The sequence below is a fragment of the Ensifer sp. ENS11 genome (genome assembly GCF_014851895.1).
GTDB classification, from domain to species: Bacteria; Pseudomonadota; Alphaproteobacteria; order Rhizobiales; family Rhizobiaceae; genus Ensifer; species Ensifer canadensis.
This window is the reverse complement of sequence record NZ_JACVAN010000005.1, coordinates 57,292-114,768: the sequence shown is the minus strand read 5'-3', so window position 1 is coordinate 114,768 and position 57,477 is coordinate 57,292. Positions and strand designations below refer to the sequence as shown.

52 protein-coding genes (1 of these 52 only partly in view) are annotated in these 57,477 nt (G+C 60.9%); 24 read left to right on the top strand and 28 right to left on the bottom strand.

The genetic code is table 11. From position 1 onward, the window contains the following. From IB264_RS11860 to IB264_RS11820, 9 genes are all read right to left on the bottom strand, one after another. A protein-coding gene (locus IB264_RS11860) for an ABC transporter ATP-binding protein (protein WP_057207032.1) crosses the window boundary here: on the bottom strand, positions 1-345 show its start. Its footprint begins 417 nt before the window's first position; only the first 345 of its 762 coding nucleotides appear in the window; it begins with the start codon at positions 343-345; its stop codon lies beyond the left edge, outside the window. Further along, positions 345-1,181, bottom strand: coding sequence for an ABC transporter ATP-binding protein (locus IB264_RS11855; protein ID WP_025430412.1), 837 nt, complete (start codon positions 1,179-1,181; stop codon positions 345-347). The genes IB264_RS11860 and IB264_RS11855 overlap by 1 nt, the downstream gene beginning before the upstream one ends. Before the next feature lie 4 nt (positions 1,182-1,185). Next, entirely contained in the window at positions 1,186-2,073 is an 888-nt protein-coding gene (locus tag IB264_RS11850; protein ID WP_025430411.1) for an ABC transporter permease, read from the bottom strand. Further along, a complete protein-coding gene (locus IB264_RS11845; protein ID WP_025430410.1) occupies positions 2,073-3,095 on the bottom strand; it encodes an ABC transporter permease in 1,023 nt (340 codons plus the stop codon). Before IB264_RS11845 ends, IB264_RS11850 begins: the two co-directional genes overlap by 1 nt. Before the next feature lie 109 nt (positions 3,096-3,204). Continuing rightward, positions 3,205-3,519, bottom strand: a complete 315-nt coding sequence (locus IB264_RS11840; protein ID WP_057207316.1) for a cupin domain-containing protein — start codon at positions 3,517-3,519, stop codon at positions 3,205-3,207. Positions 3,520-3,581: 62 nt separating this feature from the next. After that, positions 3,582-4,331 carry a FadR/GntR family transcriptional regulator gene (locus IB264_RS11835; RefSeq protein ID WP_057207033.1) on the bottom strand — a complete coding sequence of 250 codons (750 nt, stop codon included), beginning with the start codon at positions 4,329-4,331 and terminating at the stop codon, positions 3,582-3,584. Positions 4,332-4,414: 83 nt separating this feature from the next. Further along, positions 4,415-5,152 (bottom strand): FadR/GntR family transcriptional regulator, encoded by a 738-nt coding sequence (locus IB264_RS11830; RefSeq protein ID WP_057207317.1) that lies wholly within the window; start codon positions 5,150-5,152, stop codon positions 4,415-4,417. Positions 5,153-5,234: 82 nt separating this feature from the next. Continuing rightward, positions 5,235-6,752: an aldehyde dehydrogenase (NADP(+)) gene (locus IB264_RS11825; protein WP_192433379.1), complete on the bottom strand. Its 1,518-nt coding sequence runs from the start codon at positions 6,750-6,752 to the stop codon at positions 5,235-5,237. Between the two features lie 3 nt (positions 6,753-6,755). After that, positions 6,756-7,550, bottom strand: a complete 795-nt coding sequence (locus tag IB264_RS11820) for an NAD(P)-dependent oxidoreductase (protein ID WP_057207038.1) — start codon at positions 7,548-7,550, stop codon at positions 6,756-6,758. Between the two features lie 240 nt (positions 7,551-7,790). On the opposite strand from IB264_RS11820, the gene kduI reads away from it, so the two are divergent. The 4 genes from kduI to IB264_RS11800 all read left to right on the top strand — a co-directional run bounded on the left by kduI (position 7,791) and on the right by IB264_RS11800 (position 11,535). Beyond that, the gene (kduI, locus tag IB264_RS11815; RefSeq protein ID WP_057216783.1) at positions 7,791-8,615 is read left to right on the top strand and encodes a 5-dehydro-4-deoxy-D-glucuronate isomerase; all 825 of its coding nucleotides are present in this window, start codon (positions 7,791-7,793) and stop codon (positions 8,613-8,615) included. Continuing rightward, complete coding sequence (gene kduD / locus IB264_RS11810) at positions 8,612-9,355, top strand: 2-dehydro-3-deoxy-D-gluconate 5-dehydrogenase KduD (RefSeq protein ID WP_192433377.1); 744 nt, start codon at positions 8,612-8,614, stop codon at positions 9,353-9,355. Before kduI ends, kduD begins: the two co-directional genes overlap by 4 nt. Before the next feature lie 108 nt (positions 9,356-9,463). Continuing rightward, a complete protein-coding gene (kdgD, locus tag IB264_RS11805; RefSeq protein ID WP_025430402.1) occupies positions 9,464-10,375 on the top strand; it encodes a 5-dehydro-4-deoxyglucarate dehydratase in 912 nt (303 codons plus the stop codon). Positions 10,376-10,398: 23 nt separating this feature from the next. After that, positions 10,399-11,535, top strand: a complete 1,137-nt coding sequence (locus IB264_RS11800) for a mandelate racemase/muconate lactonizing enzyme family protein (protein ID WP_192433375.1) — start codon at positions 10,399-10,401, stop codon at positions 11,533-11,535. Positions 11,536-11,678: 143 nt separating this feature from the next. Here IB264_RS11800 and IB264_RS11795 read toward each other — a convergent pair whose 3' ends face one another. Next, positions 11,679-12,605 (bottom strand): AraC family transcriptional regulator, encoded by a 927-nt coding sequence (locus IB264_RS11795; RefSeq protein WP_025430400.1) that lies wholly within the window; start codon positions 12,603-12,605, stop codon positions 11,679-11,681. Between the two features lie 202 nt (positions 12,606-12,807). Between IB264_RS11795 and IB264_RS11790 the strand changes: the two genes are divergently transcribed. From IB264_RS11790 to IB264_RS11765, 6 genes are all read left to right on the top strand, one after another. Next, complete coding sequence (locus IB264_RS11790) at positions 12,808-13,689, top strand: carbohydrate ABC transporter permease (RefSeq protein WP_107027039.1); 882 nt, start codon at positions 12,808-12,810, stop codon at positions 13,687-13,689. 6 nt (positions 13,690-13,695) lie between these two features. Next, positions 13,696-14,580 carry a carbohydrate ABC transporter permease gene (locus IB264_RS11785; RefSeq protein ID WP_057221117.1) on the top strand — a complete coding sequence of 295 codons (885 nt, stop codon included), beginning with the start codon at positions 13,696-13,698 and terminating at the stop codon, positions 14,578-14,580. 2 nt (positions 14,581-14,582) lie between these two features. Next, complete coding sequence (locus IB264_RS11780) at positions 14,583-15,677, top strand: ABC transporter ATP-binding protein (protein WP_192433373.1); 1,095 nt, start codon at positions 14,583-14,585, stop codon at positions 15,675-15,677. 40 nt (positions 15,678-15,717) lie between these two features. Further along, complete coding sequence (locus tag IB264_RS11775; RefSeq protein ID WP_025430396.1) at positions 15,718-16,983, top strand: ABC transporter substrate-binding protein; 1,266 nt, start codon at positions 15,718-15,720, stop codon at positions 16,981-16,983. 73 nt (positions 16,984-17,056) lie between these two features. After that, complete coding sequence (locus IB264_RS11770) at positions 17,057-18,622, top strand: glycoside hydrolase family 28 protein (RefSeq protein ID WP_084814072.1); 1,566 nt, start codon at positions 17,057-17,059, stop codon at positions 18,620-18,622. Continuing rightward, a complete protein-coding gene (locus IB264_RS11765) occupies positions 18,619-19,719 on the top strand; it encodes a glycoside hydrolase family 105 protein (RefSeq protein ID WP_025430394.1) in 1,101 nt (366 codons plus the stop codon). Before IB264_RS11770 ends, IB264_RS11765 begins: the two co-directional genes overlap by 4 nt. Before the next feature lie 10 nt (positions 19,720-19,729). Here the strand turns inward: IB264_RS11765 and IB264_RS11760 are convergent, their stop codons facing one another. Continuing rightward, entirely contained in the window at positions 19,730-20,746 is a 1,017-nt protein-coding gene (locus IB264_RS11760; protein ID WP_025430393.1) for a LacI family DNA-binding transcriptional regulator, read from the bottom strand. A gap of 136 nt (positions 20,747-20,882) precedes the next feature. Between IB264_RS11760 and IB264_RS11755 the strand changes: the two genes are divergently transcribed. The 6 genes from IB264_RS11755 (at position 20,883) to IB264_RS11730 (ending at position 27,221) form a co-directional block, all read left to right on the top strand. Next, positions 20,883-21,917: a Gfo/Idh/MocA family protein gene (locus IB264_RS11755; RefSeq protein WP_128090347.1), complete on the top strand. Its 1,035-nt coding sequence runs from the start codon at positions 20,883-20,885 to the stop codon at positions 21,915-21,917. A 9-nt stretch (positions 21,918-21,926) separates the two neighbouring features. Continuing rightward, positions 21,927-22,829: a sugar phosphate isomerase/epimerase gene (locus tag IB264_RS11750; protein WP_025430391.1), complete on the top strand. Its 903-nt coding sequence runs from the start codon at positions 21,927-21,929 to the stop codon at positions 22,827-22,829. 59 nt (positions 22,830-22,888) lie between these two features. After that, positions 22,889-24,121 (top strand): sugar ABC transporter substrate-binding protein, encoded by a 1,233-nt coding sequence (locus tag IB264_RS11745; protein WP_192433371.1) that lies wholly within the window; start codon positions 22,889-22,891, stop codon positions 24,119-24,121. Positions 24,122-24,427: 306 nt separating this feature from the next. Then, a complete protein-coding gene (locus tag IB264_RS11740; protein WP_025430389.1) occupies positions 24,428-25,330 on the top strand; it encodes a carbohydrate ABC transporter permease in 903 nt (300 codons plus the stop codon). After that, positions 25,327-26,154, top strand: a complete 828-nt coding sequence (locus IB264_RS11735) for a carbohydrate ABC transporter permease (RefSeq protein ID WP_025430388.1) — start codon at positions 25,327-25,329, stop codon at positions 26,152-26,154. The genes IB264_RS11740 and IB264_RS11735 overlap by 4 nt, the downstream gene beginning before the upstream one ends. Continuing rightward, positions 26,151-27,221 carry an ABC transporter ATP-binding protein gene (locus IB264_RS11730; RefSeq protein WP_025430387.1) on the top strand — a complete coding sequence of 357 codons (1,071 nt, stop codon included), beginning with the start codon at positions 26,151-26,153 and terminating at the stop codon, positions 27,219-27,221. The genes IB264_RS11735 and IB264_RS11730 overlap by 4 nt, the downstream gene beginning before the upstream one ends. A gap of 76 nt (positions 27,222-27,297) precedes the next feature. Here IB264_RS11730 and IB264_RS11725 read toward each other — a convergent pair whose 3' ends face one another. The 6 genes from IB264_RS11725 to IB264_RS11700 all read right to left on the bottom strand — a co-directional run bounded on the left by IB264_RS11725 (position 27,298) and on the right by IB264_RS11700 (position 34,168). Further along, positions 27,298-28,179 carry a dihydrodipicolinate synthase family protein gene (locus IB264_RS11725; protein WP_057207066.1) on the bottom strand — a complete coding sequence of 294 codons (882 nt, stop codon included), beginning with the start codon at positions 28,177-28,179 and terminating at the stop codon, positions 27,298-27,300. Positions 28,180-28,206: 27 nt separating this feature from the next. After that, entirely contained in the window at positions 28,207-29,826 is a 1,620-nt protein-coding gene (locus IB264_RS11720) for an ABC transporter ATP-binding protein (RefSeq protein ID WP_192433369.1), read from the bottom strand. Continuing rightward, positions 29,819-30,742, bottom strand: a complete 924-nt coding sequence (locus IB264_RS11715; RefSeq protein ID WP_025430384.1) for an ABC transporter permease — start codon at positions 30,740-30,742, stop codon at positions 29,819-29,821. The genes IB264_RS11720 and IB264_RS11715 overlap by 8 nt, the downstream gene beginning before the upstream one ends. A gap of 11 nt (positions 30,743-30,753) precedes the next feature. Beyond that, on the bottom strand, positions 30,754-31,665 hold the full coding sequence (locus IB264_RS11710) for an ABC transporter permease (RefSeq protein ID WP_025430383.1): 912 nt from the start codon (positions 31,663-31,665) through the stop codon (positions 30,754-30,756). A 91-nt stretch (positions 31,666-31,756) separates the two neighbouring features. Next, positions 31,757-33,256 (bottom strand): ABC transporter substrate-binding protein, encoded by a 1,500-nt coding sequence (locus IB264_RS11705; protein ID WP_025430382.1) that lies wholly within the window; start codon positions 33,254-33,256, stop codon positions 31,757-31,759. A gap of 27 nt (positions 33,257-33,283) precedes the next feature. Next, positions 33,284-34,168, bottom strand: a complete 885-nt coding sequence (locus IB264_RS11700; protein ID WP_057226004.1) for a DMT family transporter — start codon at positions 34,166-34,168, stop codon at positions 33,284-33,286. Between the two features lie 237 nt (positions 34,169-34,405). Here IB264_RS11700 and IB264_RS11695 point away from each other — a divergent pair, with 237 nt between their 5' ends. Genes IB264_RS11695 through IB264_RS11685 form a run of 3 tightly spaced genes read left to right on the top strand, consistent with a single transcriptional unit; the run spans position 34,406 to position 37,681 of the window. Beyond that, complete coding sequence (locus tag IB264_RS11695; protein ID WP_192433367.1) at positions 34,406-35,602, top strand: exo-alpha-sialidase; 1,197 nt, start codon at positions 34,406-34,408, stop codon at positions 35,600-35,602. Then, a complete protein-coding gene (gene pdxA / locus IB264_RS11690; RefSeq protein ID WP_025430379.1) occupies positions 35,599-36,555 on the top strand; it encodes a 4-hydroxythreonine-4-phosphate dehydrogenase PdxA in 957 nt (318 codons plus the stop codon). Before IB264_RS11695 ends, pdxA begins: the two co-directional genes overlap by 4 nt. Positions 36,556-36,562: 7 nt before the next feature. Beyond that, on the top strand, positions 36,563-37,681 hold the full coding sequence (locus IB264_RS11685) for an iron-containing alcohol dehydrogenase (protein ID WP_041692920.1): 1,119 nt from the start codon (positions 36,563-36,565) through the stop codon (positions 37,679-37,681). Positions 37,682-37,854: 173 nt separating this feature from the next. On the opposite strand, the gene IB264_RS11680 is transcribed toward IB264_RS11685, so the two are convergent. The 11 genes from IB264_RS11680 to IB264_RS11630 form a co-directional block, all read right to left on the bottom strand. Next, the gene (locus IB264_RS11680; protein WP_025430377.1) at positions 37,855-38,556 is read right to left on the bottom strand and encodes a FadR/GntR family transcriptional regulator; all 702 of its coding nucleotides are present in this window, start codon (positions 38,554-38,556) and stop codon (positions 37,855-37,857) included. 2 nt (positions 38,557-38,558) lie between these two features. Next, positions 38,559-39,587: a four-carbon acid sugar kinase family protein gene (locus IB264_RS11675; protein WP_192433365.1), complete on the bottom strand. Its 1,029-nt coding sequence runs from the start codon at positions 39,585-39,587 to the stop codon at positions 38,559-38,561. A gap of 293 nt (positions 39,588-39,880) precedes the next feature. Then, positions 39,881-41,227: an adenylate/guanylate cyclase domain-containing protein gene (locus IB264_RS11670; RefSeq protein WP_192433363.1), complete on the bottom strand. Its 1,347-nt coding sequence runs from the start codon at positions 41,225-41,227 to the stop codon at positions 39,881-39,883. A gap of 200 nt (positions 41,228-41,427) precedes the next feature. Next, positions 41,428-42,342: a LysR family transcriptional regulator gene (locus tag IB264_RS11665; RefSeq protein ID WP_025430374.1), complete on the bottom strand. Its 915-nt coding sequence runs from the start codon at positions 42,340-42,342 to the stop codon at positions 41,428-41,430. A 70-nt stretch (positions 42,343-42,412) separates the two neighbouring features. Further along, the gene (locus IB264_RS11660) at positions 42,413-43,957 is read right to left on the bottom strand and encodes an ABC transporter ATP-binding protein (protein ID WP_192433361.1); all 1,545 of its coding nucleotides are present in this window, start codon (positions 43,955-43,957) and stop codon (positions 42,413-42,415) included. A 5-nt stretch (positions 43,958-43,962) separates the two neighbouring features. Then, a complete protein-coding gene (locus IB264_RS11655) occupies positions 43,963-44,886 on the bottom strand; it encodes an ABC transporter permease (RefSeq protein ID WP_375154964.1) in 924 nt (307 codons plus the stop codon). A 59-nt stretch (positions 44,887-44,945) separates the two neighbouring features. Beyond that, complete coding sequence (locus tag IB264_RS11650; protein WP_084814062.1) at positions 44,946-46,040, bottom strand: ABC transporter permease; 1,095 nt, start codon at positions 46,038-46,040, stop codon at positions 44,946-44,948. Between the two features lie 75 nt (positions 46,041-46,115). Further along, a complete protein-coding gene (locus IB264_RS11645; RefSeq protein ID WP_025430371.1) occupies positions 46,116-47,108 on the bottom strand; it encodes a BMP family protein in 993 nt (330 codons plus the stop codon). Between the two features lie 52 nt (positions 47,109-47,160). Then, positions 47,161-48,471, bottom strand: a complete 1,311-nt coding sequence (locus IB264_RS11640; protein WP_256435851.1) for an amidohydrolase family protein — start codon at positions 48,469-48,471, stop codon at positions 47,161-47,163. 176 nt (positions 48,472-48,647) lie between these two features. Then, positions 48,648-49,418, bottom strand: coding sequence for an aldolase (locus IB264_RS11635; protein WP_192433666.1), 771 nt, complete (start codon positions 49,416-49,418; stop codon positions 48,648-48,650). Positions 49,419-49,774: 356 nt separating this feature from the next. Then, a complete protein-coding gene (locus IB264_RS11630) occupies positions 49,775-50,671 on the bottom strand; it encodes a LysR substrate-binding domain-containing protein (RefSeq protein ID WP_084814060.1) in 897 nt (298 codons plus the stop codon). 160 nt (positions 50,672-50,831) lie between these two features. Here IB264_RS11630 and IB264_RS11625 point away from each other — a divergent pair, with 160 nt between their 5' ends. From IB264_RS11625 to IB264_RS11605, 5 genes are all read left to right on the top strand, one after another. After that, positions 50,832-52,217, top strand: coding sequence for a nucleobase:cation symporter-2 family protein (locus tag IB264_RS11625; RefSeq protein ID WP_025430367.1), 1,386 nt, complete (start codon positions 50,832-50,834; stop codon positions 52,215-52,217). A gap of 73 nt (positions 52,218-52,290) precedes the next feature. Then, positions 52,291-53,154, top strand: coding sequence for a xanthine dehydrogenase family protein subunit M (locus IB264_RS11620; RefSeq protein ID WP_057216850.1), 864 nt, complete (start codon positions 52,291-52,293; stop codon positions 53,152-53,154). Next, positions 53,151-53,633 (top strand): (2Fe-2S)-binding protein, encoded by a 483-nt coding sequence (locus IB264_RS11615; RefSeq protein ID WP_025430365.1) that lies wholly within the window; start codon positions 53,151-53,153, stop codon positions 53,631-53,633. Before IB264_RS11620 ends, IB264_RS11615 begins: the two co-directional genes overlap by 4 nt. Continuing rightward, positions 53,630-55,936 (top strand): xanthine dehydrogenase family protein molybdopterin-binding subunit, encoded by a 2,307-nt coding sequence (locus tag IB264_RS11610; protein ID WP_057216853.1) that lies wholly within the window; start codon positions 53,630-53,632, stop codon positions 55,934-55,936. Before IB264_RS11615 ends, IB264_RS11610 begins: the two co-directional genes overlap by 4 nt. A gap of 2 nt (positions 55,937-55,938) precedes the next feature. Further along, the gene (locus IB264_RS11605; RefSeq protein WP_375154963.1) at positions 55,939-57,075 is read left to right on the top strand and encodes a CobW family GTP-binding protein; all 1,137 of its coding nucleotides are present in this window, start codon (positions 55,939-55,941) and stop codon (positions 57,073-57,075) included. Positions 57,076-57,477: the final 402 nt, after the last annotated feature.

The window sequence follows — 57,477 nt, the reverse complement described above, 5'->3', positions numbered from 1 at the left end:
GCCGAGCTTGTGAATGACGAGTGGCTCGCTGAGCACGGTGCGTACCGACTGGCGCGGATGCAGCGAGCCGTACGGATCCTGAAACACCATCTGCAGCGTGCGGCAGCGCTCGATAAGCGGCATCTCGCGCACAGGCTTGCCGCCGATGAGGATGTCGCCCGTCCAGATATCGGTCAGCATGGAGATGCAGCGCAACACGGTGGATTTGCCCGAGCCGCTTTCTCCGACGAGGCCGAAGCACTCGCCCGGGCTTACCGAGAAACTGACACTCGGCAAGACTTTGGTGGCGGTTGGTCCAGCGCCGAAGGTGATGGACACATCGCGGGTTTCGACGGAAACGGACATCAGGCTTTCTCCTCCAGCCATTCGGGTTGGCGGTCGAGCACGGCGAGAGGTGCACGCCCGCCACCGATCCTTGGTTGGGCTGCCAACAGGCCGCGAGTATAGGGGTGTTCGGCCCTGTCGAGGTCGCGGGCGGCGAGTGTTTCAACCACGCGACCGGCATACATGATGAGAACGCGGTCGCAGAAATTGCGCACAAGGTTCAGGTCGTGACTGATCATGATGAGGCCAATGCCGCGGTCGCGCACGAGGCCGTCGAGGATATTCAACACTTGAAGCCGGACGGTAACGTCGAGCGCGGAGGTGGGTTCGTCGGCGATGACGAGATCTGGGTCTGCCAAAAGCATCATCGCGATCATTACACGCTGACCCATGCCGCCGGATATTTCATGCGGGTATTGATCATAGACCCGCTTCGGGTCACGAATCTTGACGGCTTCCAGCATGGTGAGCGCCTTGTCACGGGCCTCTGCCTTCGAGCATCTGAAGTGGCGCAGATAGGTCTCTGCCACCTGGTCGCCAACACGCCGGATCGGGTTGAGCGAGAATTTGGGATCCTGGAGGATCATTGACATCCGCCGGCCACGAACCTTCAGCATCTCTTTTTCGGAGAGCGTCAGGAGGTCGAGGTTCCCAAAGCGCAACGTGTCGGCCGTGATTGTCGCGCCGGGCAGAAGACGCAAAAGAGCGCGTCCAACCGTGGACTTGCCTGAACCGGATTCTCCGACGATCCCCAACCGTTCCCGGCCAAGCGTGAAGGAAACCCCACGCACGGCCTCTGCCGGCGCGCCGCCATAGCGAATGCGGAGATTTTCGACCTCGAGTATGGATTTTTCCACGGGGCTACCTCCGATTTATCTGCTTGGGATCGAGCGCATCGCGCAATCCATCGCCGAGCAGGTTGAATGCGAGGCTGACAGACAGGATCGAGATGCCCGGGAAGGTGACGAGCCACCAACTGTCCAGCATGTACCGGCGGCCGGTTGCGATCATCGCGCCCCATTCGGGCAGCGGCGGCTGGGCGCCGAGGCCGAGGAAACCGAGGCCGGCAGCCGTGAGGATGACGGTCGCCATGTTGAGGGTCAGACGGATGAGGACCGAAGGCAGGCACATGGGCATGATCGACTTGAAGATGATGCGCGCCGGCGATGCCCCCTGAAGTCTTGCGGCAGAAATGTAATCTGCCTTGCGGAAGGTCATTGCCTCGGCGCGGGCAAGCCGAGCGATCGGTGGCCAGGAGGTCAGCGCGATGGCGACAATGGCGTTGTTGAGGCTTGGGCCTAGCGCCGCGACGAAGGCGAGCGAGAGAATGAGGCTCGGAAACGACAGGAAAATGTCGGTGATGCGCATCATCACCGTATCGATCTTGCCACCGAGATAGCCGGCGGTCGTACCGATGATGAGGCCGATGGGGCCGACGACGATCGACACGAGGAAGATGATTGTCAGCGTGATGCGGGCACCCCAGACAAGGCGGCTGAAAATGTCGCGGCCAAGCTCGTCGGTACCGAAGACATGCCCGTTGCCCGGCGGCTGCAGCGTTTTGGCAAGATCCTGCACATAGGGGTCGTGCGTGGCGATCAAAGGTGCAAAGGCAGCTACCAGAATGAGCAGCACCAGGACGGCGAGGCCGAATGTCGAGGTCGGGCTTTTCAAAAGGAACAGCACGATGTTCTTCAATGCGTGCAACGGAGCCGGCAGGCGGAACGTAGGTTCGGTGCGGGTAGACATCAGCGTGTCCTTGGATCGAAGATGCGGTAGAGAACGTCGGACAGTAGATTGAGCCCGATGAAGATGACGCCGACGATCAATACGCAGGTCATGACGGCATTCATGTCGCCGGTGATGAGATTGTTGGTGAGATACTGACCAAAGCCCGGCCAGGCAAAGACGGTCTCGATAAGGACCGCTCCTTCGAGCAGTGAACCGTAGGCGAGCGCGATGATGGTGACGAGCTGAACCCGGATATTGACGAAGGCGTGCTGCCAGATCGTCTGATTGCGCGAAAGCCCCTTCACTCTCGCGGTCGTCACATATTCCTGCCCGAGTTGATCGAGCATGAAACTGCGGGTCATGCGGGTGATGTAGGCGGAGGAGGAATAGCCAAGTAGCGCCGCTGGCAGGATGATGTGGTTCACCGCGGACCAGAAGACGTCCATCTCGCCGGCGATCAGGCTGTCGATCAAGAGAAAGCCGGTACGCTCTTCGACGAGACCGATGTAGAACTGGTCCATCCGCCCGCTGCCGCCGACCAGCCCGAGATGGGCGTAAAAGACGATGAGCGCAATCATACCTGTCCAGAAGATCGGCATCGAATGGCCGAAAAGGCTGAAGACACGCACCACATGATCCGGCCAACGATCCTTGTTGACGGCGGCAAAGACGCCAAGCGGCACACCCAGGCCTGCTCCAATAAGGATTGCGAAAGTGGCCAGTTCGATCGTCGCCGGCATGACATGAAGGATGTCCTGTATGACCGGCTGACCGGTGCGAATAGAGGTACCGAAATTGCCGGTGAAGACATCGCCTAGGTAATATATGAACTGTTCCCAAAGAGGACGGTCCAGGCCGAGCGCGTTGTAGACCTGTTCATAGGTCTCGCGGGTCGCATCTTCTCCGACTATGGCCCGCACCGGATCAGCGGGCATGAGCCGGCCAATGAAAAAAGTCAGGAGAAGCAGGCCGAGAAGCGTGACCGCAATGGTCCCGATCTGCCCGGCCGCTCCGTAGAAGCGTATGCGACGTAAAGACATGAATCCTCCGTTTGTCATCCGCCGGAAGGTGAGGCGGTACAGGCTCCCGTCCTGTATGACAACTTAAGGAAATCTGTCACAGGTTATGGGTACTGTCAAGCTAATCTGCTCACAGGAAGTCGTCTCGGCGGGGTGTGAAGCAGTCAATAAGTTCGCCGGTCTCCAGGCATTGGCACCCATGCTCAGTGTTTGAGGGGATGACGAGACTATCGCCGGCCTTCAATTCATGGGCTTCGCCGTCACGGAAAAAGCGGAAACGGCCACGCGAGACGTAGGTGGATTGAACGTGCGGATGGCTATGTAGTCGGCCGCTAGCGCCGCTTTCGAAGCGGAAAGATACGACCATGATCTCCGGTGAGTGCGAAAGAACTTGCCGGGTAACGCCAGTATCGGTCGAGATCGCGGGATAGGTGGGAAGGGTCATGGATGCCTCGTTGATGATGTACGACATCTCCAACATACATGCATTGCAGGCTGTATGACAAGCTAAGACAGGTTGACCTCTTCGGGGGCCAGTGTGCGCGAGCGCAGCAATACCTTGTAGCGATCCAGGCTGCCGCGAAGATGGGCGCGCATGCGCTCGCGCGCAGTGTCGCTATTGCCTTCGATAATGGCATCCACGATCAGGCCGTGCTCTTCCTGAAGGTGAAGGTTATAGTCCTTCGGGCGCGAGCCGGGAGCGGAGCCTTGCAGTTCGCCTCGAGGAATGATGCCGGACCGGATGAGCTGCAGGAATTCGGGAAAGCGACGGTTCTGCGTAGCCTCCGCGATGGCGAGATGCAGTTCGAAATCGGCGTCACGGGTGGGGCTCCCGGTGGCGAGGCATTCGCCAACGTGGTGATGGGCCTCGAGGATCGCCTCGATCTGTGCAGCAGAACGGCGCGAGGCCGCAAGCCCGGCGGACTCCACCTCAAAGACTGTCCTAAGCTCCAAAAGCTCTATGACCGAGGAAATGCGCTCGGTGGTCAGGTCCTTGAATGGTTGTTTCTTGTCTTCGAGCGTCTGCAGCGCGAAGATGCCGGCGCCCTTGCGCGCTTCCACCAGGCCGTCGGCGCGAAGGATTGCAATTGCTTCGCGCACTACGGTGCGGCTCACGGAATATTCGCGGGTGAGCGCACTTTCGCTCGGAAGCCGGTCGCCGGGCTGGAAGACGCCTTCGGTCAGGTCGCGACGCAGATCGGCGCTGATCTTTGCCGCCAGCGACGTGCCTCTCGCGTGATTGTTTTGGGCTTCCATTGCTGCTTCACCTGCATTGAACCTGTCTGGCATGTTATCGGTTATCTGTCCGAATGCAAGGGCAGGCTGTCTAAACCTGTACCTCAGCGAAGCACTCGTAGCATGGCGCGGTACCGCGCCTGACTGTTCTTCAGGTGAGCGCGCATGGCTGAGCGGGCCTGTGTCTCGTCGCCATTTTGAATGGCGACGAGGATCGCTTCATGTTCGTCCACGAGCCGCTCGATATCGACCAAGGGCAGCGTCGTCTCCTCACCGTTCTCGGTCACCGCCCGGCGCGGAATAAGCGTCGGACCGAGCATCTGCAGGAATTCTGCGAAGCGCGGGTTGTTGGTGGCCTGAGCAATCGCGAGGTGGAAGGCAAAATCGGCCTCTGCGCTCGGTCGGCCTTCCGCGGAACTCGTGCGGAAAGCATCGAAGGCCTCGATGATCTTTTCCTCCTGCCCGGGCGAGCGGCGAAGCGCCGCAAGGGCTGCAGCATCTCCTTCTACGGCGGTGCGAAGTTCGAGCATCTCGATCAGCGAAGATACGCGCGCCAGATCGACATTTTGAAACGGACGGCGGGTGGCAAGCGTTGGAGCGAGAACAAAGACGCCCGCTCCTTGGCGTGGCTCCACCAGTCCGTCAGAACGTAGTGCTGCAATTGCCTCGCGCACGACCGTGCGGCTCACACCGAATTCCTGCGTCAGTTGGGCCTCGGAGGGCAGCCGATCACCCGGCTTGTGATGACCCTTGGACATGCGTGCGCGAAGCGCGTCTGCAACCTTGACCACCAGCGTCGTGGTTGGCAGCGGAGCCGGTTCGTGGGTGGTCACTTTCGTCATGCGTGCCGCCATTCGGTGAATAAGGCGGGAATCCGCCGTTGATTGTGGATACGCCATTGCCCCACAACGGCGCAATCCGTGCCTAGATCGATTTGAGGTCGTCCGGCTGCAGCTCCTCAGGCAGGTTCTGGTAGCAGACGGGCCTGAGGAACCTTCGGATGGAAAGGGTTCCAACGGACGTTGCGCCGAAGTTTGTGGATGCCGGATAGGGGCCGCCGTGGACCATGGCATCGCAGACTTCGACCCCGGTCGGGTAACCATTTGCCAGAACACGACCCGCCTTGCGCTCCAGGATCGCCAACAGGCTGCGTGCAACTTGAGTGTCGCCCGCATCAAGATGCAACGTGGCGGTAAGCTGGCCATTGAAGCTCTTTGCTACGGCAATCATCTCCTCGATAGTCTCGACCGTCACAATAAGGCCGAGCGGACCGAACACTTCTTCGGAAAGTAGATCGTTGGAGAGCCAGTCCTCGGCGGAAACGCGGAAGAGGAAGGGTGTGGCGTCGCGCTGGTCGCAGGTGGTGGTCAAGACCTCGCGCACACCGGCGCCGGCAGCGATGCGCATGCTTCCCTCGCGATAGGCTTTGGCCATGCCGTCAGTCAGCATCACCTGCGGACCGACCCCTGAGAGCGCGGAACGGGTCGCTTCGGCGAACGTGTCGGCCTGATCGGAAAGGATAATGGCGATGCCCGGATTGGTGCAGAATTGCCCGGCGCCGATCGTCAGCGAACTCACCCACCCTTTTGCGATTTCCGCGCCGCGGGCTTTCAGCGCTTCCGGCAGGATGAACATCGGGTTCACCGAGCCCAGTTCGCCGAAGAAGGGAATGGGTTCGGGACGTGAGACGCAGAGATCGAAGAGCGCGCGACCGCCGGCAAGCGAACCGGTAAAGCCGACCGCTTTGACGAGCGGATGCGTGACGAGTGCGGTGCCGACATCGCGACGACCGCCTTGGATCAAAGAGAAGACGCCCGGGTGGAGGCCAAGTCTCCTGATGGCGGCATCGGCGGCTTCCGCCACGATCTCACTTGTGCCGGGATGGGCGGAGTGACCCTTGACGATGACCGGACACCCGGCGGCAAGCGCAGAGGCGGTGTCGCCGCCCATCGTCGAGAAGGCAAGCGGGAAGTTGGAAGCGCCGAACACGGCGACCGGGCCGATTGGGCGCTGCATCAAACGAATATCCGGTCGGGGCAGGGGGGTGCGGTTCGGCAGCGCCTCGTCATGGCGCCTGTCCAGATGTTCGCCCTTGCGGATGTGGGAAGCGAAGAGGCGCAGCTGACCCGTGGTGCGGCCGCGCTCGCCTTCGAGGCGGGCGGCGGGCAAGCCGGTTTCCGAGGCGCCGATCTCAGTGATCTTGGTCCCACGGACCTCGATTTCGTCGGCAATGGTGTCGAGGAGGGCAGCGCGCGTCTCGCGGGACGAATAACCGTAGGACCAGAAGGCTTCCTCGGCGGATTCGGCCGCCGTGTTGACCAGTTCGACGGTGCCGACGGAAAAGTCAAAGGCATCGCCGTGGGCGGGCTCGCTGCGGAATTTGATCTGCGCTGCGCGCCATTCGCCGGCGATCAGGTGTTTGCCATGTGGCTCATAGGTCATTTCTTACTCCTTGAATATCGGATTGTTTACGAAGTCGCCGCCCTGGAAACGTGTCGTCGGGTCGCTCGGGTCGGGCCTCGGGGTGAGGGCCTCAATGTGGGTGCGATGGGCCTCGGCATTGTCTTTGGGCTTCCAGCCCAGCCAGCCAAGATGCGAGTTGTCCCACCAGCCGGCGTCGTTGGCCGAGCTGCCCCAGATGACTGGGCAGCCAAGGGTCGACACGCGGAAAATTGCCTCGATCATCGAAGCGAAATCGTCGTGAGAGAGAAAGGTCGACAGCATTCGATAGTTCGTTGGCTCGAGCGTACAGGAGCCGATGCGTACCAGGGCGGTTTCTTGGCCAAATTTGTCGAAGTACAGGCGAGCGAGGGCCTCGCCGAAGCATTTGGAGACCCCATAGAGTCCGTCCGGGCGGTATGGGGCGTCTGGCCCGAGCCGCTCGGTCTGCGGATAGTAGCCGATCGTGTGGTTGGAACTCGCAAAGACGATGCGGGGCTGACCGTGAGAGCGTGCCGCTTCATAAAGATTGTAAAGGCCGACAATATTGCCGGCAAGGATCTGGTCGAAGGGCCGTTCGACGGAAACGCCGCCAAGGTGGACGATGCCGTCGCAGCCGGCGACCATCTCATGGACTGCTGCTGCGTCAGAAAGATCGCAGGACATGCACTCCTCATCGCGCTCGGGCGGGTCAAGCCGAGCAAGATCCGCAAGGCGAATTGTATCGGCGAGAGGCGCAAGCCGTTTGCGCATGACCCGGCCCAGCTGGCCCGCCGCGCCGGTGATCAAAAGGCGTCTCATTTGGGGTATTCCTTTGCGCATTGCCAGGCACGGCACCGCAGCCATTTCGACCTGCCAATGGCGTGAACCGGCAGAGCCTCAACCTTCTAGCGGTCTTCGTGCCCGAAAAAGCTGCCATCGTTTCACTCGAAACCACATTCGGTCTCGCGTCATTCCTGCGGGCACCTTGACCTCCGATGACATATCATACAATAACGGTAACACATATTATATGTTGTCGACAACTTGAAGGAGGAATTTATGCTGACTGTTGAAACAAGGCAGGCGGTCAACCCGGAATACGCCAAAACACTCGATACATCCGGACTTCGGAAGCATTTCTTGGCCCAGGATATGTTCAGGGCCGGAGAGATCCGACTGGTCTACACCCACTACGATCGTTTCGTGATCGGTGGAGCGGTGCCGGGTGATGCGCCCCTGACGCTTGACAAGGTGGAGGAAACGAAGACCCCGCTGTTTCTCGATCGCCGTGAAATGGGCATCGTCAACATTGGCGAGACCGGTACTGTTGCCGCCGGCGGGCAGACCTATACCTTGAACCGGGGCGATGTGCTTTATCTCGGTGCCGGATCGGGGGCGGTCACCTTTGCTGGCAAGGGCCGGTTCTATATCACGTCCTGCCCGGCCCATCGCAGCCTGCCGGCGCGCCTCATCACGGCCGCCGAAAGCAAGGAAGTGAAGATGGGCGCATCGGAAACCTCCAACAAGCGCACCATCAATCAGTTCATCCATCCGCTCGTGATGGAAAGCTGCCAACTGGTGCTCGGCTATACCACGTTGGAGGACGGTTCCGTCTGGAACACCATCCCTTCGCATATCCATGACCGTCGCATGGAGGCCTATCTCTATTTTGGTATGGATGAAAAATCCCGGGTGCTTCACCTGATGGGCGAGCCCCAGGAGACCCGCCACCTGTTCATCTCGAATGAGCAAGGCGCGCTTTCCCCACCCTGGTCCATCCACTCCGGCGCGGGCATCGGCTCCTACACATTCATCTGGGCCATGGCTGGCGACAACGTCGACTACACCGACATGGACTTCATCCAACCGGAGGATCTGAAATGATAAATTCCTTTTCGCTTCAAGGGCGTAAAGCTCTTGTCACGGGATCGAATACCGGACTTGGTCAAGCGATTGCGGCAGGACTTGCTGCCGCAGGCGCCGAGGTGATCTGCGCGGCCCGCCGCTCGCCCGACGAAACTCTGGATTTGATCGGCAGGGCCGGCGGCAAGGCGAGTGGCATGCAGCTCGACTTCAAGGATCCCATGGCGGCACGAGACATATTTGTCGGCCGGGACATCGATATCCTCGTCAACAACGCCGGCATCATCCGACGGGCGGATGCGGTGGATTTCACCGAGGAGGACTGGGACGCGGTCGTCGATGTGAACCTGAAGGCATTGTTTTTCACGACCCAGGCGTTCGCAAAGGAGTTGTTGGCCAAGGAGCGGTCTGGAAACGTGGTCAATATCGCTTCGCTTCTTTCCTTCCAGGGCGGTATCCGCGTTCCCTCCTACACGGCCGCAAAACACGGCGTCGCCGGTCTCACCAAATTGCTTGCCAACGAATGGGCGGCGAAGGGCATCAATGTCAACGCAGTTGCCCCCGGCTACATCGAGACCAACAATACCGAGGCGCTACGCGCCGATGCCGCGCGCAACAAGGCAATCCTCGATCGCATCCCTGCCAATCGTTGGGGTCGCCCCGAGGACATCGCAGGGGCGGTGGTCTTCCTCTCCTCGCCAGCGGCGAATTACGTCCACGGTTCGGTCCTCAATGTCGACGGTGGCTGGTTGGCGCGTTAATCGTCGGTTCGCGGCAAATTTGTCATTTAACTTGTATGATGACTGATTGACATATGTATGATGTCTAGCTATGGCTACGGTCAGTTGAATGCACAGAGGAATACTGAAATGACCCCCGAACAAATCAAGGTTGCTCTTGGCTCCGGCCTTCTTTCCTTCCCGGTCACGCATTTCGATGCGCAAGGCCGCTTTGCGCCAGAAAGCTACAAGGCGCATGTCGAGTGGCTCGCGGGTTACAAGGCCCCGGTGCTTTTCGCAGCCGGTGGCACGGGGGAGTTCTTCTCGTTGCGGCCAGATGAAATCCCAGGCATCGTCGCATCCGCCAAGGAGGCTGCAGGCGAAACCGCCATCGTGTCGGGTTGTGGCTACGGCACCGAAATCGCGGTGGATATCGCCCGATCGGTCGAGAAGGCTGGGGCCGACGGCATCCTGCTACTGCCGCACTATCTTATCGATGCGCCTCAGGAAGGGCTCTATGCCCACATTAAGAAAGTCTGCCAGTCGGTCGGTATCGGCGTCATGGTCTATAACCGTGACAATTCGGTGCTGCAGGCCGATACGCTTGCCCGGCTGTGCGACGAATGCCCGAACCTGATCGGCTTCAAGGACGGCACGGGTGACATCGGGCTTTTGCGCCAGGTTACCGCAAAGATGGGCGATCGCCTGATGTATCTCGGTGGCATGCCGACGGCCGAGCTTTTTGCCGAAGCCTATCTCGGCGCCGGCGTCACGACCTATTCATCCGCCGTGTTCAACTTCGTACCGGGCCTTGCCAACGAGTTCTACGTGGCACTGCGCGCCGGCGACCGCTCTACTTGCGAGCGCATCCTGGTGGATTTCTTCTATCCGTTCATGGCGATCCGCAACCGGGTGAAGGGCTACGCCGTCTCGGCGATCAAGGCCGGCGTGCGGCTGCAGGGTTTTGACGCCGGACCGGTGCGCGCGCCGCTGGTGGATCTGACGGATGAGGAGCTGGGCATGCTCGACAAGCTCATCGGCGGTCAGAAACGCAAGGTCTGATACCGCGACTTCCGGAGGAATGCATGAAGATCACCGCCGTTCGCACGCATCTCTTGGAGCACCGGCTGGACACGCCGTTCGAAAGCGCCTCGATGCGCTTTGATCGGCGTACTCATGTCCTGGTGGAGATAGAATGCGATGATGGAACGATCGGCTGGGGCGAATGTCTCGGTCCGGCAAAACCCAACGCGGCGGTGGTCGCAGCCTTTTCGCCCTGGCTGATCGGTCAGGACCCGCGTTCAACCGAGAAAATCTGGGCCGTGCTCTACAATGCACTGCGCGATCAGGGACAGCGTGGTCTCACCGTCACCGCACTGTCGGGCATCGACATCGCGTTGTGGGACATCAAAGGCAAGCACTACGGCGCCTCGATCTCCATGCTGCTTGGTGGACGCTGGCGGCAAAGCGTGCGCGCCTATGCCACGGGTAGCTTCAAGCGCGACGGCGTCGATCGGGTTGCCGACAACGCCAACGAAATGGCGGAGCGCCGCACACAGGGGTTCCACGCCTGCAAGATTAAAATTGGTTTCGGCGTCGACGAGGATCTGCGCGTCATCCGCGCTGTTCGCGAGGCGATAGGCTCCGAAATGCGCCTGATGATTGACGCCAATCACGGTTACACAGTCACCGAAGCGATCCGGCTCGGCAAAGCAGCAGCGGAGTATGATATCGACTGGTTCGAGGAGCCGGTGGTGCCCGAACAGCTGTCGGCCTACCTGGAGGTTCGCACATGTCAGCCGATCCCCGTTGCGGGTGGCGAGACCTGGCATACAAGGTTCGGCATGTGGCAGGCGCTGGATGCCCGTGCGGTCGACATTCTCCAGCCCGATCTCTGCGGTTGCGGCGGCTTTTCCGAAGCGCAGAAGATCGCAAGCCTGGCGACACTTCATGGTATCCGCGTCGTGCCACATGTCTGGGGGACAGGCGTGCAGATCGCCGCGGCACTGCAATTCATGGCAGCGATGGTGCCCGATCCGGTCCGCGCCAATCCGATCGAGCCGATCCTGGAATTCGACCGAACGGAGAATCCATTCCGACAGGCGGTGCTTAAGACACCACTGGAGGCGGTCAATGGCGTCGTCACTATTCCAGATGGTCCAGGTCTCGGGATCGAGATCAATCGTGATGCCCTCGTCGAATTCAAGATGCTCCAATCTTGAAACGAACGAGCGCAGTCTTCCGGGGAGCCACGCGTACTGCGTTTGCAAAGCAGCGCTTTAGACGCAGCGTGCCCGTGAACTAGGCTGGCTCCGATGGATCTAAGGGGTCCTGGCCCGCTCGTTTCATAATTTCGATCGTCCGTTTATCGCTTCTCGATCGTGCGGGCGGTTGCAAGGCGGATTTCCTGCTCCGGTTCGTCGAGTTGCATCAAGTCGCCATGGCGGCTCTGATGAACCTTGTTCAGGTGGTCGCGGGGGCTGAGCCCAAGTGTGCGCTTGAACATGCGCGAGAAGTAATAGGGGTCTGCATAGCCGACCTCCGCAGCCGCTGCCGCAACCGAAAGACCTCCTTCCAGAAAATGCATCGCGCGCTCCATTCGCTTGAGCTCCTGGTATTTGCGTGGCGTGCGGCCGACGCGCTTCTGGAATTCGCGCAGAAAATAATCGTAGTTGTAGGGTGCGGCATCGACCGCCCTCATGGCGATGTCGGTTTCAAGCGGATTGGCCGAGATCATCGTTGCTGCCTTCATCACCGCAAGGTCAATCGCATCCGCGCCCTCCGGCTGGTAGGTCGCGTGGTCGCGCCACCCGAGAAACGCATCCTCGATGAAGGCGATGAGAAGGACCATGAAAAGATGGTGCTGGCCGAGCGATACCGAGGAAGGGGGCGCGCTCTGACGATAGTGACGGGCAATCGGTTCCAGAAATGGCCAGCGGCTCAGTTGCAGTTTGGGCCTTAGTTGCATCTGCTCGATGAGATTGTGACGACCATAGATGTCGAGCGTAAAGTGCTGCGCCACGCCGATATAGGTTTCGCGCCCTTCATTCCAGCCGATGAAGTGTTGGCCGCCGCTGATCAGCATGGCGTCGCCCCGCTCCATCACACGTGGTTCGCCGTCGATCAGATAATGACCGCGGCCCTCAAGGCAGATGACGAGATCGTCGACCGGATTGGATTTGTCGATCCGCCAGGTTTGCGAATGCTCCATGCGGATCGCCGCGCGCGTCAGGTTGAGCGTCAACGCCGCGGCGGGAATCGCCGATAGAATGCCACCTTCGATTTCGTCCATCTTTTTCCTTCCCTTTGTGAATTCATTCTGATCTGAAAATAGCCCAATGTCACCGAATAAACCGTTTCTTCTGGGGAGGAGATCGGTTCGTGGTATAGAAACGTGGCATTCCGCCCATTCTTCCTGCACCGAATTGGGAGCCAGATTTGTACAAAATTGCATCTATGCAGGCTGCGCTCAAGGGCTGCCCGGGAGGGATGTCATGAAGATGCAGCGCCTGATGGGGCTGGGCTATCTCGCCCCGTATATCATTGGTCTTCTGGTCTTCACGGCGATCCCTTTCATCGGGTCGCTGTACCTGAGCTTTACCAGCTATGACCTTATGAGCGAACCTCGGTGGACAGGGATTGCCAATTACGAACGGCTCTTCACACGCGATCGCACCTTCACGAAGTCGCTGAACGTCACACTGCTCTATGTGTTCCTGACGGTACCGTTGAAGCTTGCCTTCGCGCTCTTCATCGCCGCGATCCTAAACTACAAGCTGATGTTCATCGGTCTCTTCCGAACCGCCTTCTACGTTCCCTCCATCCTCGGCGGCTCGATCGCCATTGCCGTTTTGTGGCGCTACATCTTCGCCACGGAGGGACTTGCCAACATGGCGCTGACGACGGTCGGTTTTTCTCCGGTTGACTGGTTTGGTGATCCGACGAACGCGCTGTTCACGATTACGCTATTGCGATGCTGGCAGTTCGGATCAGCCATGGTGATTTTCCTCGCCGCTTTGCAGTCGATAGACAAGTCGCTTTACGAGGCGGCAGCCATCGACGGCGCGGGCAAGGTGCGCACCTTCTTCTTCATCACGTTGCCACTGCTGACCCCCGTCATTTTCTTCAACCTCATCATGCAGATGGTTCAAGCCTTCCAGGAGTTCAACGGACCTTACATCATCACGCAGGGTGGTCCGCTGAAGGCGACGTATCTGCTGCCGCTCTACATCTACGACGAGGCCTTCAAGAAGTTCAACATGGGCTATGCCTCGGCCATAGCATGGGTGCTCTTCACCATCGTCACCGTCCTGACCCTCGTTGCCTTCTGGTCATCGAAGAAATGGGTCTTTTACGCAGGCGACAAGAGGAGCTGACCGCAAATGACCGATCTTGCAACCTTCAACGATCTCCAGGCCGCCCGCAGGGCAAGGCTCCGTCTCGTCTCGACGGCAGTCCGCTATGTCCTGCTCTTTGCAGTCGGCTTCGTCATGCTCTATCCGCTCATCTGGCTGGTTGGCGCGAGCTTCAAGACAAATTCCGAAATCTTCGCAGGTGCAGGCTTCCTGCCGGAGAACCCGACTGCCGAAGGTTACATCAAGGGTTGGCAGACATCGACACCCTATACGTTCGGCCGGTTCTTCTGGAATTCCTTCCTGATCATCCTGCCAAAGGTGATCGGGACGGCCATCTCCTGCACCTTGGCGGCCTATGCGTTCGCCCGGTTCGATTTCCCGTTCAAGAAGATCCTCTTCGGCTCGGTCATCGCAATCCTGCTGTTGCCCAATGTCGTTACCCGCATTCCTCAATATCTCCTGTTCCGTGATCTTGGCTGGCTCGACAGTTTTCTGCCGCTCTGGGTGCCGTCGGCGCTCGCTGGCGACGCCTTCTTCGTTTTCATGTTGGTGCAATTCCTGCGCTCATTGCCAACAGACATGGAGGAGGCGGCACGGGTGGATGGTGCCAACAGCATCCAGACGCTGATCTATATCGTGGTCCCAATGCTCGCCCCGGCACTGATTTCGGTGTGCCTGTTCCAGTTCATGTGGACCATGAACGATTTCCTCGGGCCGCTGATCTATCTGTCCTCGGTGGACAAGTATCCGGTCAGCCTCGCCCTCAAGCTTTCGATCGACACGACAGAAGCTTTCGAATGGAACCGCATCCTCGCGATGTCGGTGCTCACGATCGCCCCCGCGCTGATCGTGTTCTTCGCTGCGCAACGTTACTTCATTGAAGGGATCTCCTCCGGGGGGATCAAGGGCTGAACATGGCTAAGGTTCAACTGAAAAATCTCGAAAAGGTCTATGGCAACGCCTTCAAGGCGGTCCATGGCATCAATCTCGACATCCACGACGGCGAGTTCATGGTTTTCGTCGGTCCGTCGGGCTGCGCCAAATCGACGACGCTGCGCATGGTGGCTGGACTTGAGGAGATTTCCGGCGGGGAAGTCCTCATTGGGGATCGGCGCGTCAACGATCTGCCGCCGGGCAAGCGCTCAATTGCCATGGTCTTCCAGAACTACGCCCTCTACCCTCATATGAAGGTTCGCGGCAACCTGGCCTTCGGGCTCAAGATCGCCGGCAAGCCGAAGGCGGAGATCGACGCCGCGATCAAGCAAGTGGCCGAGATTCTTGAGATCGAGCCGCTTCTCGACCGCCTTCCCAAGCAGCTTTCAGGCGGTCAGGCCCAGCGCGTGGCTCTCGGTCGCGCGCTCATCAAGAAGCCGGGCGTCTTCCTGTTCGATGAGCCACTATCCAATCTCGACGCCAAGTTGCGAGCCTCGATGCGCGTCCGCATAACCGACCTGCATCGCCAGCTCAAAGCGGAGGGCTTGTCGTCGACGGTCATCTACGTGACGCATGATCAGACCGAGGCCATGACGATGGGGGATCGCATATGCGTTATGCAGGCGGGTCACATCATGCAGGTGGCCACGCCCAAGGAACTCTACGATCGCCCGGCGAACCTGTTCGTTGCCGGCTTCATTGGCAGTCCGGAAATGAACCTTGTCGACGCCCGGCTCGACGGATCGTCCTTTTCGATCGGCAGCCAGACCTTGCCGCTCGGACCACACCTTGAAGGCCGGCTTTCGGCCCGCCCGACAGAAGCCGTGATCGGCACCCGACCACAGCATCTATCGCTGGCGGCGGACGGGCCGGCGCTCACCGCGAAGCTCACTAATGCTGAGTTCATGGGGCACGAGGTCTATCTCCACGCTGATCTCGAGGGTCGCAAGGTGGTGAGCGTCGTCGGCGCAGCCGAGTTCGAAGCACTGGGAGGGTCGGAGATCATCCGCCTTCGTCCCGATCCGGAACGATTGCACATTTTCGACAAGACTGACGGTCGCAACGTGTCGCTTTGAGGAGGCGGCGTTGGGCCATACACCAAGAAGGAGGAGAACCATGAAGACTGCGAAAACCTTGCTTGCATTGACCGGCGTCGCCTATGGCGCGCTTACGTTCGGTGCCACCGCTGGCGCCGCCGAACTGCGCATGGCGTGGTGGGGCGGTGATAGTCGTCACGTAGCCACTCAAAAGGCGACAGCTGCCTGCGGCCAGAAATACGGCCACACGGTCAAGGGCGAGTTCACCGGCTTCGACGGCTACCTCGAAAAACTGACGACGCAAATGGCCGGCAGGACCGAAGCTGATATCGTTCAGGTCAACTGGCCGTGGCTGCCGCTGTTTTCCAAGAATGGCGAGGGGTTCGCCGACCTTCGCACGCTGAAGGCAATCGACCTGTCCAACTGGACGGAAGGCGATCTCGCGGCCGGTTCGATGAATGGGGTCCTGCAGGGGCTATCCGTCTCGACGACGGGTCGTGTCTTCTTCTTCAACGCGACGACCTTCGAAAAGGCAGGCGTCGAAATTCCGAAGACCTGGGACGAGTTCTTCGCCGCAACCGCGACCATCAAGGACAAGCTCGGCAAGGACCACTACACCTTCAACGCGGTGAAGGAGACTGCCCAATTGCTGGTGACCCTTGCCGTCGTGCAGAAGACTGGCAAGGATCTCGTCGATCAGACGAGCAACCGCGTAGCATGGACGCCAGAGGAACTCGCCGAAGGCATCTCCTTCCTCGGCAAGCTGGTGGAAACCGGCGCGATCCGCTCGCAGAAGGAGGAGGCCGCCGACGGCAACGTCAATCTGTTTGAAAAGCCCTCCTGGGCCGAAGGCAAGGTCGCCGGCTCGTACGAATGGGATTCAACTTACTCCAAGTATGCCGACCCGTTGAAGGATGGTCAGGTTCTCAAGCCTGTACCAATGCTGAAGCTTTCGGATGCGGTTACCGAAGGCGTCTATCGCAAGCCTTCCATGGTGTTTTCGATCTCCAAGAACTCGAAGAACCAGGATGCGGCGGCGCAGATCGTCAACTGCCTCCTGAACGAGCCGGAAGGCATCGATGCTCTAGGCACCTCGCGCGGTCTTCCCGCGTCGAAAGCGGCCGCCGCCAGGTTGGGCGACAAGGGCGAACCCGAGGTTCGCGCCGCCAATGCGATCGTCATGGCCGCCACGGGGCCGATGGTTTCGCCCTTCAATGAACACCCGGAAATTCGTGCCGCTTTCATCGATACGCTTGAGGAGTACGCCTATGGCCAGATCAGCGCAGAAGATGGCGCCAAACAGATCATCGACACGGTGAACGACGTTCTGGCCGAGTTCGACTGACCATTGATACTGCCCGCCGCGGATGCCGCGGCGGGTCCTCCGTCTCTTGGCGGCACGCAACACGAGGCACGACATGACCCGACCTTCCATCATCGCGCGCTCGGCGCGAACGGCGGCGCTATGCCTGCCGCAGCCCGGAGCCCTCTACCGTTTGAAATCGAGGACGGTCTGGCGGCTTTCATCCCCGGATGAGACCGGCGTTCTGCAACACGGAGAAGCCCAAACGGTCGTCACCCTTCTGCACGGGCTTCGTCCGGCTACCCGTTATCTTTTCGAGGTGGAGGGATTTCAGCCGCTGTCGTTTCAGACTGCGCCCTGCGCAGGTGTCGTGGAAGCAACCGATTTCGGACTCGTCGCCGATATTGCGCCTGACGATATTGAAGGCGCGCGCAGCAATGCTGCGGCCCTTTGTGAAGCGGTCGCAGCCGTTCCAACCGGAGGTACGCTCCATCTCGGTCCAGGCCTGTGGACGTCCTTTCCACTTAGGCTCAAAAGTCAAATGACTTTGCACCTTGCCGAAGGGGCGACCCTCCAAGCGCCTTCGGTGCGCGCGGGCTGGCCTGTTCTCCCTTCCCACGATCACAACGGCAGCATGCTTGGAAGTTGGGAAGGTCTGCCGGCGGCCTGCTTTAATGCCCCGGTAAACGCGGTGCAGGCGGATAACCTGGTGATCGAGGGCAGGGGCGTCTTCGACGGATCTGGCGACAGGGGCGATTGGTGGAGTTGGCCGAAAGAGACGCGTGATGGTGCGCGTCGCCCGCGTGGCCTGCATCTTATCAACTGCCGTGATGTGACACTGCTCGGTTTTACGATCCGCAATGCACCGTCCTGGACGATCCATCCGCAAGGCTGCGCTCGGCTGACCGCTGCCGGACTAACCATCGTTGCCCCAGCTGACAGCCCGAACACCGATGGGTTCAACCCTGAGAGCTGTCGTGAGGTCGTGATTGCGGGCGTGCGCTTTTCAGTCGGCGACGATTGCATTGCCGTCAAGGCAGGAAAACGCGGCCCGAACGGCGAGGCTGATCACCTTGCCGAAACGCGCGGCGTCCGTGTCAGTCACTGCCTGATGGAGCGTGGCCACGGCGGCTTGGTAATTGGCTCGGAGATGTCCGGCGGCGTCGATGACGTCTCCGTCGAGGATTGCGAGATGATCGGCACCGATCGCGGCCTGCGGCTGAAGACCCGTCGCGGTCGCGGCGGGTCGATCACCAATATCGCAATGCGCCGCGTACTGCTCGATGGCGTCGAAACCGCGCTGTCGGCCAACGCTCACTATCATTGCGACGCGGATGGCCACGATGACTGGGTGCAGTCCCGTGAGCCGGCGGTCGTCAATTCTGGAACGCCGCTCATCGACGGCGTCACCATAGAAGACGTCGAGATCCGCGGGCTCGCACATGCGGCAGGCGCGTTTCTCGGACTGCCCGAAGCCCCGATCCGCAACGTCCGTATCCGCCGCCTTAAAATCACCTCGAGCAATCCCGCAGCCGTCGCAACGCCACCCATCATGGCCGACCGCGTGCGAGCCATGCGCCATGAGACGATTGTCAGCGAGCGGGCAGAGGTCGATTGCGACGATCCCTCCTTGTTGAGCGCCGCCCCCGTGTCCCTTCCTTTCGATGAGATGCTCTCGTGAACCCGACAGAATATTTCGACGAATTCGCCAAGCGCTACAACCACTACAAGGGCGGTAGCTGGTGCTACGAGGATGGATGCGTCTATCGCGGCCTCAGTCTTCTTTTTGATGCAACAGGCGACACGCGCTGGAAGGCGCATCTTCATCGTCTCGCCGATCAGCAGATCGGGGCCGATGGCGCGCTTGCGGGCTACCACCCCCAGGAATACAACATCGACAATATCCTGGCCGGGCGCGCCTTATTCCCGCTGGCTGAAGGTGCCGACGAAGTGCGCTACCGATTGGCCGCCGATCGACTGGCTAGGCAGTTGGAAACGCACCCACGCATTTCCGCCGGTAACTACTGGCACAAGAAGCGCTATCCGCACCAGGTCTGGTTGGACGGGCTGTATATGGGGCTGCCCTTTCAGATCGAATATGCGACGATGACCGGCCGCAAGGACCTGATCGCCGATGCGTTGCAGCAGTTTTCAACGGCTTTAGCACTCACGGCGACTACACGCGGCCTCTATGTTCATGGCTATGACGACAGCCGCCAGCAGCGCTGGTCTGACCCTGTGACAGGCAAGTCTCCCGCTGTCTGGGCACGGGCCGTGGGCTGGCTGGCAATGGCAGTGGTCGATGCTCTGGCGACACTTCCTGTTGACCAGGCGACCGCCTCGTTGCGCCAGCGCGCCCGCTTGCTGCTAAAGGAGATCATGGCCCGTCAGGCAGCCTCCTCCGGCCTTTGGCATCAGGTGCTCGACGCGCCGGATCTGAAGGGCAACTACCTCGAAAGCTCTGCCTCGGTCATGTTTGCCTATTCGCTTTTGCGCGCCGCTCGTCTTGGTCTAGTCGAGGCGGACACTGCTGCGGGGGCGGCTGCGGCCGGGCAGCGCGCCCTTGACGCGCTGTTGAATACCCGGCTCGTTGCCGATGCCGAAGGGATCACCCGCTTCACGACCATTGTCCATGTCGCCGGTCTTGGAGGTTTCGAGGGCAACTATCGCGATGGTTCACCGAGCTACTATCTCACCGAACCCATCGTTTCGGATGACGCCAAAGGTGTGGGGCCCTTGATGATGGCATATGCGGAAAGCCTGATGGCCGCTTCGTGAAGCCGCTTGATCAGTCGCTTTCACCAGGAACGAGATCCATGGGCCACAGGCATCGCGCGGATCGCTCGCGGTATATCTCGGCGAAGGCCGGCATCGTCGCAAGCAGGGATTCGGCAAGTGCAATGCCAAGGTCCCGTAGCGACAGGCTGAACGATGTCAGTCGTGGCGACAGAAACTGCGAATGCGGGCTTTGACGCCCGATGATCGCCAGGTCGCGCCCGGGTTTTATTCCGGCTTCGACCAGTCCGCGATAAAGCCCGACGGTAATGGCCTCGTTGATGAGGACGATTGCCGTCGGACGTGTCTCAAGCGCACTCAGTTCCCGGGCGATCTGGTAACCCCCGGCCTCGTTGGGTGTCGAGCGAAAGATGTGACGTGCGTCGAGGTTGAGGCCGTGCCGGGCGAGGGTGGCGCGGCATTGTTCTTCGAACACATAGCCAAGGTTCATGTCGTCGTGCGGACGGGTGACGGCGATATGCTTGTGCCCGCGGGCAACCAGCCGGTCGATGGATGCCTCGGCCATGCCTTCGAAATCGAGGTCCAGCCAGGGCTGGCCGACATCGGTCAGACTTCGTCCGAGCGTGATGAAGGGGATCTTGCGCTTTGCCAGCAGTTCGAAGCGGGCATCGTGGCGCCGGGTGGCCGACAGGATGATGCCGTCGGCAAAGCCGCGGGCGACGACGCGTTTCAGATAGTCGTTCGGGTCCTCTTGCGAGGAGCAGAGCAAGGCGACCAGATCGAGCTTGTGACGAGCAAAGACCGTCTGCACACCGTCGAAGACGCTCATGAAGAAGGTGTCGCCCTGGCCGGTGATTTCGGACCCCGTCTGCATCATGAAGCCGATGACGCCGGTCGTGCCCTTCCTCAGCGCACGGCCCGATTGGTTGGCGACATAGCCAAGGGATTCCGCCGCTTCTAGAACCCGCTTGCGCGTCTCTTCGTTGACGTCGGGCTTGCCATTCAGCGCGCGGGAGACCGTGCCGATCGAAATGTCGAGATGTTCGGCAAGTTGGCGAATCCCCTTCATTTTTCCGCGTTCCTCCCCAGACCCGCGACTGGCCATTTTCACACCTCTTGACACAAAAACCCTTTGCCGCATAGTATCGTAAACGTTTACGGAAGCCAACTGAGGAGTTTCGGCTTTCGTTCCTGGAGGAAATCACGTGAGACACAAGGCCGTTTTGTGCGGGTGCGGAGCTATGGCCAAAGGCTGGCTGAAGGCTCTGACGGAGAGCGACTTTCTGAGGGGGAAGGTGGAGGTTGTGGGCCTCGTCGATCTCGATCAGGCGACCGCGCAAGCGCTCGCTGCCGAGTTCAAGCTTCACGACATCATCATCGGTACAGACCTGCCGGCAGTCCTGCGCGAGAGTAGGGCCGATCTGCTGTTTGACGTCGTCGTTCCGGCCGCTCGGCGCGCGGTCGTGGCGGCCGGTCTGGCCCATGGTTGCCACGTGCTCAGCGAAAAACCGATGGCCGCCACGCTCGATGAGGCGCGCGAACTGCGCCGGCTCGCAACTGACGCTTCACGTGTTCACGCGATCGTCCAGAACCGCCGTTTCATCGACGGCGTCCGCCGGATCCGCCGCCTCATCCAATCCGGCAGCCTCGGTGAACTGACGGCGTTGCATTGCGATTTCTTCCTCGGTCCACACTTCGGCGGCTTCCGCGAGCAGATGGACAACGTCCTGCTGCTCGACATGGCCATCCACACCTTCGACGCGGCGCGCTTCATGTCAGGCAAGGATCCTCTTGCCGTCTATTGCCACGAATACAATCCGCAAGGCTCCTGGTACCGCCACGGCGCTGCAGCCAATGCGATCTTTGAATTCTCCGACAATGTCGCCTTCACCTATCGCGGATCCTGGTGCGCGCAGGGCGCCAATACCAGCTGGGAAAGTGCGTGGCGGATCACCGGCTCCAAGGGAACGCTCATCTGGGATGGCGGCGAACGCTTCGAAGCCAATGTCGTCAGCGGTCGCGAAGGTTTCCTGCGGGCGGTCGAGCCGATCACGGTTCCCGAGGCTGAAGACGGTGCCGACACGCACGGCCATGTAAGCGTCATCGAGCGCTTCATCGGCGCGATCGACACGGGAACCGTGCCGGAAACGGACGGTAGCGACAACATCAAGAGCCTTGCCATGGTCTTCGGCGCGATCGACAGCGCCCGTGATGGCAAACGCGTCACCATTGCAGCCTAGGAGCCTATCTTGACGAACCCTGCAAAATCCATCCGCATCGGCACCATGATCTCGGCCACCAAGGGTGGCGCCGACAAACGCATCGACCAGATCGCCGAAATGGGCTTCGAAAGCTTCGAACCCTTCTTCTGGCAGACGACCAATGGTCAGGACCTTGCCGAGCTCGGCAAACGTTGCGTGGAGGCGATCGGCGGCCGCGACATCACCATCTCGACGCTCGGCATGTTCGGAAACCCGCTTGAGACCACCGCGATCGACGAACAGACATTGCAGGGTTGGCGAGACTGCATCGACAATGCCCATCATTTCGGCGCTACTTGCGTTGCCGGCTTCACCGGCCGCATCCGCGGCAAGCCGTTGACCGACAGTCTGCCGCGCTACAGGGAAATCTGGTCCGAACTGTCAAAGCGCGCGGCCGACAAGGGTGTGAAGATTGCCTTCGAGAATTGCGCCATGGACGGCAACTGGCAGACCGGTGACTGGAACATCGCCCATAATCCGGATGCCTGGGAACTGATCTTCAACGAGACGCCGGACGACCACATCGGGATCGAGTGGGAGCCCTGCCATCAGATGGTCTATCTGATCGATCCACTGCCGCAGATCCGCAAATGGGCGACAAAGATCTTCCACGTGCACGGCAAGGACGCGACCATCCGCTGGGACGTCATCCGCGAACACGGCATCTTCGGCAAGGAGAAATTCGTCTTCATGCGCACGCCGGGCTTCGGCGACACCAATTGGACCGACGTGATTTCCGAGCTTCGGCTGGCCGGCTGGTCCGGCTCGATCGACATCGAGGGCTGGCACGATCCGGTCTACCGCGACGCATTGGAGATGACCGGCCAGGTCCATGGCCTGAACTATCTCAAGGCTTGCCGGGGCGGCGACTTCGTCGCCGATCCGGTCTGAGGTGTGCATATCGGCCGGCATGGAGGATGCCGGCTGCGGGATAACCAAAGGAGGAGAAAATGGCTATCCGCGGATCCGCAATCCTGGGCGTTCTCGCCCTTGCAGGTGTCTCTTTGTTCGGGCTCTCGGCCAAAGCCGAAGACGTCACGATCAACGTCTGGTCGCTCGATCGCGACATCCAGCCGGCACCGAACCTGATATCGGACTTCAACAAGTTGAACGCCGGCATCAAGGTCGAATATCGCCAGATCCAGTTCGATGATGTCGTCAGCGAGGCGATGCGAGCCTATTCGACCGGACAGGCGCCGGACATCATCGCCATCGATAATCCCGAGCATGCGCTGTTTTCGTCGCGCGGCGCCTTCCTTGATCTCACCGACATGATCGCCAAGTCGACGGTGGTGAAGACGTCGAACTATTTCCCCGGGCCGCTCGCTTCCACCATGTGGGACGGCAAGAACTACGGCCTGCCGAAGGCAACCAATACGATTGCGCTCTACTACAACAAGGACATGTTCAAGGCGAAAGGCCTTGATCCGGACAAGCCGCCCCAGACCTGGGACGAATTGGTCGATGCGGCGCGCAAGCTGACGGATCCCGCTGCCAACGTCTATGGTCTCGCCTTCTCGGCCAAGGCGAACGAGGAAGGGACATTCCAGTTCCTGCCCTGGGCGCAGATGGCTGGCGGCAGCTACGAGCACATCAACTCGGACGGCGCGGTCAAGGCGCTCGAGGTCTGGAAGATGATCATCACCGAGAAACTGGCCTCGCCGGATACGTTGACTCGCGGCCAATGGGATTCGACCGGCACCTTCAATTCAGGCAACGCCGCCATGGCGATCTCCGGGCCATGGGAGCTCGACCGCATGGTGAGCGAAGCGAAGTTCGATTGGGGCGTGGCACTGCTACCGGTCCCTGAAGTCGGTGCGGAGCGCTCTTCGGCCATGGGCGACTTCAACTGGGCGATTTTCTCCAACACGCAACATCCGGCCGAAGCCTTCAAGGTGCTCGAATATTTCGCCTCCCAGGATAACCGCATGTTCAAGGACTTCGGGCAGCTGCCGGCCCGCTCCGACATCGCCATTCCTGAAACCGGCGTGCCGCTCAAGGACGCCGCCCTCAAGGTGTTCAACGAGCAGCTCAAATACGCAAAGCCGCGCGGTCCGCACCCGGAATGGCCGAAGATTTCCAAGGCGATCCAGGATGCGATCCAGGCGGCCCTGACCGGGCAGATGGCGCCGAAGGAAGCGCTCGATCAGGCGGCCGAAAAAATAAAGGCGGTGCTTGGTTAAAGCATATCCAGGAAAAGTGCGAAGCGGTTTTCCGTCGGGGAATGCGTGAAAACAAAGAGCTGGAGCGGTTCTGTGGCGCGTCAAAGCCGGAAACGCTCTAACCTCTTGAATGGGGCGAACGTGCTTCTGGGCGTGCCTTGAAGTGCGTTCGCCACCCCGATCAAGCAATGCTCCATCGTACTTAGGCGCTGGAGCGGAAAGCCAGGAAATTTGTGCCGGCTGTCGGCATCAGTTCGGTCGTTCTAGTTTTGCAGGTCGAGACGCGTGCCGCCGATGTCGGCTGCCATCTCGGCGGCGGAGGAGCCCATGAAACGATTATTGTCCAGCATGATCGACGGTCGCGGTTTCGATATCGGCCTCGTCAGCCTGCCGCTTGCGTTCCTGCTCACTCTGTCCGGGCTGCCGCTGCTCTACAATATCATCATGAGCTTCCAGGAAGTCGACATGTTCAGCCTTGGCAGTTTCTGGCGCCCTTTCGTCGGCCTCAAGAACTACCGGGATTTGTTCGCCCAGCCGGAAACTTGGCCGATCCTTGCCAACACGGCGACCTTCGTCATCGCCTCGATTGCCGGCCAGTTCCTCGTCGGATTTGGCCTGGCATTGTTCTTCTGGACGAACTTTCCGGGCGCCTCGTGGCTGCGCGGCCTCTTTCTGGTCTCGTGGGTGATGCCGGGACTTGTCGTTGGCGCGATCTGGAACTGGATCCTCTCCGGCGACTTCGGCGTGCTCAACTTCATCCTGCGTGAAACCGGTCTCATCAGTGGCAATATCTTCTGGCGCTCGGACCCCGATTTTTCCCTCTGGGCCGTGATCATCGCCAATATCTGGCTCGGCACCTCGTTCAACATGATCCTGATGTCCGTTGGCCTTTCGGCAATTCCGCGCGATCTCTACGAGGCGTCCGAACTCGATGGCGCCAATGTCTGGCAACGCTTCTGGACGATTACGCTGCCGATGATGCGTTCGTCCATCGGCGCGATCATCGCGCTGGGGCTGATTTTCACCCTGCAGCAGTTCGATCTTTTCGCGGCAATCACCTCGGGAGGGCCGAACAATGCCTCGAACGTCACGCAATATTGGGCCTGGGACCTCTCTTTCCGGCAGTACGACTTCGCCAAGGGCGCGACCATTTCGGTGATCATGATCGTCTTCGTAATGATCGCCTCGGTCGTCTACGTGCGCTCGACACGGCATGAGGTGCGCGGATGAATACCGTATCCCGCGACCGGTTGATGCTGGCAATCGCAATCGTTCTGGCCGGCATCTATCTGTTCCCGCTCTACTGGATGTACATCACCACGATCAAATCCGGTTCAGAGATGTTCGCCACCCCGCCGACCTTTTGGCCGACGGATCCTCAATGGCACATTTTCGGCGACGTCTGGCTAAGTCGGAACATGGGCCGCTATATCTGGAATTCGCTGGTTATCGCCTGCGGCGCCGTCGCGGTCATCACCGTGCTCGGTGTCGGCTGTGCCTATGTCCTGGCGCGCTATCGCAACATATGGGTCGATATCGGCCTTTTCCTTGTCCTCATGCTGCAGGTGCTTCCGGCATCGCTGATGGTGACGCCGATTTTCGTCGGCTTTTCTCAGGTCGGGTTGCTCAACTATCCCAGGCTTGCGGTCATCCTGGCGATTGCCGCCAAGAGCATGCCGTTTTTCGTGGTTCTGGTGCGCGCGACCTTCATGAGCGTGCCGCAGGAACTGGAGGAGGCCGCGCTTGTCGACGGCAATTCGCGCGTCGGTGCCTTCTTCAACATCGTCCTGCCGCTCGCGCGCAATGGTATTCTCGTCAGCGCCATCCTGATCTTCATGCAGGCCTTCGGTGAGTTCGTCTATTCGAAATCCATGATCCAGGCTGTCGAACTGCAGCCGGCAAGCGTCGGGCTGAATTCCTTCATGGGGCCGAACACCAACGAATGGAACAACATCATGGCCTATGCGGCGATCTACGTGACCCCGATCCTCGCCATCTTCGTCCTCCTGCAACGCCGCATCGTCTCTGGCCTTACCTCGGGAGCGCTCAAATGACCGCCCAGATCGAACTGACCAACGTCAACAAATACTATGGTGCCTACCACGCGCTGAAGGACATCGAGCTTTCGATCCGCAAGGGCAGCTTTACAGCGCTGGTCGGTCCATCTGGCTGCGGAAAGTCGACGCTGCTGCGGTCCCTCGCAGGGCTCGAGAGCATATCGTCCGGCACCTTGAGGATCGCCGGCGAGGTGATGAACGCCGTGCCGCCGCGCAAGCGCGATGTGGCGATGGTGTTTCAGTCCTACGCGCTCTATCCGCATATGACGGTCGAGGAGAACCTGACCTACAGCCTGCGCATCCGGGGAGTTGCGAAGGCCGAACGCAAGAAGGCCGCAAACGAAGTCGCAGCCGTCACCGGGCTCACCCATCTGCTCGGGCGCTATCCGCGGGAGCTTTCGGGCGGCCAGCGCCAGCGCGTGGCGATGAGCCGGGCAATCATCCGCCATCCCAAGGCGTTTTTGTTCGACGAGCCGCTTTCGAACCTCGATGCAGCACTGCGCGTTCATATGCGCAAGGAAATCCGTGCGCTGCACGATCGGTTGGGCGCCACATCCGTCTACGTCACCCATGACCAGATCGAGGCCATGACGATGGCTGACCACGTCGTCATCATGCGCGATGGCGTCATCGAACAACAGGGGAGCCCGCTTGAACTCTACGATCGGCCGGTCAACAAATTCGTCGCCGGGTTCATCGGATCCCCGGCAATGAATTTCATACCCGCCGTGGGGGGCCAGGATGGACGCTCGGTCATCCTCGACGTCGGTGTCAAACAGGCGATCGTCCTCGATCGGCCTGTGCAACCGGGGCAGGCCCTCACCGTTGGATTGCGTCCAGAGCACATCGAGATTGCCGAGCCCGATAAAGGCGCTCTCTCTGTCCCGGTCGCGCTGCTCGAATCGACAGGGGCGACGTGTTTCCTGACGATGGCAACGACGCCGGAGCTTTCGGTGGTCTTCAATGGTCGATCGAGTGTGACTGCGGGCGACAAGGTCGGCCTGACCTTCGCGCCCGCCAACATTCACCTCTTCGACGCGCAAACCGAACGGCGGTTGCCCTAGCGCCTATGCGGCGAGGGCATGGCTCCGGCCGCTCGGGGGAAACGCTTATGCGTGTGGTGCTGTTTCGGCACCCGCTTCAAAGGAGCCCATACCGGTGCAGGATCTCCTCGATCTGGTCGTCCTGGGTCTTGTTGGGCAGCAGGGCCGGCTCGCGGCTGGCACCAACGGAGCTGTCCTGTAGAAAGAGCGATCGCTTCACCATCGCAGGCGCAAAGCCAAGCGCGTAGAGATCCGTGCGGAAGGCCGAATAAATCGCCTGCTGTCTTTCGGCTTCGGCAATGTCGCCTGAATTGAAGGCGTTCAAAATTCCCGCCAGCACGTGCGGCATGGCATTGCCGAGGCCCGATATGCAGCCGGCCGCACCGTTTTGCAGCGCCCACAGCACCAGATGATCAGGGCCTGAGTAGACTTCGAAACCCTCAACGTCCCTGGCCACTTCGAGATAGGCTTCGAGCGTCTCTTTTGCTCCGCCGGAATCCTTGATGCCGGCGATGTTGCCGTGCCCGGAAAGCCTGCGCGCGGTCTCCGGCTCGATATGGTTCTGGGTGCGGGCCGGAATATCGTAGAGATAGATGGGGGTTTCGACCGCGTCCGCAACGGTCGAGAAGTGACGGATCAGACCATCCTGGGTGCAGGCGATGAAGAACGGGGTTATCACGGCAATACCATCGACGCCGATGCGATCGAATTCGCGTGCGAGTTTCAGCGTTTCGAAGGTTGCGGGCATGCCGGCATTGACGATGACCTTGACGCGGCCGGCGACCTCATCGACGACCTCCTCGGTCAGGCGCACTTTCTCGTCGTAGGTCAGGGCGCTGAAATCACCGTTCGTACCGGCGCACATGATGTTGTTGCCGGCGTCCACCTGTCGGCGGACCTGAGCGCGCGTCGCGTCGTAGTTGATCGTCTCATCGTCGTTGAAGCAGGTAACGAGCGCGACAAAGGCTTGCTTGGACATTGTTATCTCCAGTGATGGGAGCGCTCTCTAGGAGGCGCATTCGAGGCGGGCGGCGCGATTGGCCGCCTGGACGTCGGGATCCGGATCAAGTCCGGCAGCCAGAAGCGCGCGCGTATAGTCTTGGCGTGGGGTCTCGAAGACCTCACGCACGGTGCCGAGTTCGACGACATTGCCCTTCTGCATCACCATGACGTGGTCGGCGAAGTCGCGAACGACCGGAAGATCGTGGGCGATGAAGATGAAGGCAATGCCAATGTCCTTGCGAAGCTTGTCAAGGAGGGCAATGACCTGGGCCTGAACCGAGACATCGAGCGCCGAGACGGCCTCGTCGCAGATGATCAATTGCGGCTCGAGCGCCAGCGCTCGGGCAATGGCGATGCGCTGGCGCTGACCGCCGGAAAACTGATGTGGATATCGCCCCATATGTTCCGGCCCAAGGCCGACCTGAACCAGAAGCTCGGCGACGCGCTCTCGCCATTTCGCCTTCGGCAGGATGTCCGGATGGATCACCCATGCCTCGGAGATCAGCTGGTAGACGGTCATGCGCGGATTGAGCGACTGGGTGGGGTCCTGAAACACCATCTGCAGGTCGCGCCGCAATTTGTAGAGTTCCCCCGGCGACAGCAGGAAAAGGTCACGGCCCTTCCACAGCGCGCTGCCGCTGTCGGGCTCGTCCAGCCTGAGCAGGATGCGGGCGAGCGTGGATTTTCCCGAGCCGCTTTCGCCGACGACGGCCATGGTCTCGCCGGGCATGAGGTCGAAGGAGATGCCTTTCAGAGCTTCGAAGCTGCCATAGTGCTTGCGGACATCGCGGACCGACAGGACCGGCTCGCCACGCGTTCCCGGCGAATGCATCTTGCCCTTTCCGGGGGCGGCGGCGATCAGCTTACGGGTGTAGGGATGTTGCGGGTTCTTGTAGACATCGCGAACCGTTCCCGCCTCGACCAGTTCGCCCTTTTCCATCACCACGACGCGGTCGGCAACCTCGGCGACGACGCCAAGGTCATGCGTGATGATCAGCACCGCCATGCCGGTTTCCTGCTGCAACTCCTCCAGAAGCGCCAGCACCTCGGCCTGAACAGTCACGTCGAGCGCCGTCGTCGGCTCGTCGGCGATCAGCAGATCGGGGCGGAGTGCAAGCGCCATGGCGATCATGACGCGCTGGCGCTGACCGCCGGAGAACTCGTGCGGATATTTGTCGAGCGATTTCTCCGGGTCGGGAATGCCGACGCGGGTCAACAGCCGCAGAGCTTCCGCCTGTGCCTCGGTGCTTCCCGTGCCGTGGGTCGTCAGTGCCTCGCGGATCTGCCAGCCGACCGAATAAACCGGGTTCAGGTGGCTGAGCGGATCCTGAAAGATCATTGCGATGCGGCGACCGTTCACTTCGCGGCGCTTGTGTGTCGGCATCGTCAAGAGGTCGACGCCGTCAAGCAGGATCTCGCCCGAGCTGATACGGCCGGGCGGCATGTCGATCAGGTTCATGATCGCCGACGACGATACGGACTTGCCTGATCCGCTTTCGCCCAGGATCGCCAGCGTCTCGCCGCGATCGAGGTGATACGAGATGTTGCGGACCGCTTTGACGACGCCCATCACGGTGTGAAATTCGACCGAGAGGTTGCGGACTTCCAGCAGATGGTCAGCCATTCTTGCGACCTTTCATTTCCAGGCGCCAGCGCTGGACGGGATCAAGGGCGATGCGCATCCAGTTCGAAAGCAAGTTGAGCGACATGGTCGTCAGGATGATTGCAAGGCCCGGCCAGAAGGACAGCCACCAGGCATTGGTGAGATATTGCCTGCCTTGAGAAATCATCAGGCCCCAGGTGATTTCAGGCGGCTGAATGCCGATACCGAGGAAGGAAAGCGCGCTTTCCGCCAGCATCACATAGGCAAAGTCGAGGGTTGCCAGCGTCGTCAGCGTTGGCAGGACCACGGGCAGGATGTGCCGGAAGAGGATGCGCTTGCTGGAGGCGCCCATGACGCGCGCAGCTTGCACGAACATGCGCTCGCGGATCTCCAGCACCTCCGCGCGGGTGGTGCGCAGATAGACCGGAATGCGTGTGATCGCGAGAACCAACATCAGGTTCAGGATCGACGAGCCGAGGACATAGAGCACGATAACCGCGATCAGCAGCGACGGGAACGACATGATGACGTCGGCCAGCCGCATGATGACCTGGTTGACGCGCTCGGAGGAAAAACCTGCGATCAGGCCAAGCGTGGTGCCGACGATCGCGGAGATCGCGACGGCGCCTGCGGCAACCATCAGCGTGTTTTGCGTTGCCACAATGATGCGGGCAAACAGCGGACGTCCAAGCGCATCCGCCCCCATCCACCAGACCCAGCCGCGTTCCCATTCGAACGGCGCTGCATTTCGGCCGCGCAGGTTTTGCTTCGTCGCAAGGTCGCCAAGCCAGCTCGGCCCGACGATCGCCAGAATGAGGACTGTGATCAGAAAGATTGCAGCGCACAGGGCGAACTTGTCCGCCCACAGCATGCGCGCCATGCGAACAGCAAAGGTCGGTTCCTGGGTTATCGCCGTATCTGTCGTCTGTAAGGTCATGGCTGAACTCTTCAATGACGGATGCGTGGATCGAGAAGCGTATAGGCAAGGTCGATCAACAGGTTCATGACGAAAATCGCCAGCGCGGTCACGAGAATGGCGGCCAAAACGACGTTGAAGTCACGCTGCAGGATGCTGTCGATCATCAGCTTGCCGACGCCGGGAAAACCAAAGATGGTTTCGACGATGACCGCACCGTTCAGGAGGCTCGCGGCCTGGTCGCCGATGACGGTGATGACGGGAAGCATGGCGTTTCGCAGCGCGTGGATGAAGATGATCGGTCCGGACTTCACGCCCTTGGCGCGTGCCGTCTTCACGTAGGCAGACGAAAGCGCGCTGATCATCGAACCGCGAACGACCTGGACGATGATCCCGAACGGGCGGACGAACAGCACGCTGATGGGCAAAATCCAGTGCAGGAGCGAGCCGGTGCCGGATGTCGGAAGCCAGGCAAGGTTCACCGAGAAGACGACGATCGCGACAATGGCGAGCCAGAAGTCCGGGACGGCCGCGCCGATCAGCGATATCACCGAGGAGAGGCGATCGAAAAAACCGCCGGCGCGGAACGCGGCCAGTGAGCCGACGACGATGGCAGCGCCCGTCACCAGCGACATGGTGATAGTGGCAAGCCAGAGCGTCCACACGAAAGCTTCCAGAACCACATCGAGTGCCGGCCGTGCCTTGCGCAGCGACTCGCCGAAATCGCCGGTTACGACGTCACCGACATAGCGGGCAAACTGAACCATGATCGGATCGTTAAGGCCGTGGATCTCGCGAAACTGGTCCTTCATTTCCGCCGAGGCTTCGACGGGAAGGAACAGGGCGGCGGGATCTCCCGTCAGGCGCGAGAGGAAAAAGACCATCACGATCAGCCCGATAAGGGAAATCAGGCTGGCCAGGGCCCGTTTGCGAATGAAGCTCATCTTTGTGCCTCTCGATTGCATAGGGCGGCGGGATCCTCCCGCCGCCTTGATTGCGTCTGTCACTGGCGGATTTCATCATCGCCAGAACGGATCACTTGATGCCGATCTCCGAGAGCTGAAGCATCGAGTTGGTCGCCATGGTGGGCTTGAAGTCCAGGCGTTCGGAAACGCGCGAGAAGCCAACCATGTGGAAGAGCAGCACGTCAGCCACCACTTCATCATGCACATAGGCAATGGTTTCAGACCAGAGCTTGGCGCGTTCTTCGCCGACAGCCGCCGAGGCGCGCTTGATCAGATCGTCGACCTTCGGGTCTGAAAAGCCCGACTGCGTGCCATCGGTTGCGTATTTGAAGAACATCGAGAAGGACGGGTCACCCTTGGAGTTGTCGTGCATGGCAGCAACGAGCTGCGGCCCGCGACCTTCCTTGAACGGCTTGGAATAGTAGCCTTCATGTTCGGCCACTTCGACGAACTTGAGATCGATCTTGAAGCCGACTTCCTGCAACTGTGCCTGGATGGCTTCCATGATCTCCGTCACGTTCGGGAAGTTTGCCGAGCGCGCGATGATGGTGATCGGCGTATCGACCTTCACGCCTGCGGCCTTGGCCTCCTCCAGAAGTTTTTTCGCGGCCTCCGGGTCGAAGGGGAAAACCTTCACGTCAGGGTTCCAGCCGAGCGTCGGGGGCGGCACGATCGCGGTGGCAAGCAGCGCGCTGTCGGGCACCAGAGTACCCAGGAACGCCTGGCGATCGATGGCCATGTTGAGCGCACGACGGACGCGCACGTCGTTCAGAGGCTCGATGTTGTGATCGATGCGCAGATAGACGGTCTCGCTGTCGAGATAGGAGAAGTCGGTCTTCGGGTTGGTTGCGTCGAGCTGCGAGATCGAGGGCGAGAGATCGGCTTCGCCGGCCTGAACCATTGCGGCTCGGACCGACGGATCTGCGCGGAACAGGTAGGTTGCTTCCGTGACCTGCGGCTTCTGGCCCCAATAGTCATCGCGCCCTGTCAGGACGATCTGCTGGCCCGGCGTCCAGTTGGTCAGTTTGTAGGGGCCGGTGCCGATCGGCTCGCGGATGAACTCGAGTGGCGTTTCTTCCGGAACGATCGTGACGAGCGACATCAGCAGCGGCAGGATCGGCTGAACCGGATCCGCGCTGAAATCGATCGTGTGATCGTCGACGACATTGGCGGTAACCGTCATCCCGCCGAAGTAGCGACGAGACTCACAGGCATTCTTGTCGCTCATGATGCGGTCGAAACTGTGCTTGACGTCCTTGGCGTCAAAGGCCGTGCCATCAGAGAATTTCACCCCCTGGCGAAGATGGAAACGCCAGCTTCCGTCTTCATTCTGCTCCCACTTTTCGGCAAGGCGCGGCACGACGCCCTTGTCGCCGCGAACGTCGAGCTCGGTCAGGGTCTCGCTGACATTCTGCATGATGACGCGGCCGATATTCGAGCGGGTTGCCATGCAGGGCTCGAGCAGATCGGCCTCCTCGGCCAGCACGATCTTGATCGGTCCCGATGCGGCAAAAGCAGGCGACATGGCGGAGCCCAACAGGAGCGCCCCCAGGATAAGCGTTTTCTTCATTGCATTTTCCTCCCTAGAAAGTCTCGTTCAGTCCGGCGTCTTGCCAGACCTGAATTTTCCGGAACGCGCGGCGATCAATGCGGCGCAGCATATGAGTGCACCGCCGCCGATGGTGGTCAGCGCGACGGTTTCGCCGAACAGGGCAAATCCGCCGAAGGCCACAAGCGGCAGGCGTAGAAAGTCAACGGGTGCCACGACAGTCGCCGGCGCCAGCGAAAAGGCATGGGTCATCAGCCCCATGCATGCGGTGCCGACCACGCCCTGAAGCGCAAGCAACCCCATTTCCCTTGGGCCAGGAATGGCGAAAAACGGGATGGCGAGCAGCAGGGCGATCGGCACGGTCAAGAGAAGGTTCCACACGACGAGCGTGGACGTGGCGTCGCCTTTCGACATGGATTTCAAAATCAGCTGGATCGCTGATTGAAGCACGGCGCCCGCAAGCGCCAGCAAGATCGCCAGCGTGAAGCCCGTCGCGGACGGGCCGATCACCAGCATGGCGCCGGCAAAACCAAGGGCGACCGCTGCAATCATCGCCGGGCCTGGTCGTTCGCCCAACGTCAACGCTGCACCCAGCACGACAAAAATCGGAGAGGTGAAGGCGATGGCGGTGACGTCGGCGAGCGGTCCCCAACTGAAGGCGGCGAACAGCGCGATCATCGCCAATAGTTTGAAGCCGGCGCGCAGGGCGTGCTGGCGCACCGGATGCGTGGTGCGAAGAACGGATGGGCGAAGCGCAATCCAGGGAAGAAGGATGAGTGCGCCGAAGAACGCCCGGAAAAATCCGATGACGAACGGGTGCACGGCGCCGCTCAGCGCACGCACGATCACGGCATCTGTCGCGGCGAGCGTTGCTGCTCCTGCTGCAAAGACGACGGCCGTCGTAGCCTGGTGGCGACTGCTGGCGCTGTACATGAAGGTCCTCCGTCCCCGGCATCCTTGCGCCGTGTTGTCATGACAATCTATCTTTCGGCAAAGTTTGTCAAATCGTTTTCTTATGTAAAATTATTGAACGCTGCTATTGTTTAAAAATAATAAGCAATTTCAAATAGTTTGGTATGATTGCATGGCCTTGAAGCAAAACTAAATGACATTAAAGAACTTGACAACTTTGAAATTTGGATGATTTTCGAACCTGACAGGAGGGCCTAAATGCATCCCGATGAAATCGCTCGCAACATGAACGGCGTGCTTCGATCCGTGTCCCCGGGGCGCGACGAAGCCTTGTTGCCTTCGTCAATGATCCAGAACCATGCGGCATTCCTGCACTTGCTCGATGATGGTGCGCTCGTGTGCGCCTGGTTCGGCGGCACGCTGGAGGGCAAGTCGGATATCTCGATCTTCGCGTCTGTACTGACGCAAGGCTCGACCGCCTGGGGACCGCCGCAGCGACTGAGTGACGATCCTTCACATTCGGAACAGAACCCGGCGTTGTTTTCCGCGCCGGACGGTACGCTCTGGCTGTTTCATACCTCCCAACCATCAGGAAATCAGGATGAATGCCGGATCCGCATGACTGAGGTGGTGCGCGATCCCGCCGACCCACTGAAGCTCGCAGCGCCAAAGGGGCGCTACCTCGACCTGCCGCGCGGGTGTTTTGTCCGCGCCCCTGTCGTCGTGCGCGACGATGGTGCGTGGCTGCTGCCGATTTTCCGATGCGTGCAACGCCCCGGCCAGAAATGGAACGGCAGCCATGACACGGCCGCAGTGGGTGTCTCCCATGATGCAGGCAGGACGTGGCGGCTCGAAGATATTGAACAGTCCACCGGCTGTGTGCACATGTCGCCGGTCTCGCTCGGAGGGGAGCGCTACGCCGCCTTCTTCCGGCGTCGTCAGGCCGACTTTGTCTACCGGAGCGAGAGCGTCGACGGGGGGCGGTCCTGGTCCGTGCCTCATGCCACGGAAGTGCCGAACAACAATTCGTCGCTAGCGGCAATCCGCCTGCGCGACGGCCGCATCGCCATGATCTGCAATCCGGTGAACGCGCTTCTGTCGTCCGACCGACGCGCCTCGCTCTATGACGAATTGGGCGAAGATGATGGCCGGCCCGATGCGGATCCAAGCGGAGGCTGCGTTCCCGTCTGGGGCGTGCCGCGCGCACCCGTTGCGCTTTGCCTCTCCAACGACGATGGGCATTCCTTTGCGCTTCGCCAGTCGATCGAAGATGGCCCGGGAACCTGCCTGTCCAATGACTCGACCGATGGCCGCAACCAGGAAATGTCCTATCCCTGGCTGCTTGAAGGTCCCGACGGCGCAATGCATCTCGCCTACACCTATCATCGGCGCGCGATCAAATATGTCCGCCTGGCTCCCGGTTGGGACAGTGCGGCTCGACGGAGTGTTTCATGAGCAATATCATCGGTATAACCATGGGCGATCCCTGTGGGGTCGGCCCCGAGATCTCGGTGCGGGCCCTGGCTGAAATGTCCAGCACAGATCGCGCGCAGACGCGCATCTATGGCAATCTGACGACACTGGAGGCCGCTCGATCTGCGCTCGGCCTGGACATCGACCTCACTCCTCATGTCGTTGATCTGCCGATTGAGGGTGCACCGCTGCCCTGGGGGCAACTGAGCCGGGTCGCCGGCGATGCTGCTTTCCGTTTTATCGAGAAAGCGGTGCGCGACGCTGAAGCCGGTGCGATCGGCTGCATCGTCACGGCGCCGATCAACAAGGAAGCGTTGAACCTCGCAGGCCATCACTATGATGGCCATACCGGCATGCTGCGTAGCCTCACCGGGTCGAAGGCTGCCTATATGCTGCTCGCTTCCGAACGACTGAAAGTTATCCATGTGTCGACGCATGTCTCGCTGCAGGAGGCAATCAGAAGGGCGACGACAGAGCGAGTTCTGGCAACGATCAGGGCCGGGGACGCGCATCTCAAGCGCACCGGCTATGCCGCGCCCAGGATCGCTGTTGCCGGCATCAATCCGCATTGCGGCGAAAATGGCCTGTTCGGCACCGAGGATGACGACCAGATTGCGCCTGCGGTTGCGGCCGCGCGCGCCGAGGGTATCGACGCCTACGGGCCGATTTCGGCGGACACGGTTTTCTATCGTGCCTATTCCGGCGCTTTTGATCTGATCGTCGCGCAATATCACGATCAGGGACACATCCCGATCAAGCTGGTCGCCTTCGATACCGCGGTCAACGTCTCGGTCGATCTGCCGATCGATCGGACCTCGGTCGACCATGGCACGGCCTTCGACATCGCCGGAAAGGGCATCGCCGACCACGGTAACATGAACTCCGCCATCGCCTACGCGCGCAAGCTCGTGGCCGGCAGCGCCAAGCAAGGATGACCAGGCCATGACAATTGCTCAAATCACCCTTCATCAACCACGCCGGCTTGCTGTCGGCGCAGGTACGGTCGGAGAGGTCGGTGCCTGGGCTGCCGAAGCCGGCTCCGCACTCGTGATCGCAACGCCGATCACGGCAGGCTTTGCAGATCGATTGCGGCTTTCCGGCCGCGTCACTGTCTTCGATGCGATACCCGGAGAGCCCGACATCGCAACGCTGGATGCAGCGCTCGAGGCCGCAAGGCGGTGCAAGCCGGACCTGATTGTCGGTCTTGGCGGCGGATCAGTACTCGACGTCGCAAAGCTGGTTGCCGCGCTTTGGGATTCGGATCAAACGCTCGTCGATGTCGCGGGCCCCAATCGCGTCGCCGGCCGCAACACTCGCCTGGTTCAAGTCGCGACGACGGCTGGAACCGGCTCTGAAGCGGGCATTCGCTCGCTGATTACCGACCCCGGCAAAGGTAACAAGATCGCAGTGGAAAGCCCGTACATGATCGCGGACTTTGCCGTTCTCGATCCGGAGTTGACCTATTCCGTACCGCCGGCCGTCACAGCGGCGACGGGTGTCGATGCGATGGCCCATTGTGTCGAGGCCTTCACCAATCGTCGGGCGCATCCGATGATCGATGGGTTTGCGCGAATGGGCTTCCATCTTGTCGGCAAATATCTGGCACGCGCGGTCAAGGACGGGACAGATACCGAGGCCCGCGAAGGGCTGATGCTTGCCTCCTATTACGGCGGCATATGCCTTGGGCCGGTAAACACGGCCGCTGGCCACGCCATCGCCTATCCGCTGGGAACCAGGCTCCGCCTGCCGCACGGGCTGGCCAACGCCATCATCTTCCCACATGTACTTGCCTTCAATCGTTCCGTTGCAGCAGAAAAGACGGATGAGGTCGCACAGGCGCTGGGACTGGGCGAGGCTCTTTCGGCGCCGGAACTTCTGAGCGCTGCTCGCGGATTTTGCAGTGATCTCGGCATCGAGATGTCGCTTTCAGCTCACGGCGCGACGTCGAACGATCTGCCGCTCTATGCCAGCGAGGCGCATGCCAACCGTCGCCTGATGGACAACAATCCTGTTGATATGAGCGTCGATGAGGTGCTGGAGGTCTACAGGGCGGCTTTCTAACGCATGTCGCGGAAATGTGCGCAGCGGCGAGAACGACATGCGCAACAAACAAGTGCCTAACGCGCAGTAGGCGAACCTGAGAGGCTACTGCGCTTTAGGCGCCTTGGGCCATTGCCCAATTTCAAGCGCCTCGGCCAAAGGTCGGGGCGCTTCGCGTTGCGAGTGTCGCCGATTTACCGGGTCGTCTGAAACAACCGCTCGCGCGAGCCGGTCAAGTGATCGTGCATCAACTGCTTTGCCTGCGTGCCGTCACCGGCAGCGATCGCATCGCAGATTGCTTCGTGCTCGGCGAAAACACGCGTGAGGCCGGTTGTCTCGCGCTTGACTGACGCGCCATGGAATTTCATGCCGACGGCAATATGGTCCTTGAGGGCTTCCATCGCGGTAGAGAAATAGCTGTTCTGGGCAGCGCGCGCGATCGCCAGATGGAATTGGAAGTCCGCGTCCTCGCGATGCGACTGTCGGTTGGTCGCGTCCCGCATCAACTCCAGCGCCTGGCGAATGGCGCCAAGACTGGCGTCATCATGGCGTGCCGCTGCTGCGGCTGCGGCTGCCGGCTCGACCGTCAGCCGGAACTCGTAGCAGTTCAGCAGATCCGCGACATTCTCCAGCTGTCCGAAGCCAAGTGGCTCCTTCATGCCGACGGCACGAACAAAGCTGCCAGCGCCCCGCCGCGAATAGATCAAGCCCTGGTCACGGATGCGACGAAGCGCCTCGCGGATGACCGGTCGGGACACCTCGAATTCGGCAGCGAGGTCGTGCTCCGTCGGCAAGCGTTCGTCGGGCTTGTAGGCCCCTGATTTAATGGCGCGATGCATCCGCTCGAAGACGAGGTCGGCCAGGCTCTTGCGTGTCGTTCCGTTCTCCAGTCCCATTGTCATCCCATGTCGCGGAGCATTCTGCCCGCAATCTCCCTCAGCGTCCCCGCTTGACCGAATCCTCCGGATTTCGCGATGATGCAATGTCCGTTGGCGAAGGCCAAGCCCAGACCTGGCATGCACTCACCCATTAGCCGGAAACGTTTAATCCCCATCTTGTCCAGCACGGCTTGTGCAGTGGCACCACCGGAAAGAAGCAACGTCGAGGCGGCCTGTGTCAAAGCTGGAAAGACGCTTTCCGCTAGAAGACGGGAGACTTCCTGGGAGGTAATTGCGACATCTCCGTCAACTGCCTGCACAAGAGTGATCAAGCTGCCATCCGAAGACGTGTCGCTCAGGCGGCCATTTGGTGCCGGCAGATAACGCGACTCGAGCGTGGCACGCAATTCTTCGATCTGCGCTAGCGTGATCGGATCACGCGAGCCGATGACAAAAAGTCCGGGCCCTTCTGGGATCTCGGCAGCTAGCGCCTTTGCGTCGCCGGTCATTTGGCGTGCCAGTGCCTCGGCCAATCCGCGTGCACCGATCAGCAGGTCCACACCCGATTCCTGGGCCGATTGAAGCGAGCGGCTCATTTCTTCCGCGGTCGCGATATCCGGGATCGTCATGTTCCCCGCGTGCCGGCCAAGTTTTTCGGCAATCGATATCGGCGTATCCACCCCAAAGCCCTGTACATGGCCGGCCCTTACCATCCGTCCGAAATCCGGAATGGCGGGAGCAACCAGCGCTGAGCGAAAAGGGATAATGTCGAGCTCGGCAGCGATGTGGCCCTTGAGGCGCGAGTCGATCTTCTTGAAAAGGCGCGAGCCCGGCGGCAACGCGGCAAGCGTCGCAGCAGTTGCTTGCTGCGCTGATACGACATCCATTTCCCGCGAGCCAATATTGACTGATATGACCTGCGGGTGCTCGCTCAACGCCCCGGGGATGGCTTCGACGGTAAGCGCAATCTCAGTATGCAGGCCCCTGCTGGCGAATGGGGCGGCTGCATCCAGGGCGCCGGTCAGATCATCGGCGACAATGGCCAGCATGAAACAAGCTCCAAGAATTTGTTGTTATCTTAATTCCTGCGTTTTTGATTGAAATGTCAAGGAGTCTTGGCTTGCAAGTTACAAATAGTTCCTGATGAACCCGGCAGTTTGAAGGCCGTCGAGGAATGACGCCGTGACACGAAATCTAACGCAGCGTTCGTCAGGTGATCGCGGTCCAGATGGAACCCAGGTCAAGAATGCAGTGGCCGGCAGTGGCGCGTGCCAATTGATCTTTGGCAAGTCTTTGCCCGAACGATAGATGAGCTTGTCAGGACCACCGCGAGAGGGATTGATTATCCAATCCCGACGTCTGGCGCTGTAAACGGCGAGGACTGGAGGGAAGGCCTCTGGAGGGGTGTCTTTGAACCGCCGGCTTTGGGGGAAGGGACACTGCTGTCCGCCTCGGTCTGCAAGTACCAGATGTCAATCGGCAACCGCCGGCCAGCGAGCGCAACCTCATTCTGTACCGTCCACAGTGCAGATGGCGCAGGCTTGCGCAATTGTTTGACCAGCGCCGATGAGACAACAAGCGGTGAGCCCAGTACCTTCGTAAGGGCTTCAAGTCGCTGGGCGACATTGACCGCATCCCCTATGACTGTGAATTCGCTATGGCATCCGCTGTCCAGGACGCCACCGACGACGGATCCAAAGTGCAACCCTACGCCAGCGCTTAGGGCAGGATACCCGCCAACCAAATTCTGGTGCTTCCAGTCATTCAACGCATCGACCAGGTCGAGAGCGCAAGCGAGCGCACGGTCTGCGTCATCCTTCATCGCTGTAGGTTGGCCAAACACCGCCATCACGCCATCACCGATGAACTTGTCGACGGTTCCGCCGTGGTCGAAAATGATCCCCGAAACGAGATGACGGTATTGAGCCAGCACCGCTGCCAATTGGCGAGCGGGTGCTGTCTCGGCAAAGCTGGTGAAGTCACGCAGGTCGACGAACATGATTACGGCATTGCGCCGTTCGAGTTCGAGAGCCGAACTTCCTTCCTGAAGGTCGGCGACAACGAGTGGCGAGAAGAACCGCGACAGATTGAGGCTTCGCCTGTCTGCCAACAGAGCCTCCTTCCGCGTCTTATCGTGATCCTTGGCGAGGAGATAAATTGCAAAGGCGGTGAAGCCATAACTCACCGTCAGACCAAGATCCTGATTGAAAAAGTAAGCAACGAACGACATGGCGTCAGCCGTGTGATGCCTGGCGGCGGTAACCGCGAGCATGCCGATCCAGGCAACAAGGACGATGCCTGAAAAGACAAGAACCAGCCGACGGTCAAGCTTGAGGCCAACATGATTGAGGAGAATGAAAGCGACGACGAGGCTGCTCGTCGTAACATTGTGGTTCTCTGTGACCGGGCCGCCAAGGATATGGGCATAGAGGATCAACGCGACCAGCAGTGCGTCAAGAACGACAAATAGCGTTTTCAGCCAGGATCGTCCGGGCAGGAAGCGGGCGCTCATCACAGATGCGATGCTGATAACCAGATAGCAAATAATGACGGCGAAATGGGTCCCTTCAGCCTCTGCACCCCCACCCAGCAAGAGATTAGCGAGAAGTATGGCGAAGGCGACGAACCGCAGAAGGATTGAACGGGTTTCCCGCTCGAAGTCCCAGTCAGCGCTGAGTGAAGATCTCATGTTTTCCTCTGGACATGCGGGCAGGCTTCGGGACCTCTCACGGTCAGCCGAGCTCGCATGCTCTCGGTACCATGAAGGGTAACGCGACCCTTATGGGGCTTCCAACGATGGTAAGGTCAAGAGCTTGTGGGATCGCGCCAGGGGCTTTGCATCTGTCGTGCGCATGCATTGCATTGCGGGTTGGGAGACTTGCCGTGGTTTCAATCGCGGACAGAGGATCCAGTACGGTCAGCAGCCCAAGCGACGAAGGCCGCTTTGAGATGCTCGGCCGCGGGCGAAAGGCTGTGCTGGCGCCGCTGCAATAGCGAGACATCTCGCATCACGTCCGGTTCGATCAGGTCGATGGTCGTGACGTGTACGGCGGATGCGAGTTGGCTGGAATTCTCCGGCAGGACGGCGACGCCCATGCCGGCGGCGATCATGCTGATGGCGGTCGTTGAGAAGCGCACTTCGTACTTCGGCCGGAAATTCGGAGCGACGCGGATGAGGTTATGCTCAACGATGCTGCGCAATGGGTTGGCGGCGGCCAGCGTGATAAGCGATTCGTCTTTCATCTCCTCCCACCGCACGGACTTCCGTTTGGCGAAACGGTGGTCCTCCCGGCACACAAGCATCAGCTTGTCGCGCAAAAGCGGGGTGGCCGTGATCTCCGGATCCTCTTCAGACAGTGTGCCAACGGCGATGTCGACCTCGTTGCGCTTGAGCGCCGGGCTGATCGCCTCCTCGGGCATGTCGCGGATGCTGACGGAAATCTCCGGATACATGCGCAGGAACCGGGCGATGATCGGCGGCACGATGGTTGCGGCGAGCACGATGGCCGCAGCGACGGTGACCTGGCCGCGCTTCAGCGAGGCATTGTCGCGCACGTCGCCGACGGCGAGCTCCAGGTCCTTCAATATTTTGCGGGCCTGCGGCAGGAATTCCTGCCCGACGAGCGTCAGCGACACCATGCGCGTGTGGCGGTCGAACAGGCGCACACCGATTTCCGACTCCAGGTCCCGGATGAGGATGCTGACCGCCGACTGGGTGAGGTGAAGGTTCCTTGCGGCGATGTTGAACTGGCCGAGTTCGGCCACCGCGATGAAGGCCCTGAGTTGCCGCAGGGTTATATTCATGGACGCGACGCCCTCCTTCGAACATGCCGGTTGTGCGGTTTACATCAAACGATGGCGCGGCCTCTCCTGTCTAGCCCGCAGGTGTCGGTTGCTCAAGGCGATCCGCAGCTTTCCCTGCCATCAGCAGTCCCAGCTCCTCGAGGCGAGAACGGTCCGGCGGCAGTTCCCCAAGGATTTCGCCGTGGCACATCACGAGGATCCGATCGCAGATCGCGAAGAGTTCTTCGAGTTCCGTCGAGATCAGCAGGATCGCTCTGCCGCTGTCGCGCTGCTTCAGCATCTCCTCCATGACGAATTCCATCGCGCCGATGTCGATGCCACGGGCGAGCTGGTTGACGAGAATAAAATCGGGATTGCGCGCCAGTTCACGCGCGACCACCAGCTTCTGCTGGTTGCCGCCGGAAAGGTCGCCGATCCGCTGGTTCTCATCGCGGGACTTGATGCGGAAGCGCTTGATGAGATCGCGGGTATGCGTGCCGATCGTGCGCCGATTGAGCATGCCGCGGGCGGCAAAGGGCGGTTGGTCGTATCGCTGGAGGATGGTGTTCTCGCTGAGCGAGAGCGAAAGCACGATGCCATGCTTGTGCCGATCTTCCGGGATGTGGGAAAACCCACAAGCATTGATGCGGGCGGGGTCCAGGCCGGTAATGTCCTTGCCGTTGAGTACGACGCGGCCCGAATCCACCGGCAACAGGCCCGCAAGCGCCAGTGACAATTCGCTCTGGCCGTTACCGGAAACGCCGGCGATGCCGACGATCTCGCCGGCGTGCACATCAAGGCTGATGCCGCGCACGGCCGGAAGCCCGGTTTCGCTACGACAGCTGAGGTTTTCGACCGACAGCACGAGCCGACCGGGGGCGGCAGCGTCGCGGACCAGCTCCATGCCAACGTCGCGCCCCACCATCATGCGGGCAAGGCCTCGCGCATCCGTGTCGTCGACGCCGACGGTATTGACCACGCGCCCGTCGCGCATGACGCTGATACGGTCGCTGACCCGCATCACCTCGTCGAGCTTGTGCGAGATGAAGACGACAGTCTTCCCGTCGGCGGCCAGGTCACGCATCAGGCCAAGCAGGCGGTCGGTCTCCTGCGGCGTCAGCACAGCGGTGGGCTCGTCGAGGATGAGGAGATCGATGCCGTTGAACAGAGCCTTCAGGATTTCGACGCGCTGCTGCTCGCCGACGGAGAGATCTTCGATGAGGGCGTCAGGGCGGACGTCGAGCGCATAGCGATCGCTGAGCTCGCGGATTTTCGCATGGATCTTGTCCATGTCGTTGATGATCCGGAACGCTGATCCCTGGCCGAGGATATAGTTTTCCGCGACGGTGAGGTTCGGCACGAGCATGAAGTGCTGGTGTACCATGCCGATGCGCTGGCGGATCGCCTCGCGCGGGCTGTTGAAGCGAACGGGCGCGCCTTTGTAAACGATCTCGCCCGCGTCGGGTCGCACCATGCCGCAGATCATACTCATCAGCACGCTCTTGCCGGCGCCGTTTTCACCGAGCAGCGCGTGGATCTCACCCTCCTCGATTTGCAGCGACACGCCGTCGCTGGCGATGATGGGGCCGAATCGCTTGTGGATATTATCGATGCGCAGGAATGGTTTGGTGGACATGTCCGTTACCTCATCTCGTAGGGCTGGCCGAGCTTGCTCGGCGCGGCGCCCTTGCCGCGAACCACGACCAGCGTGATGATCGTCATGATGTAGGGAAGGGCTTGCAGGACCTGGTAAGGCACCACGATTGACGCCTGTGCCTGGAGCATCAGTTGCAGGGCATAGAAGAGGCCAAACAGCAGCGAGACAAAGAAGGCCCCCATTGGCGACCACCTCGCAAAGACCACGACGGCAAGCGCGATGAAGCCGCGCCCGGAGGTGATGCCCTCGACGAACTGGTTGGAATGACCGAGCGTCAGGAATGCGCCGCCGAGACCTGCAAGACCTGTGCCGACCATCACTGCGGCGTACCGGTAGGTCGCGACGTTGCGGCCGGCGACGTCGACGGCCTTGGGGTGTTCACCCACAGCACGCAGTGTCAGTCCGAAGGAGGTTCGATTGAGCACGAGGGTGGCGAGGATTGCGACAAGGATCGTGCTGTAGACGATGAAGTTCTGCCGGAAGAAGGCTTCTCCCAGGAAGGGCAGATCGCTGAGCCAGGGGATATGGACCGGCTGGGCGATCTCGATGCCCTTGCCGGTCGAGACATAATAGGTGCGGAACAGGAAGGCGGTGAGGCCCATGCCAAGCAGGTTGAGTGCCGCGCCTACCACGATCTGGTCTGCCTTGATGGTAATTGTGAAGAAGGCGAAAACCAGCCCGAACAGCATGCCGCCGCCGACGCCGGCAAGAAGGCCGAGCGGGATGCTGCCGGTGGCGAAGGCGGCCGCGAAACCGCAGAACGCGCCGACCAGCATCGTGCCTTCCAACCCGATGTTGAGCACCCCCGCCCGTTCGGAAAAGACCTCACCGATCGAGGCGAAGATGAGGGGCGTCGCGAGCCTCCAGGCCGCGCCCATCAGCGCCGCGAGGAAGGTGAAAAACATCATGTCGTCCATGGTTGCGGACCTCTCTTGATCATCTTCATCCCTTGCGGGGAGCGGTTTGGCTAACGCAGGCTCGTCAGCACACCGCGGAACTTGGCGAAGGCCACGACTGACAGGATGACGATGCCCTGAATGACGAGGACGAGAACCTGCGGGACCTGCGATGTAATCTGGAGGACCTCAGAGCCGGACCGTAGCATCGCGAAGAGCCCGCCCGACAGGATCGCGGCCAGGGGATTGTTGTTGGCGAGCAACGCCACGGCGATGCCTTCGAAGCCGTAGCCCGGTGAGATGTTCTGATAGAGCCGGTGGGTGACACCCGCGACCTCGAAGGCGCCGGCAAGCCCGGCCATCGCGCCGCTGATACAGATGGCGATCATCACGTTGCGGCGCACGTCCATGCCTGCATAACGCGCCGCATCCGGGTTGAGGCCGACGACGCGCAAGGCAAAACCGCGGCTGCTGCGTTGCAGGAAAATATAGAGTGCGACCGCCAGCACGATGGCGACGAGGATACCGATATGGAGGCGCATGTCCGAGACGATGCGCGGCGTCCAGGCCTCGCGCACCAGCCGGGCCGATTGCGGATAGGCGGCGCTTGCGTCCCTCATCGGCCCGGTGACGAGATAGCTCGTCAGGATGAGGGCGATGTAGTTGAGCATGATCGTGGTGACGATCTCGCTCGCCTGGAAGCGTACCTTGAGATAGCCGGCGATGCCGGCCCAGGCGGCGCCGGCCAACGCGCCCGCCAGCATGACGAGCGGGGCATGGATCCAGACAGAGAGGCCATCGATGCTGGTGCCGACGAAGGTGGCGGCGATCGCACCGACATAAAGCTGCCCCTCAGCGCCGATGTTCCAGATGCTGCACCGGAAGGCGACACAAAGCCCTGCGCCGATCAGGATGAGCGGCGTCGCCTTCAGCAGGATTTCGCCGATCGAGCGCGCATCCTGGAAGGAGCCCATGATCATCACCGTAACCACGTCGGTCCCAGTGAAGCCGTTCAGCCACAAAAGCGCCGCGCCGAACGAAAGGGCGACAAGGACCGCGGCGATCGGGGTCGCAGCGCTGATACCCGCCTGCGAGAGCGTCCGGTAGAGAGCGTGGGCTGCTTGAGGATACACGTGATCACGCGCTCCCTGGTTTACCTGTTCCATGGATCGGTCCCGATAATTGTGTGGCATTGAATGGTTCGCTGCGACCAGGCATGGCCGGTCGCAGCGAAAGGCCCGTCACTGAGTGTCTGTCTTGATCTCACCGGCGGCGATCTTGTCGCTGATCGCTTTCACTTCAGCGCGGATGTCTTCCGGCACCGAGACCGGGCCGTCATCGCGGAAGGTGAAGGAGATGACCTTCGGGTCCTTCAGCCCGAAGACGACGTTTTGCGTGGGCGGGCTGCCTTCGTGAATTGAGCGCACAACTTCCACCACGCCCTGCGCATAATCGGCGACGTAGAGGCCGAGAATGTTGTTGGGCGCAACCTCGGTAAAGTCGCTGAAGATCGAGAAAGAGCGCACGTCCGGCCCGGATTCCGAAATCGCCTGGTAGCCGCCGACGGTGGCCCCCGAGGCGTTCGGCACGACGAAATCGGCACCCTGCGAGATCATGCTAAGCGCGGCCTCCTTGGCGGCCGTCGTATCGGTGAAGTTGCCGATATAGGCCTCGCTGATCGGGAAGTCCGGGTTCACACTCTTGGCGCCGTTTTTAAAGCCGGCGAAGGCCTGCTGGATCGGTGGGATCTCCATGCCGCCGACGAGGCCCGCTTTTTGGCCCATCTTCGCGGCGATGACGCCCATCAGGTAGAAGGGCTGGCTCGTATCGGTGTTGAGGCCGATGACATTGCCTTCATGGATACTGCTCGACGAGATCAGGAAATAGGTGTCCGGATAATCGAGTGCGACTTCGAGTGCTGCGTCCTGGAATTCAAATCCGTGGCCCAGGATTACCTTGTAGCCCTGGCTCGCGTAGTCGCGAAAGGCCTTTTCGAAGGATGCCGGATTCTGTTGCAACTCGACATAGCTGATCTTGGCGCCGAGCTGGTCTTCAACGCCCTTCAGCGCATTGTAGCCGATCCGGTTCCATCCCTCTTCCGAAACGCTACCGGGCACGAGAAGGCCCATCTTGAAGTCTTCGGCATGCGCAATGTCCGGCCGGATCATTCCGGCGAGGGCCAATCCGAAAATGGACGCAAGCAGCGAGCGACGTGAAAATGCAGTTTTCTTCATTTCATTCCTCCCATTAGATTGTCGTTTCAATCCCCCCGGAGTCGCCGATCGGTTATGCGTCCTCCTTCAAGCGGCTGTTTTCGACGCGCATGAGCGCGGTCGTCGTTTCTGAGACGAGGCGTCCCCTTGAGAAGACAAAGGCCTGATCCGGCCCGCCGGCAATCAGCGTGTCGGTGTCGAGGCAATCTGTGACCACGAAGTCGGCCCGGGCGCCTGCGCGCAGCCCATAGTCCTTGCCTAGCCCCATCAGATGGGCTGGCGCCGTGGTGATCATGCGGTGGGCCGCGGCAAGCTCGTCGCCGCGCAGGTGCCCCGCAAGCAGCGTCCAGCGGGCGATTTCGAGCATGTCGCCCGAGCCGGTCGGCACGAACGGGTCCTGGATGTTGTCCGAGGCCGTGGCGATTGTGATACCGGCGCGATGCAGTTCGGCGACCCGGGTCAGCCCGCGCGGCGGCAGCATCTCGTAATCACGCCCCTGCAGGTAGAGGTTTGCGGCCGGAAGGGTAACGACACCGACGTCGAGGGCAAGGATGCGCTCGATGATGCTTTCGAATTTCCGGCGAGGCAGGGCGCTCAAGACCGAGACATGGCTGAACACGGTGCGTCCCTGCATGCCGAAGCGCTCGACCCGGTCGAGGGCGGCCTCAATGAGGTGAACACTGGCGTTGAGGTGCTCGTCGAGATGCAGATCGACCGGCTTGCCCGCCTTGACGGCGGCCGAAAACAGGATGTCGAGATAACGTGGCGGGTCCTCGGAAACGGCCGGCGTTCCGCCGACGGCATCGGCGAGCGCCACCGCGCCGTCGATGTTTTGGCCCAGCCAGTCGAAGTCCTGGCCCGGGTGCGGCGTCATGAACGCAACGAGCTGGAGGGTGATGCGGTCTTTCGCGCTATCGCGGATGCCCGCCAGCGTCTCGATGCCGTGGAAACCGGCATCCTTGTCGACGTTGATATGGCTGCGAATGGCCGTCGTGCCGCGGGACAGGCATCGCTCAACCGTGCGCGTTGCCCGCTTGTGAATGTCGTCGGGACCAGCGGTGCGAGCATACTTGGCAAAAGCCTCGCGGGCGCCCTGGAGCGTTCCTGATGGATTGGGCGTGAACCGCAGCACGCCGGTCTTGTCGAGATGCTGGTGCGCATCGACGAAGCCCGGCGAAACCAGCATGCCGCTGATGTCGACGCAGGCGCTGCAAGAGATCGTGTTGAGAAAGGGTTCGACGACAACGAACCGCCCGTCGGCGCCCACGATGATGTCGCTGATCGATTGCGTGCCATCGTCATGGATGATGGTGCCGCCAGTGAGCGCAAAGGACTGACCGGCGGCCAGGTTTGCGAGCGACGCAATTGAATTGTCCCGTGCCATTCGTCCCCACCTTTTTGTTGTGAGGCGAAACTAAACACGCACCGTTAATTTAAACAAATTCATTATTTCAATGTTTTAATGAATAATTCGTAACAATTGGGGGCGCCTTGCCCGTTCGCTTCGCGGTCGGGGTCGCACGCCCACCTATCCAGGCCAAGACGTGCGACGTCCGATGTTCAATGTCGATATTGCGGTTCTTCCGCGTTCAGCTGTCGACGGATGGCGGCGAGATGCGCACGCGCGGAGGCGGCATCTCCCTCCCGTATCTGCCGATAAGCGGCTTCAGCGATTGCCGGATCGATGGGGCAGACCGTGCGGCCCGTGGACATCGCAAGGACCTGCACTTGCGCCGCCCGTTCGAGGTAGTAAAGGTCATCCCAGGCCTCGGCGATGGTCGGTGCGAGCACCAGCACGCCGTGATGTTTCATGAACAGGATGTCCGCATCGCCCAATGTTCCGGCAATGCGAGCGCCTTCGCGGTGATCGAGCGCAAGGCCGTTGTAATTTTCGTCGACGGCGGTGCGGCCATGAAACTTCAATGCCGTCTGCCCCGCCCAGATCAGCGGCGGACCGTCCGTCATCGACAGAGCCGTCGCATAGGGCATGTGCGTGTGGAAGACGACCTTGGCGCGCGGCAGGCGCCGGTGGATCTCGGCGTGGGTGTAGAAGGCCGTAGCCTCCGGCTCGCCTTCACCCTCGACGACGGTGCCATTTAGATCGCAGATCAAGAGTTTCGAGGCGGTCAGCTCGCGGAAGGCGTAGCCATAGGGATTGACGATGAAGAGATCGTCGTGCCCCGGCACAACTGCGGAAAAGTGGTTACAGATGCCTTCCTCAAAGCCATTGCGCGCCGCCATGCGGAAACAGGCGGCGAGCTCTTCCCTGGCGGTTCGGATGGTGTCTGTGGAAAGGTCGGGGGGGGGTCGGTCGGCCGGAGGCCTCAGAATGGTCGGCGCGGTCTTTCAGGGAGTGGGCCATGGGTGCTCCTGATCGGGTGTGGCTGGGAGCGGCGGCTGGCCGAGGTGCGATGGTGCGTCGAAAGCCGCGCGCAGAAAAAGACTACAAAGTCCTCTGCGCCCTGCCTGCCCACGCAATGCGCAGTCCAGCAGCGATACCAGATAGCGCTGAATATTTTGTCCGGTCAACCACGGTATTTGTGCAGCGCCGGATGATGAATTGCTGGACTGCAATGGATTTGCTTCAAGCATGTCGCGCAACAGCGTGCAGCGGTTTTGCGATAACGACATGCGCAAAAACAAGAGCTTAAAGCGCGGAAAGCGAATCTGAAAGATCGCGACGCGCTTTAGTGCACGGCCTTCAGAAGGAAGTCGCGGAAGCGTCGGGCGGCAGGCGAGAGCGAGCGGGCCTGTTTCTGGATGAGGCTGACCTCGCGCCGGATGAGTGGTTCGGTCGGCGTGCGCACGATCAGCCCCATCGATGTCGCCAGCCGCACGACCGCCGAGGTCATGATCGCGACGCCGAGGCCGGCTTCGACCATGCCGATAATGGTCAACGGCAGCGCCACCTCCTGCATCGTCTTGTCGAGCGGCAGCACAATGCCGTTACGGGCCAACTCGCTTTCCAGACGGTCACGAATGGGGTTGCCGCGCTGCGGGCCGATCAGCTTGCGCTCAGCAAGATCGGTCCAGCGAAGCTCAGGGCGTTTCACCAGAGCATCTTCACAATGCAGTACCACCAAGAATTCGTCAGTCGTCAGCCGGGTGCCGACCAGGTCGGTGTCTTCCTCCGGCACCGTGCCGACGCCGAGGTCGGCAGTTCCGTTGGCGACATAGTCCAGCACCGCCTTTTCGGCAACGTCATGCAGGGCGACGGTGATTTCGGGGTAGAGCTTGCTGAAGGCATTGATCAGCGGGGGCAGCAGCAGCGCGGCCTGCACGGTGCCTGCCGCAATCGAGACCTTGCCGCGTCGAAGCGCGTTGAGCTCCCGTGAGCTTTCCACCATGCCCTCGATGTCCGCCACGGCGCGCGACGCGACCGGCAGAATGTCGATGCCGGCCTGGGTGAGGCGCAGGAGACGGGTATGTCGGTCGAAGAGGCGGAGATTGAGATTGGTTTCAAGTTGCCGCACCAATGTGCTGACCGCCGACTGTGATGAGCCGAGCTTGTCGGCGGCCAGCGTGAACTGCCCGAGATTGGCCACCGTGACGAAGGCCCGAAGCTGTTTCAGCGTAATGTCCATGCTGTCTCATTCATTCAGTTACTAGATGAATAAATATAATTATGCCGATTGTTTGCTGATTTGGCCAGCCGCATGATCCTCCTCGTACGGCGTGCGGTGACATAATCACGAGGCCACGAAGCCCCACCGCGCCGGAAGCTATTCGCTGGGAGGAAAGCGAATGTCCAATCCTGCAACGACGGATCCCGTCGAAAAGATGTATCCGATCCCGAGCCTTTTTGCTCTGGGCCTGCAACACGTTCTCGTCATGTATGCCGGCGCAGTTGCCGTGCCGCTCATCATCGGCAGCGCCTTGCATCTGCCGAAGGAACAGATCGCCATGCTGGTCAGCGCAGACCTGTTCTGTTGCGGTCTGGTGACCATCATCCAGGCGGTCGGCATCGGCAATGTCGGCATTCGCCTGCCGATCATGATGGGCATCGCTTTTACCGCGGTTCCCTCGATCATCGCGACGGGCACCAACCCGGAGCTTGGGATGCCCGGCGTCATCGGCGCCGTGATTGGATCCGGCGTCTTCACGCTTCTGGCAGCACCCTATTTCGGTCGATGGGTGCGGTTCTTCCCGCCGATCGTCACCGGAACGGTCATGCTGATCATCGGGCTGTCGCTGATGCGCGTCGGCGTGAACTGGGCGGCCGGCGGGCAGCCGATGATCAAGGGGCCGGACGGAATGATCCCCAACCCGGCCTACGGTGCGCCTTTCGCGCTAGCCGTCGCAACGATCGTGCTCGTCGCGATCCTGCTCATGACGCGGTATCTCAAGGGCTTCCTGTCCAATCTCGCCGTGCTGCTCGGCATCGGCGTCGGTTTCGCCATCGCGATTGCCGCCGGCAAGGTCAGCTTCAGCGGTGTGGGGGATGCCGATTGGGTCCGGATCATTCATCCGCTCGCATTCGGCTGGCCAATATTCGAGTTCTGGTCGATCTTCTCGCTCTGTGCGGTCATGACGGTGATGATGGTCGAATCGACCGGGCAGATCCTTGCGGTCGGCGACATGACGGGCCGCAAGATTTCCCAGGCGGATCTGGCGCGCGGCCTGAGGACAGATGGTGTCGGCAACATCATCGGCGGCATCCTCAACACCTTCACCTATACGACCTACGCGCAGAATGTCGGCTTGTTGCAGATCACCGGCGTCATGAGCCGCTGGGTGGTGGCGACGGGCGGCGTCATCCTGATCCTGCTCGGCTCGCTGCCCAAGGTCGCCTTCATCAGCGCATCCATCCCGAGTTATGTGGTGGGCGGTGCGGCTATCGTGATGTTCGGCATGGTTTCGGCCACCGGCGTCAAGATCCTGAGCAAGGTGGATTTCACCAACAACCGGCGCAATCTCTATATCGTGGCGGTCAGCGTCGGTCTCGCCATGGTGCCCGTGGTCGCCGACAAGATCTTCGACCAGCTGCCGCAGGCGCTCGAAAAGTTCCTGCATAGCGGTGTTCTCGTCGGCACCTTTGCCGCGGCACTTCTCAACATCCTCTTCAACGGCATTCCCGCCAAGGAGCCGGAGGAGCCTGAACTTAAGAACGCTGCGCCCGACGCGATTTGAAGAGCACCCGACACATGTCCGGCGGCATCGCGTCGCCGGAACCCCGCCGGAACCCCGAACGAAGGGAAATCCCATGAGACGCTTTGAATACCATCGGGCGGAAACGCTGGAGCATGCCGCTCGTCTACTCACCGAGCTCGGCGACGACAGCTTTTTGTTCGCCGGCGGTACGGACCTTCTGGTTGAGATCAGGGAGAGGCTGCGGCGCGTGCGCAATGTCGTCGATATCAAGCAAATCCCCGGCCTTTCCGAAATCACCTATGACGAAACGCGGGGCCTGACCTTCGGCGCGCTGGTGACGGTCGGTCGCCTCGAGCGTCTGCCGTTGGTGGGCGCGCGCTATCCGAACCTTAGGGCCGCGTTCGCTTCGCTGGGCTCCATCCAGGTGCGCAACCGCGCCACTGTTGTCGGCAATATCTGTCGCGCCTCACCCTCGGCAGATACGATTCCGCCGCTAATCGCCGACGGGGCCTTCGTGCACATCTACAGCCGCACGAACATGCGTGTGATCCCGCTTTCGGAATTTTTCACAGGCCCTGGCAAGAGCGTGCTCGCCAAGGGCGAGATCGTCACCGGCATTACTGTGCCGCCGGCGCTCGAAAACAGCGGCAAGGCCTATCTGAAACACGGCCGCCGAAAAGCGATGGAGCTCTCCACGGTCGGCGTCGCCGTCAGTCTGACCATGGAGGATGGCGTGTGCAACGACATCCGCATCGCGCTTGGTGCCGTGGGCGCAACCGTACTGCGTGCGCGACAGGCCGAAAGCGTGCTGCGCGGCACGGCGCTCGACGCTGCAACAGTCAAGAGCGCCGCGGCGAAGGCGATGGAGGAGTGCACGCCGATCAGCAATGTACGCGCCAGCGCCGATTACCGCCGCGATATGGTCGGCGTGCTGACCGGCCGCGCCATCAAACAGGCATTGGAGGCTTTCGCATGAAACGGATCGTCGAACTCACCATCAACGGCGAGCCGCGCGACATGGCGGTTGATCCCTGCCGCTCGCTCCTGGACGCGCTTCGCGACGACGTCGGTCTCACCGGCACCAAGAAGGGCTGCGACGTCGGCGACTGTGGCGCCTGCACCGTGCTCGTAGACGGCGAGCCGGTCAACGCCTGCTTGATGCTTGCCGTCGAAGCGGAGGGCCGCGCGATCGAGACGGTCGAGGGGCTTCAGCCGGGCGTCGATACGCTGCATCCCCTGCAGGATGCCTTCATGCGGCACGGAGCCTCGCAATGCGGCTTCTGCACACCGGGCATCCTGATGATGGCCAAGAAGCTGCTCGACGACAATCCGCGGCCCACCGACGAAGACATACGCTTCGGGCTCAGCGGCAATATCTGCCGCTGCACCGGCTACACCAAGATTTTCGACGCGATCAAATCCGCCGCGCGCGAGATGGAGGCAGCAAGATCATGAACATGACGACCCCAATCGAAAAGCGCGACTTCAAAATCGTCGGCAAGAGTGTTCGCCGCGACGACGTGCTCGAAAAAGTGACGGGCGAGGCGCAGTATACCGGCGACGTCAAACTGCCCGGCATGCTGCACGGCAAGATCAAGCGTGCGGCAATCGCCCATGCCCGCATCAAGAGCCTCGATATCAGCAAGGCGCTCGCCTATCCCGGTGTCAAGGCGGTGTTGACGCATGAGACCGTGCCGCGCGTTCTGCATTACGGCTCGCCACATCCCCGTTCAGCCTCCTGCACCAAGGACCAGTATATCCTCGACGACCGTGTGCGCTTCTGGGGCGAGGGCGTCGCCGCCGTGGCCGCGATCAGCGAGGAGATCGCCGACGAGGCGCTGGACCTGATCGAAGTCGAATACGAGCCGTTGCCGGCGGTGTTCGAGCCAGAGGAGGCCGCAAAGCCTGGCGCGCCACTGATCCACGAGGTCGGGCCTGGCGGTAACCTGGTGCTCGATCCGGTGCGCGTCAGCCGCGGCGATGTGGAAGCCGGTTTTGCCGAGGCGGATTTCGTGCTCGAAGGCGTCTTTTCCGGCGGGCGACCGCATCCGGCCTACATGGAGCCCAATGTCTGCATTGCCGACTGGGACGGTTCGAACAAGCTCACCTTCTGGACCTCGACGCAGACCTCGTTCATGGTGCGCGGCATTCTTGCCGAAGTCCTCGGCCTGCCGCTCACCAAGGTGCGCGTCATCGTCGACCATATGGGCGGCGGCTTCGGCGCCAAGCAGGACCTCTTCCAGCACGAATTCCTCTGCGCGCTGCTCGCCAAGGAAACGCGTAGGCCGGTGAAGATGGAATTTACCCGGCACGAGACCTTCGTTGCCGGCCGCGCCCGCCATCCCTGCAAGATCTGGCTGAAACAGGGTTTCCGTAACGACGGCACCATCGTCGCGCGCGACATGAAGCTCGTCTACGACTCCGGCGCCTACGGCTCGCACGGGCCGGGAGTGACGATCGTCGGCACCACTGCTGCCACCTCGCTCTATCGCTGCGAGAATGTGCGGCTGGAGGGACGTTGCGTCTACACCAACACGCCGATCAACGGCGCCTTCCGCGGCTATGGCGTTGTGCAGAGCTATTATGCGCTCGACATCCAGATGGACGAGGCGGCCGAGCGTCTGGGCCTGGACCCGGCCGAGCTGAAGCTGAGAAACGCGGTGCGTGCGGGCGACATTGCGCCCTCCGGCCACCCGATCATCGGCCACGGGCTGGAAATGTGCATCAAGCACGGCATCGACGTGGTCGACTGGAAAGCATTGCGCAATCGCGACCGCACGCCGGACCCGAAGCGCCCGCACATCCGCAAGGGCTGGGGCATCGGTTGCGAGATGCACGGGTCGTCTGCATACCCGGGCATCAAGGAACAGGGCAATGCCACCGTGAAGGTCAACGAGGACGGGACCGTGACCCTCCTGACCGGCGCTGCAGGCCTTGGCACCGGTGCCCATACCGCGCTGGCACAGATTGTCGCGGAGGAACTTGGCGTGCGCTTCGAGGATGTCGGCATCATCCACGGCGATACCGACGTGGTGCCGTGGGATATCGGCGCGTTTGCCAGTCACACGACCTATCTCGTCGGCACAGCTGCGAAGATGGCCGCCAGCAAGGTCCGCGCTGCTGTTCTGGAGCGGGCGGCAATGAAGCTGCAGGTTTTGCCCGCCGACGTCGATCTCAGTGAAGGAAAGGTCTTCCTGATCACGGATCCCACCAGCGTTATGACAGTGGCCGAGGCGATGGGTCCCTCGCGCGGCATTCCTGCAGCCAATATCGTTGCAAACGGTACCTATGAGCCGACCAAATCCTACTCCTTCGCCGCGCATTTCACCGAAGTGGACGTGGATACCGATACTGGCATCGTCGAGGTCAAACGTGTCGTGCCGGTGCATGACGTCGGTCGCGTCATCCACCCCATCGCCGCGCAAGGTCAGATCGAGGGCGGCATCCAGCAGGGTATCGGCCATACGCTCACGGAGGACTACGTGATCGACAAGACGACCGGCCGGTCCCTTAACGCCGGCCTCGTCGACTACAAGATGCCGCTGTCGATGGACATGCCGGAGATCGAGACGATCATCCTCGAGGCGGCCCCTGATCCGGGCGGCCCGTGGGGGGCAAAGGGCGTCGGCGAGGACCCGATCATCGCGATCGGTCCGGCCATCGCCAACGCCATCCATGACGCCATCGGCGTTCGCTTCCGCCACTATCCGATCACTCCGGAAGACATTCTGAAAGCCTTGAGGGAGAAGGGCGCATGAACATCCATATCGAAGCTGCGAACCAGCAGAAGCTCCCGATCACGATCCTGACAGGGTTCCTGGGATCGGGAAAGACGACGCTGCTCAACTACATCCTCACCGAACGGCACGGCCACCGCATCGCGGTGATCGAGAACGAATTCGGCGAGGTGGACGTCGACAGCGACCTGGTGCTTGCCTCGGACGAGGAAATTTTCCAGATGCAGAACGGCTGCATCTGCTGCTTCGTCGACGTGCGCAACGACCTGATCGACGTGATGAAGAAGCTCCTCAGCCACAAGGACAAGTTCGACCACATCATCGTCGAAACCTCCGGACTTGCCGATCCGACGCCTGTGGCCACCGCCTTCTTCGTTGACCGCACCGTCGCCGACGAGGTGGAGCTGGATGCGGTGGTGACGCTGGTGGATGCTAAACATATCGACCAGCACCTCTACGATCCGGTGCTGGACGGCAGCGACAACCAGGCGGTCAACCAGATTGTCGCGGCCGATCGGATCATCGTCAACAAGATCGACCTTGCCGGCGAAGAGGCGCTTGGTTCGCTGGAGGGCTCGCTGCGCAAGCTCAACCAGACGGCGCCGATCCTGCGGTCGAGCTACGGCGTCGTCGAACTCTCCAACATCCTCGGCATCAACGGCTTCCGGCCGTCCTATGTGCGCGACCGTGCGGGAATCCTCGACATCGACCTGGACGAAGACCACGACGCGCATCACCACATCCACGCGGACTGCCACGATCCAGCCTGCGACCACCCCGACCATGACCACCACCACCACCACCACCACCACCATGATCATGGCCATGCGCACGAGCCCGTTCGCCGCCCGCACCAGCACGACGCGACGGTGAAATCCCATTCCTTCGTCTATCCGGACCCCTTCGACCGCGAAAAGCTTGCGACCTTTCTGAAGGGCTATCTCGGTGCGCACGGCGACGACATCTTCCGCACCAAGGGCATCGTTTCGGTCGCCGATGATGATCGCTTCTTCGTCCTCCAGGCGGTGCACAAGCTGGTCGATTTCCGCCCGGACCACGCATGGGGCGAGGACAAGCGGAAGTCGAAATTCGTCTTCATCGGCCGCAATCTCGACCGTGACGGCATAGACAGAAACTTGCGTGCATGCCTGGCGACCTAGCGGCACTTCTCCCGCCGCGAACACCGCTTGCGCAAGTCCCTCTGTCTGAACCGCCCGCGCGCCCTCCAGCGCGCGGGCGGTCGCTGCCGTTGGCGGCACAAAAGCATTTAAAAACAATACGTTAGATTGATTTTTTTATTGACATAAAGCCCGTCACGTGGTTTCCTCGACAGCGAGTAGAAGCACCGACAATTGCTCACCGTCTGTTGGAAGATGAGGCCGCGATGTCGATGCTCACGAAGAATGGAATACCCGTTGGTTGCAGCCGCGCTGCTGCATCCGCACCAGCTTTCCTTCCCCGTCATCGGCATTTCCTGAGATCGCGGATCCACGCCCGCTTCGGCCGGCCTGGTTCACTGCGCGGCCCCGCATCGACCGGACCCTCTACGACAGGAGAACGCA

What these genes read in the sequence shown, in the direction of transcription:
- IB264_RS11850 (WP_025430411.1), bottom strand. Translation starts at nt 2,073, where the DNA reads ATGTCTACCCGCACCGAACCTACGTTCCGCCTGCCGGCTCCGTTGCAC.
- IB264_RS11845 (WP_025430410.1), bottom strand. Translation starts at nt 3,095, where the DNA reads ATGTCTTTACGTCGCATACGCTTCTACGGAGCGGCCGGGCAGATCGGG.
- IB264_RS11840 (WP_057207316.1), bottom strand. Translation starts at nt 3,519, where the DNA reads ATGACCCTTCCCACCTATCCCGCGATCTCGACCGATACTGGCGTTACC.
- IB264_RS11835 (WP_057207033.1), bottom strand. Translation starts at nt 4,331, where the DNA reads ATGGAAGCCCAAAACAATCACGCGAGAGGCACGTCGCTGGCGGCAAAG.
- IB264_RS11830 (WP_057207317.1), bottom strand. Translation starts at nt 5,152, where the DNA reads ATGACGAAAGTGACCACCCACGAACCGGCTCCGCTGCCAACCACGACG.
- IB264_RS11825 (WP_192433379.1), bottom strand. Translation starts at nt 6,752, where the DNA reads ATGACCTATGAGCCACATGGCAAACACCTGATCGCCGGCGAATGGCGC.
- IB264_RS11820 (WP_057207038.1), bottom strand. Translation starts at nt 7,550, where the DNA reads ATGAGACGCCTTTTGATCACCGGCGCGGCGGGCCAGCTGGGCCGGGTC.
- kduI (WP_057216783.1), top strand. Translation starts at nt 7,791, where the DNA reads ATGCTGACTGTTGAAACAAGGCAGGCGGTCAACCCGGAATACGCCAAA.
- kduD (WP_192433377.1), top strand. Translation starts at nt 8,612, where the DNA reads ATGATAAATTCCTTTTCGCTTCAAGGGCGTAAAGCTCTTGTCACGGGA.
- kdgD (WP_025430402.1), top strand. Translation starts at nt 9,464, where the DNA reads ATGACCCCCGAACAAATCAAGGTTGCTCTTGGCTCCGGCCTTCTTTCC.
- IB264_RS11800 (WP_192433375.1), top strand. Translation starts at nt 10,399, where the DNA reads ATGAAGATCACCGCCGTTCGCACGCATCTCTTGGAGCACCGGCTGGAC.
- IB264_RS11795 (WP_025430400.1), bottom strand. Translation starts at nt 12,605, where the DNA reads ATGGACGAAATCGAAGGTGGCATTCTATCGGCGATTCCCGCCGCGGCG.
- IB264_RS11790 (WP_107027039.1), top strand. Translation starts at nt 12,808, where the DNA reads ATGAAGATGCAGCGCCTGATGGGGCTGGGCTATCTCGCCCCGTATATC.
- IB264_RS11785 (WP_057221117.1), top strand. Translation starts at nt 13,696, where the DNA reads ATGACCGATCTTGCAACCTTCAACGATCTCCAGGCCGCCCGCAGGGCA.
- IB264_RS11780 (WP_192433373.1), top strand. Translation starts at nt 14,583, where the DNA reads ATGGCTAAGGTTCAACTGAAAAATCTCGAAAAGGTCTATGGCAACGCC.
- IB264_RS11775 (WP_025430396.1), top strand. Translation starts at nt 15,718, where the DNA reads ATGAAGACTGCGAAAACCTTGCTTGCATTGACCGGCGTCGCCTATGGC.
- IB264_RS11770 (WP_084814072.1), top strand. Translation starts at nt 17,057, where the DNA reads ATGACCCGACCTTCCATCATCGCGCGCTCGGCGCGAACGGCGGCGCTA.
- IB264_RS11760 (WP_025430393.1), bottom strand. Translation starts at nt 20,746, where the DNA reads ATGAAGGGGATTCGCCAACTTGCCGAACATCTCGACATTTCGATCGGC.
- IB264_RS11745 (WP_192433371.1), top strand. Translation starts at nt 22,889, where the DNA reads ATGGCTATCCGCGGATCCGCAATCCTGGGCGTTCTCGCCCTTGCAGGT.
- IB264_RS11740 (WP_025430389.1), top strand. Translation starts at nt 24,428, where the DNA reads ATGAAACGATTATTGTCCAGCATGATCGACGGTCGCGGTTTCGATATC.
- IB264_RS11735 (WP_025430388.1), top strand. Translation starts at nt 25,327, where the DNA reads ATGAATACCGTATCCCGCGACCGGTTGATGCTGGCAATCGCAATCGTT.
- IB264_RS11730 (WP_025430387.1), top strand. Translation starts at nt 26,151, where the DNA reads ATGACCGCCCAGATCGAACTGACCAACGTCAACAAATACTATGGTGCC.
- IB264_RS11725 (WP_057207066.1), bottom strand. Translation starts at nt 28,179, where the DNA reads ATGTCCAAGCAAGCCTTTGTCGCGCTCGTTACCTGCTTCAACGACGAT.
- IB264_RS11720 (WP_192433369.1), bottom strand. Translation starts at nt 29,826, where the DNA reads ATGGCTGACCATCTGCTGGAAGTCCGCAACCTCTCGGTCGAATTTCAC.
- IB264_RS11715 (WP_025430384.1), bottom strand. Translation starts at nt 30,742, where the DNA reads ATGACCTTACAGACGACAGATACGGCGATAACCCAGGAACCGACCTTT.
- IB264_RS11710 (WP_025430383.1), bottom strand. Translation starts at nt 31,665, where the DNA reads ATGAGCTTCATTCGCAAACGGGCCCTGGCCAGCCTGATTTCCCTTATC.
- IB264_RS11705 (WP_025430382.1), bottom strand. Translation starts at nt 33,256, where the DNA reads ATGAAGAAAACGCTTATCCTGGGGGCGCTCCTGTTGGGCTCCGCCATG.
- IB264_RS11700 (WP_057226004.1), bottom strand. Translation starts at nt 34,168, where the DNA reads ATGTACAGCGCCAGCAGTCGCCACCAGGCTACGACGGCCGTCGTCTTT.
- IB264_RS11695 (WP_192433367.1), top strand. Translation starts at nt 34,406, where the DNA reads ATGCATCCCGATGAAATCGCTCGCAACATGAACGGCGTGCTTCGATCC.
- pdxA (WP_025430379.1), top strand. Translation starts at nt 35,599, where the DNA reads ATGAGCAATATCATCGGTATAACCATGGGCGATCCCTGTGGGGTCGGC.
- IB264_RS11685 (WP_041692920.1), top strand. Translation starts at nt 36,563, where the DNA reads ATGACAATTGCTCAAATCACCCTTCATCAACCACGCCGGCTTGCTGTC.
- IB264_RS11680 (WP_025430377.1), bottom strand. Translation starts at nt 38,556, where the DNA reads ATGGGACTGGAGAACGGAACGACACGCAAGAGCCTGGCCGACCTCGTC.
- IB264_RS11675 (WP_192433365.1), bottom strand. Translation starts at nt 39,587, where the DNA reads ATGCTGGCCATTGTCGCCGATGATCTGACCGGCGCCCTGGATGCAGCC.
- IB264_RS11670 (WP_192433363.1), bottom strand. Translation starts at nt 41,227, where the DNA reads ATGAGATCTTCACTCAGCGCTGACTGGGACTTCGAGCGGGAAACCCGT.
- IB264_RS11665 (WP_025430374.1), bottom strand. Translation starts at nt 42,342, where the DNA reads ATGAATATAACCCTGCGGCAACTCAGGGCCTTCATCGCGGTGGCCGAA.
- IB264_RS11660 (WP_192433361.1), bottom strand. Translation starts at nt 43,957, where the DNA reads ATGTCCACCAAACCATTCCTGCGCATCGATAATATCCACAAGCGATTC.
- IB264_RS11655 (WP_375154964.1), bottom strand. Translation starts at nt 44,886, where the DNA reads ATGATGTTTTTCACCTTCCTCGCGGCGCTGATGGGCGCGGCCTGGAGG.
- IB264_RS11650 (WP_084814062.1), bottom strand. Translation starts at nt 46,040, where the DNA reads ATGGAACAGGTAAACCAGGGAGCGCGTGATCACGTGTATCCTCAAGCA.
- IB264_RS11645 (WP_025430371.1), bottom strand. Translation starts at nt 47,108, where the DNA reads ATGAAGAAAACTGCATTTTCACGTCGCTCGCTGCTTGCGTCCATTTTC.
- IB264_RS11640 (WP_256435851.1), bottom strand. Translation starts at nt 48,471, where the DNA reads ATGGCACGGGACAATTCAATTGCGTCGCTCGCAAACCTGGCCGCCGGT.
- IB264_RS11630 (WP_084814060.1), bottom strand. Translation starts at nt 50,671, where the DNA reads ATGGACATTACGCTGAAACAGCTTCGGGCCTTCGTCACGGTGGCCAAT.
- IB264_RS11625 (WP_025430367.1), top strand. Translation starts at nt 50,832, where the DNA reads ATGTCCAATCCTGCAACGACGGATCCCGTCGAAAAGATGTATCCGATC.
- IB264_RS11620 (WP_057216850.1), top strand. Translation starts at nt 52,291, where the DNA reads ATGAGACGCTTTGAATACCATCGGGCGGAAACGCTGGAGCATGCCGCT.
- IB264_RS11615 (WP_025430365.1), top strand. Translation starts at nt 53,151, where the DNA reads ATGAAACGGATCGTCGAACTCACCATCAACGGCGAGCCGCGCGACATG.
- IB264_RS11610 (WP_057216853.1), top strand. Translation starts at nt 53,630, where the DNA reads ATGAACATGACGACCCCAATCGAAAAGCGCGACTTCAAAATCGTCGGC.